39 protein-coding genes are annotated in these 45,287 nt (G+C 44.4%); 17 read left to right on the top strand and 22 right to left on the bottom strand.

Features of this window, described 5'->3' with window-relative positions:
• Positions 1-329: 329 nt before the first annotated feature.
• A complete protein-coding gene (recA, locus tag QUB26_RS13195) occupies positions 330-1,466 on the bottom strand; it encodes a recombinase RecA (RefSeq protein ID WP_333241952.1) in 1,137 nt (378 codons plus the stop codon).
• A gap of 316 nt (positions 1,467-1,782) precedes the next feature.
• Between recA and QUB26_RS13190 the strand changes: the two genes are divergently transcribed.
• The gene (locus tag QUB26_RS13190) at positions 1,783-3,399 is read left to right on the top strand and encodes a glycosyltransferase family 39 protein (protein ID WP_333318362.1); all 1,617 of its coding nucleotides are present in this window, start codon (positions 1,783-1,785) and stop codon (positions 3,397-3,399) included.
• 101 nt (positions 3,400-3,500) lie between these two features.
• Entirely contained in the window at positions 3,501-5,024 is a 1,524-nt protein-coding gene (locus tag QUB26_RS13185; RefSeq protein WP_333318358.1) for a peptide ligase PGM1-related protein, read from the top strand.
• Between the two features lie 104 nt (positions 5,025-5,128).
• Here QUB26_RS13185 and lepB read toward each other — a convergent pair whose 3' ends face one another.
• Complete coding sequence (lepB, locus tag QUB26_RS13180; protein WP_333241960.1) at positions 5,129-5,740, bottom strand: signal peptidase I; 612 nt, start codon at positions 5,738-5,740, stop codon at positions 5,129-5,131.
• Between the two features lie 89 nt (positions 5,741-5,829).
• Between lepB and QUB26_RS13175 the strand changes: the two genes are divergently transcribed.
• The 4 genes from QUB26_RS13175 to QUB26_RS13160 all read left to right on the top strand — a co-directional run bounded on the left by QUB26_RS13175 (position 5,830) and on the right by QUB26_RS13160 (position 8,288).
• Positions 5,830-7,152, top strand: a complete 1,323-nt coding sequence (locus QUB26_RS13175) for a dihydroorotase (protein WP_333318356.1) — start codon at positions 5,830-5,832, stop codon at positions 7,150-7,152.
• A 61-nt stretch (positions 7,153-7,213) separates the two neighbouring features.
• On the top strand, positions 7,214-7,540 hold the full coding sequence (locus QUB26_RS13170; RefSeq protein WP_333241964.1) for a DUF433 domain-containing protein: 327 nt from the start codon (positions 7,214-7,216) through the stop codon (positions 7,538-7,540).
• 70 nt (positions 7,541-7,610) lie between these two features.
• Complete coding sequence (locus QUB26_RS13165; protein ID WP_333241966.1) at positions 7,611-7,952, top strand: DUF433 domain-containing protein; 342 nt, start codon at positions 7,611-7,613, stop codon at positions 7,950-7,952.
• 3 nt (positions 7,953-7,955) lie between these two features.
• Positions 7,956-8,288 (top strand): DUF5615 family PIN-like protein, encoded by a 333-nt coding sequence (locus tag QUB26_RS13160; RefSeq protein ID WP_333241969.1) that lies wholly within the window; start codon positions 7,956-7,958, stop codon positions 8,286-8,288.
• A gap of 149 nt (positions 8,289-8,437) precedes the next feature.
• On the opposite strand, the gene tsaE is transcribed toward QUB26_RS13160, so the two are convergent.
• Both tsaE and QUB26_RS13150 read right to left on the bottom strand, forming a co-directional pair.
• Entirely contained in the window at positions 8,438-8,887 is a 450-nt protein-coding gene (gene tsaE / locus QUB26_RS13155) for a tRNA (adenosine(37)-N6)-threonylcarbamoyltransferase complex ATPase subunit type 1 TsaE (RefSeq protein ID WP_445299604.1), read from the bottom strand.
• Between the two features lie 157 nt (positions 8,888-9,044).
• A complete protein-coding gene (locus QUB26_RS13150) occupies positions 9,045-10,445 on the bottom strand; it encodes a gluconeogenesis factor YvcK family protein (RefSeq protein ID WP_333241973.1) in 1,401 nt (466 codons plus the stop codon).
• A gap of 164 nt (positions 10,446-10,609) precedes the next feature.
• On the opposite strand from QUB26_RS13150, the gene QUB26_RS13145 reads away from it, so the two are divergent.
• The 6 genes from QUB26_RS13145 (at position 10,610) to QUB26_RS13120 (ending at position 17,026) form a co-directional block, all read left to right on the top strand.
• On the top strand, positions 10,610-11,392 hold the full coding sequence (locus tag QUB26_RS13145; protein ID WP_333066584.1) for an ATP-binding cassette domain-containing protein: 783 nt from the start codon (positions 10,610-10,612) through the stop codon (positions 11,390-11,392).
• Between the two features lie 93 nt (positions 11,393-11,485).
• Entirely contained in the window at positions 11,486-12,976 is a 1,491-nt protein-coding gene (locus tag QUB26_RS13140; protein ID WP_333241975.1) for an MlaD family protein, read from the top strand.
• 178 nt (positions 12,977-13,154) lie between these two features.
• Positions 13,155-13,910 (top strand): Uma2 family endonuclease, encoded by a 756-nt coding sequence (locus QUB26_RS13135; RefSeq protein ID WP_333318352.1) that lies wholly within the window; start codon positions 13,155-13,157, stop codon positions 13,908-13,910.
• A gap of 70 nt (positions 13,911-13,980) precedes the next feature.
• Positions 13,981-14,712 carry a Uma2 family endonuclease gene (locus QUB26_RS13130; RefSeq protein WP_333318349.1) on the top strand — a complete coding sequence of 244 codons (732 nt, stop codon included), beginning with the start codon at positions 13,981-13,983 and terminating at the stop codon, positions 14,710-14,712.
• 101 nt (positions 14,713-14,813) lie between these two features.
• The gene (locus QUB26_RS13125) at positions 14,814-15,317 is read left to right on the top strand and encodes a tetratricopeptide repeat protein (RefSeq protein ID WP_333318346.1); all 504 of its coding nucleotides are present in this window, start codon (positions 14,814-14,816) and stop codon (positions 15,315-15,317) included.
• A gap of 65 nt (positions 15,318-15,382) precedes the next feature.
• Complete coding sequence (locus tag QUB26_RS13120) at positions 15,383-17,026, top strand: glycosyltransferase family 2 protein (RefSeq protein ID WP_333241985.1); 1,644 nt, start codon at positions 15,383-15,385, stop codon at positions 17,024-17,026.
• On the opposite strand, the gene QUB26_RS13115 is transcribed toward QUB26_RS13120, so the two are convergent.
• The 5 genes from QUB26_RS13115 to QUB26_RS13095 form a co-directional block, all read right to left on the bottom strand.
• Positions 17,010-18,518, bottom strand: a complete 1,509-nt coding sequence (locus QUB26_RS13115; protein ID WP_333241987.1) for an FkbM family methyltransferase — start codon at positions 18,516-18,518, stop codon at positions 17,010-17,012. The two genes, QUB26_RS13120 and QUB26_RS13115, sit on opposite strands and share 17 nt — an antisense overlap.
• Positions 18,437-20,683 (bottom strand): O-linked N-acetylglucosamine transferase family protein, encoded by a 2,247-nt coding sequence (locus QUB26_RS13110; protein WP_333241989.1) that lies wholly within the window; start codon positions 20,681-20,683, stop codon positions 18,437-18,439. The genes QUB26_RS13115 and QUB26_RS13110 overlap by 82 nt, the downstream gene beginning before the upstream one ends.
• 200 nt (positions 20,684-20,883) lie before the next feature.
• Positions 20,884-21,426, bottom strand: a complete 543-nt coding sequence (locus tag QUB26_RS13105; RefSeq protein ID WP_333210424.1) for a type IV pilin-like G/H family protein — start codon at positions 21,424-21,426, stop codon at positions 20,884-20,886.
• Positions 21,427-21,534: 108 nt separating this feature from the next.
• The gene (locus QUB26_RS13100) at positions 21,535-22,866 is read right to left on the bottom strand and encodes a class I SAM-dependent methyltransferase (RefSeq protein ID WP_333241992.1); all 1,332 of its coding nucleotides are present in this window, start codon (positions 22,864-22,866) and stop codon (positions 21,535-21,537) included.
• A gap of 369 nt (positions 22,867-23,235) precedes the next feature.
• Positions 23,236-23,823, bottom strand: a complete 588-nt coding sequence (locus tag QUB26_RS13095; protein WP_333241994.1) for a Uma2 family endonuclease — start codon at positions 23,821-23,823, stop codon at positions 23,236-23,238.
• 141 nt (positions 23,824-23,964) lie between these two features.
• Here QUB26_RS13095 and QUB26_RS13090 point away from each other — a divergent pair, with 141 nt between their 5' ends.
• The 3 genes from QUB26_RS13090 to QUB26_RS13080 all read left to right on the top strand — a co-directional run bounded on the left by QUB26_RS13090 (position 23,965) and on the right by QUB26_RS13080 (position 26,234).
• Positions 23,965-24,153, top strand: coding sequence for a hypothetical protein (locus QUB26_RS13090; RefSeq protein ID WP_333218384.1), 189 nt, complete (start codon positions 23,965-23,967; stop codon positions 24,151-24,153).
• Positions 24,154-24,261: 108 nt separating this feature from the next.
• Entirely contained in the window at positions 24,262-24,879 is a 618-nt protein-coding gene (locus QUB26_RS13085; RefSeq protein WP_333241996.1) for a Uma2 family endonuclease, read from the top strand.
• A 179-nt stretch (positions 24,880-25,058) separates the two neighbouring features.
• Positions 25,059-26,234 carry an AI-2E family transporter gene (locus tag QUB26_RS13080; protein WP_333245611.1) on the top strand — a complete coding sequence of 392 codons (1,176 nt, stop codon included), beginning with the start codon at positions 25,059-25,061 and terminating at the stop codon, positions 26,232-26,234.
• 240 nt (positions 26,235-26,474) lie between these two features.
• Here the strand turns inward: QUB26_RS13080 and QUB26_RS13075 are convergent, their stop codons facing one another.
• Complete coding sequence (locus QUB26_RS13075; RefSeq protein ID WP_333318344.1) at positions 26,475-27,125, bottom strand: Uma2 family endonuclease; 651 nt, start codon at positions 27,123-27,125, stop codon at positions 26,475-26,477.
• A 298-nt stretch (positions 27,126-27,423) separates the two neighbouring features.
• Here QUB26_RS13075 and QUB26_RS13070 point away from each other — a divergent pair, with 298 nt between their 5' ends.
• On the top strand, positions 27,424-28,599 hold the full coding sequence (locus tag QUB26_RS13070; protein WP_333318342.1) for a homocysteine biosynthesis protein: 1,176 nt from the start codon (positions 27,424-27,426) through the stop codon (positions 28,597-28,599).
• Between the two features lie 85 nt (positions 28,600-28,684).
• Here the strand turns inward: QUB26_RS13070 and QUB26_RS13065 are convergent, their stop codons facing one another.
• Both QUB26_RS13065 and QUB26_RS13060 read right to left on the bottom strand, forming a co-directional pair.
• Positions 28,685-29,935, bottom strand: a complete 1,251-nt coding sequence (locus QUB26_RS13065) for a hypothetical protein (RefSeq protein ID WP_333318340.1) — start codon at positions 29,933-29,935, stop codon at positions 28,685-28,687.
• A 122-nt stretch (positions 29,936-30,057) separates the two neighbouring features.
• Positions 30,058-30,192, bottom strand: coding sequence for a hypothetical protein (locus QUB26_RS13060; protein WP_333318338.1), 135 nt, complete (start codon positions 30,190-30,192; stop codon positions 30,058-30,060).
• 327 nt (positions 30,193-30,519) lie between these two features.
• On the opposite strand from QUB26_RS13060, the gene QUB26_RS13055 reads away from it, so the two are divergent.
• Entirely contained in the window at positions 30,520-31,428 is a 909-nt protein-coding gene (locus tag QUB26_RS13055) for a tetratricopeptide repeat protein (RefSeq protein ID WP_333318336.1), read from the top strand.
• Between the two features lie 160 nt (positions 31,429-31,588).
• Here QUB26_RS13055 and QUB26_RS13050 read toward each other — a convergent pair whose 3' ends face one another.
• The 10 genes from QUB26_RS13050 to QUB26_RS13005 form a co-directional block, all read right to left on the bottom strand.
• Positions 31,589-33,736, bottom strand: coding sequence for a TIGR04372 family glycosyltransferase (locus QUB26_RS13050; RefSeq protein ID WP_333318334.1), 2,148 nt, complete (start codon positions 33,734-33,736; stop codon positions 31,589-31,591).
• The gene (locus tag QUB26_RS13045; RefSeq protein ID WP_333318331.1) at positions 33,699-34,358 is read right to left on the bottom strand and encodes an SIS domain-containing protein; all 660 of its coding nucleotides are present in this window, start codon (positions 34,356-34,358) and stop codon (positions 33,699-33,701) included. The genes QUB26_RS13050 and QUB26_RS13045 overlap by 38 nt, the downstream gene beginning before the upstream one ends.
• Positions 34,359-34,541: 183 nt before the next feature.
• The gene (locus tag QUB26_RS13040; protein ID WP_333318329.1) at positions 34,542-35,027 is read right to left on the bottom strand and encodes an NUDIX domain-containing protein; all 486 of its coding nucleotides are present in this window, start codon (positions 35,025-35,027) and stop codon (positions 34,542-34,544) included.
• A gap of 4 nt (positions 35,028-35,031) precedes the next feature.
• On the bottom strand, positions 35,032-36,027 hold the full coding sequence (locus tag QUB26_RS13035) for an SDR family oxidoreductase (protein WP_333318327.1): 996 nt from the start codon (positions 36,025-36,027) through the stop codon (positions 35,032-35,034).
• Between the two features lie 51 nt (positions 36,028-36,078).
• A complete protein-coding gene (locus QUB26_RS13030) occupies positions 36,079-36,963 on the bottom strand; it encodes a sugar nucleotide-binding protein (protein WP_333318325.1) in 885 nt (294 codons plus the stop codon).
• A gap of 24 nt (positions 36,964-36,987) precedes the next feature.
• Positions 36,988-37,962 (bottom strand): radical SAM protein, encoded by a 975-nt coding sequence (locus tag QUB26_RS13025; RefSeq protein ID WP_333318323.1) that lies wholly within the window; start codon positions 37,960-37,962, stop codon positions 36,988-36,990.
• A 124-nt stretch (positions 37,963-38,086) separates the two neighbouring features.
• Positions 38,087-38,779, bottom strand: a complete 693-nt coding sequence (locus QUB26_RS13020) for a class I SAM-dependent methyltransferase (RefSeq protein WP_333318321.1) — start codon at positions 38,777-38,779, stop codon at positions 38,087-38,089.
• Between the two features lie 296 nt (positions 38,780-39,075).
• Positions 39,076-41,553 (bottom strand): tetratricopeptide repeat protein, encoded by a 2,478-nt coding sequence (locus tag QUB26_RS13015; protein ID WP_333318319.1) that lies wholly within the window; start codon positions 41,551-41,553, stop codon positions 39,076-39,078.
• Between the two features lie 61 nt (positions 41,554-41,614).
• Positions 41,615-44,101 carry a TIGR04372 family glycosyltransferase gene (locus QUB26_RS13010; protein WP_333318317.1) on the bottom strand — a complete coding sequence of 829 codons (2,487 nt, stop codon included), beginning with the start codon at positions 44,099-44,101 and terminating at the stop codon, positions 41,615-41,617.
• A gap of 75 nt (positions 44,102-44,176) precedes the next feature.
• A partial coding sequence (locus QUB26_RS13005) for a tetratricopeptide repeat protein (protein ID WP_333318315.1) occupies positions 44,177-45,287 on the bottom strand: 1,111 nt, incomplete at its 5' end.

The following is a 45,287-nucleotide window of genomic DNA, read 5'->3' as shown; positions in this document are numbered from 1 at the left end:
TGTTAAATGCCTCGCCTAATGTCGGTCAATAGCCTTCATAGCCTTGATTTAGCCTCTCGACAATTAATCCACCCTGCCCTACTCCCCTTACTAAGGGGGGTTAGGGGGGATCGGATTCTATGCAACCTCATAAAAAATTGGTATTACTGGTTTACTGGTTGACTGGCTGTGCCTCTTAACCCATTTAAGCGACAAGCGAGCCGAAGCCGAGCGAAAATTAAATTCGAGGCTCGCTTGTCGCTGTTGAGCGTTACTTTCGTTCTTTGCGAAAGTAACGAGTAAAACGAGTAAACAACCAGTAAACGAGTAACAATTGAGGACTAAAAAACTTAGATTTCTTCGTCCAAAACTTCTACATCATCTACATCATCTACATCATCTACATCATCTACATCATCTACATCATCTACCTCAATAGGAGCGACAGAATTAGCAGAAACCAGAGCACCAGTCTCAAGTTTCTTTTTAACTAGCTCCTCAATTTCATTTTTGAAATCGATGTTTTTCTCCATGTGCTGGATCACTTTGTCTCGTCCTTGAGCTATGTTCTCTCCGTTGTAGCTATACCAAGAACCTTTTTTCAGAATTACTCCCATTTCGTCGGCCAAGTCAGTCAGACAGCCTAAAGTAGAAATGCCTTTGCCAAATACAATGTCAAATTCGGCAATACGGAAAGGCGGAGCAACTTTATTTTTAGCAACTTTAACTTTCGTGCGGTTGCCGTATTCTTCTGTACCTTTTTTCAAGCTTTGAATGCGGCGAATGTCAAGCCGGACGCTGGCGTAGAACTTGAGTGCGTTACCGCCGGTTGTTGTTTCCGGGTTGCCATAAGTTATGCCGATTTTCTGCCGCAATTGGTTGAGGAAGATGACGGTACAGCCGGATTTGCCGATGTTGCCGGTGATTTTCCGCAAAGCTTGACTCATCAATCGGGCTTGCAAACCCATGTGGGAGTCGCCCATGTCGCCTTCGATTTCGGCGCGGGGGACGAGGGCGGCTACGGAGTCAATTACTACGATATCGACGGCGACGGAACGGACGAGTTGATCGACTATTTCTAGGGCCATTTCGCCGGTATCCGGCTGGGAAACTAAGAGATTTTCAATATCCACGCCTAAAGCTGAGGCGTAGGTGGGATCGAGGGCGTGTTCGGCATCGACGAAGGCTGCGATACCGCCGGATTTTTGGACTTCGGCGATCGCGTGGAGGGCTAGAGTGGTTTTACCGGAACTTTCCGGGCCGTAAATTTCAATAACTCGACCTTTTGGCAAACCGCCGCCCAAAGCAATGTCCAGTGTCAGGGCTCCGGTGGGAATGGTTTCTACCCTCATGCGAGTGGAGTCTCCCAATCTGACGATCGCCCCTTTGCCAAAGCTGCGCTCGATTTGGGAAAGTACGGAAGTTAGAGCTTTTTGCTTTTCTGAGTTTTCAGTGGAAGTTTTTATAGACGCTTCTTTTTTTGGCATTTGCGGTACGCGGGTAGACCCCTTGCGGAGCTTGTTGATTAACTGTACAACACGTATGTTAGCAGTTATTTTTGGGGTCTGGAGGTTCTGGGAGCATTTGGTTGAAGATTGTTGATTTTGGGGTGGTTCAGCCTGCTCCCGCCTTCAGAATGCCCAAGATGTAGAAGATATTTAACTGGTTCCCAGGCTCTGTCTGGGAACCGATGTAAGCGAGGCTCTGCCTCGAAAAGCTTACATTAAAATTGGAGGCAGAGCCTCCGGATCTGTGTTACCAGGCTCTTCCTGGTAACAAGTAATCGCCACAATTAGGACAAGCATGGGATCTACAACACATCAAGACACATCTGTTAATACCAAAAATTCCGGCTGGTTGATTAACTTATTGGCGATCGGCATTTTACTAGGTATCGGATTTCGATTTTTTGAGATCGATCGCAAACTGTACTGGCACGACGAAGCTTACACATCAATCCGCGCCGCTGGTTTCACCCGCCAAGAAATCGACAACGAACTATTCCAAAACCGGATTATTCCCGCACCAGAATTGCAAAAATATCAGCGGATTAAACCGGGAAGTACAGAAGCAGACACAATTCGTTCTTTAGCACTAGAAGACCCGCAGCATCCGCCTTTATACTTTCTCATGGCTCGTTGGTGGATGCAGGAATTTGGCAGTTCTCTAACAGCATCGCGCAGTTTGCCAGCAATATTGAGTTTGCTGTCGCTGCCTTTGATGTACGCTTTAGCTCAGGAACTTTTCGCCTCGAATTTGGCGGCGTTATTAGCAACAGCACTTTTGGCTTTATCACCCTTTGACATATTGTTTGCTCAGACAGCAAGGCAGTACAGTTTGCTAACAGCCATAGTTATTGGCAGCAGTTGGCTGCTGCTGAGAGCAGTGCGGTTGCGGGGTTGGAAAAATTGGGTATTTTACTCGCTGGCGATCGCCCTTGGTTTCTACACTCACCCTTTCTTCAGTTTAACACTCATCGGACACGGAGTTTTTATAATTTCTTACTGGTTGTTTGTCAAAAAAACAAAATTGCGAGGTCATGTAACTAATTCCCAATTCTTTTTAGCAGTAACAGCAGCTTTAATATTGTATATTCCGTGGATTTACGTGCTGGCAACCAACCTGGGACGAGCATCAGCTACGACAGATTGGACGCGAGTATCTCCGGGTTGGCTGTATCTTGTCAAATTGTGGATACTCAGCTTTACAGCCTTATTTTTTGACTTCGACTTCGGGTTTGATAATAGTTGGACTTATCTGCTGAGATTGCCATTTTTGCTGTTAATTGTGGCAGCCCTTTACACAATTTGCCGCCGCACTAGCAGTTCAACTTGGCTATTTATTGTAACATCAATTTTTGTACCTTTTTTGATACTGGCATTACCGGATCTAATCCTAGGTGGCAAACGTTCCGCCGTCAGCCGCTATCTGATTTCCTGCTTTCCGGGAGTGCAGCTAGCAGTTGCTTACTTGCTCGCCAGTAACGTGAAAACTCAGCAGCGGTTTTGGCAAGTCATTTTAGCCCTGGTTTTTACAGCAAGTATAGCATCCTGTACGGTCAGCGCTTTTTCTGATACTTGGTGGAGCAAAGACTTGAGCTATTTTAATGCTGAAGTTGCGAAAATTATTAACAAAGAGGCGATAGCTAATCGATCGATTAAAGATACAATTGTAATTAGCGATCGCGGCAACGATTTTACGAACATGGGAGATTTGCTGTCTCTGAGTTATTTACTCGACAAAGACGTGCGGCTGATGCTGATGAGCCAGTCGCCAGAAATCGAGATGCTGAACAAATATTCGGCTCCCCTGGTGTTCCGCCCTTCGGAAAAATTGATCTCGGCACTCAAGCAAAATCAACGCCGATTAGAGCCAATATTGCAGTATGCCAGACTTTTTCGAGCGCGGCGAGCTGACTGAGCTACATAGTTTTGAGGTGGGAGTTGTGGTCAAGAAGGTGAGTTTTTTTTTCACGAAAGTTAAGGATGTTTTAAAAATGTGCAACAGTTTAGGATAACGAAATGCAAAATCCCAATAATTTTGACTCAGAACATTCGCAGAAGTTTCGCAATCTTCAGACAGAATTACGCGAACGTTGGCGAGCTATCGAAGAATTCGACAGCGGAGATTGTGACATTATTATCATTCCTTCTGTCAGCTTAGATCAGCAAGAAATGCAGAAAGTTGAGGGTGCTTACCATTACGAAGAGCGGCATTTATTTTCATTGATTCGCCTGCGAAATCCCCGCACGCGCTTAATTTACATTACCTCGGAGCCCTTGCACCCGATGATTGTGGATTATTACCTGCAATTGCTGCCGGGAATTCCATTTTCTCACGCGCGCGATCGGCTTTTGCTGTTCAGTGCTTACGATGCTTCTGCCAAATCCCTCACCCAGAAAATTTTAGAGCGCCCCCGCTTGATGGAGCGCATTCGTCAAGCAGTACGGCCGAAAAAATCTTATATGGTTTGTTATAACTCGACGCCCTTAGAACGGGAGTTATCTGTTCAATTGGGGATTCCTTTGTGGGCAAGCGATCCCGATCTGTTATACTGGGGAACAAAAAGCGGCAGCAGGCAAATTTTTAAAGAATGTGGCGTGCCTTATCCTGACGGTTCCGAGTTGGTTTGGAATGCGGAAGATTTAGCAGAAGCTGCGGCCGATTTGTGGGAACGGCAGCCGGATTTGCAGCGGATGGTAATTAAGTTAAATGAAGGTTTTTCGGGGGAAGGAAATGCAATTCTAGATTTGCGTTCCCTGGCAAGTAAAGCGCCTCAAGAAAGAGCGAAGGCAATTGGCGATGGCTTCCATAATTTACGCTTTCAATCCACAGGCGAAACCTGGGAAAATTTTAGCAGCCGCATTCCCGAATTAGGGGCAATTGCCGAAGCATTTATCGAAGGAGAAGAAAAGTTCTCGCCCAGTGTTCAAGGCAGAATTATTCCCAGCGGCGAAGTAGAAATCCTCTCCACTCATGACCAGATTTTAGGAGGCCCAGACGGTCAAATTTTCTTGGGTTGCCAATTTCCGGCGGACGAATCTTATCGGATAGCGTTGCAGGAATTGGGATGGAAAGTTGGGAAAAATTTAGCCGAAAAAGGTGCTTTAGAGAGATTTGGAGTAGATTTTCTCGCGGTGCGGCAATCAGACGGGAAATGGGATATTCAAGCAATAGAAATTAACTTACGAAAAGGAGGCACAACTCATCCGTTTATGGCTTTGAAGCTGTTAACAAACGGTCGGTACGAGCGTACTACCGGATTATTTTACAGCCTGCAGGGCCGTCCAAAATATTATGTCGCTTCGGACAATTTGAAAAAAGAGCGCTATCGGGGATTGTTACCGAACGATTTGATGGATATTATTGCTGACAATCAACTGCACTTTGACAGCGGTACAGAGACGGGGAGTGTGTTTCATTTAATGGGTTGTTTGTCGGAGTTTGGCAAATTGGGAGTGACGAGTATTGGCAATTCGCACCAAGAAGCTGAGGACATGTATAACAAAGTTGTGAAAGTTCTCGATCGCGAAACCTCATACTAAATCTCATTTAACCATTAATTATTTGGTCGCGGAAAATGGCTAATAAGTAATTGGTACTTTAAACTGATAACCGCAGATTTTAATCTGCGGGTTGCGGGTTGTAGCTAATTTTTAGCGGGATAAAGGGGCGTGGGGTCGATCGAACCTGTGCGGTTGAGTGGCCAAAAACGCACAATTGCCCTACCAATGATATTTTGCTTGGGTACAAAGCCCCAATAATGGCTGTCACAGCTTGCGTTTCGGTTGTCGCCGAGCACCAAGTAAGAATTTGGAGCTACAACTACAGGCCCGTAGGGATACTGCGGAATTTCTTCAATATATTTTTCCTGTAGCGGCTGCTTGTTAATAAAAACTTTTCCCTCTCTGACTTCCACAGTGTCCCCTGGAAGTCCGATCACTCGCTTGATATAGGCATCTTTGATCGGTGGCGGCTGTCCCGTGCACAAACTAGCCTGGTCAGGAGGCATAAATACGATAATATCTCCTCGCTGGGGCTCTTGGAATCGATAGCTTACCTTATCTATAATTAATCGATCGTTAATTTGTAAGGTTGGGAGCATCGAGCCGGTGGGAATGTAGCGTGCTTCGGCAACCAGGGTGCGGATACCAAAGGCCAAAAATGCTGCTAAGCCGATCGTCTTAATTCCTTCGATCCAAGGATTTTCGGTGTCTTGCGGAGGTTTTTCTTCGTCGGCTGACTTGTCTAGACGAGTCATAGGGTATTGTAGTGACTGAGCTGGATACGAATTATAAACTTAATAATGCTTCCATGCTAGCACGCTGTTTACTGAATTAAGGATATCTTATGACTACCCAATCAAGTTTGTTAATCCGTCGCGCTCGCATTCTTTTGCCCAATGGTGAGTTTTTGGTAGGAGATGTACAAATATGCGATGGCAAAATTGTCCAAGTTGCTGCGGAAATTGTCGAATCTGGCGATCGAGAAATAGATGCGAAAGGCTTAACTCTGTTACCCGGAGTAATTGATCCCCAGGTACACTTCCGCGAACCGGGTTTAGAACACAAGGAAGACTTATTTACCGCTAGCTGTGCTTGCGCTAAAGGCGGCGTGACATCGTTTCTGGAAATGCCGAATACGCGACCTCTGACCACAACCCAAGCTGCCTTAGATGATAAACTAAGTCGCGCTGCCGAGAAGTGTTTGGTGAACTACGGCTTTTTTATTGGTGCAACGCCGGAGAATTTGCCGGATTTGTTGACTGCGAATCCGACTCCGGGAATTAAAGTTTTCATGGGTTCGATGCACGGGCAGTTGTTGGTGGATGGAGAATCAACTTTAGAGGCGATTTTTGCTAAGGGCGATCGACTAATTGCGGTACACGCAGAAGACCAAGCTAGAATCAATCAGCGTCGTCAGGAATTTGCCGGGATTTCCGATGTGGCAGTGCACTCGCAAATTCAAGACAATCAAGCAGCTTTATTAGCAACTCAACTAGCAGTAAAACTTTCTAATAAATATCAGCGCCGACTGCACATTCTGCACCTTTCAACGGGGGATGAAGCTGAGTTTTTGCGCCAGGAAAAACCGAGTTGGGTGACAGCAGAAGTGACGCCGCAGCATTTGTTGTTAAATACCAGCGCCTATCAAAAAATTGGCAGTTTAGCTCAGATGAATCCGCCTTTGCGCGAACCCCGCGATAACGAAATACTTTGGCAAGCTTTACTCGACGGCGTAATTGATTTTATCGCCACCGACCATGCGCCGCACACATTAGCAGAAAAAGCTCAAGAATATCCAAATACGCCGTCGGGAATGCCGGGAGTCGAAACTTCTTTGCCTTTGATGCTGACGCAAGCAGTAGAGGGAAAATGTACAGTTGCTCAAGTTGCTAATTGGATGTCGGCTGCAGTTGCTAAGGCTTATAAGATTCCGAACAAAGGGGCGATTGCTCCGGGTTTTGACGCCGATTTAGTCTTAGTTGATTTGGAGAACTACCGCCCGGTGGTCGGCGCAGAGATGGCGAGCAAGTGCGGCTGGAGTTCCTTTGAAGGTTGGAGTTTGACGGGATGGCCAGTTGTGACTGTTGTTGGAGGAAAAGTTGTTTTTGAAAATGGTAAATTGGATACAAATGTGAGGGGAGAAGCCTTGACATTTGACGCTGAATAAGCATGATTTTAGGTCAAGTGTTATAATTGGGTATTCCTGCATCGCAAAGGCGATTTTACCCATGCTCCTCCAAGAACTAGAAACACAACTCCTGGCCTTAACTCCTACTGAGAAAGCTGAAGCCATCCGGCTTTTAACCCAAAGTTTAAACAATAGCTGGCCAGGAATTACCAAAACTCCCGACGTGTGTGGCGGCGATGCTTGCATTGCCAAAACTCGCATCCCAGTTTGGCTGCTTGAAAGTTTTCGCCGTGAAGGTTCAAGCGATGCTGAACTTCTACAATTTTATCCCCATCTCCGTGCGGCAGATCTAGTCAATGTTTGGACTTATGCTGATGCAGATATGGAGGAAATCGAAGAAGCAATCTGCAAGAATGAGGAAGCCTGAATTATGCTGAAATGAAAAAAAAATTGTTAAAATAACTGTATATTCTCCTATTGCCAAGGCAATATTAACCATGCTCCTCAAAGAACTAGAAACACAACTTCTGGCCTTAACTCCCACCGATAAAGCTGAAGTCCTACGGCTCATAACTCAAAGTTTAAACAATAGCTGGCCGGGAATTACCAAAACTCCCGACGTATGCGGTGGCGATGCTTGTATAGCCAAAACTAGACTTCCAGTTTGGCTGTTCGTGAGTTTGCGCCGTCAAGGTTCAAGTGATGCTGAACTTCTACAATTTTATCCCCAGTTGAATGCTGCAAACTTAGTAAATGTCTGGACTTATGCTGAGGCTAACTCCGAAGAAATTGAAACAGCACTCCGAGAAGAAGCAGCAGCAATGATGCAGGAAGTATAATTTATGGCACGTCTGTATGCAGATGAACAGTTCCCGTTTCCTGTTGTGGCCTTGCTGCGAAATTTCGGTCACGATGCCCTGACTATTCAAGAGGCAGGAAATGCCGGAGATGATGACCCCGAAGTATTAGCCTTTGCTGTGAATAACGATCGGGCGGTTATGACGCAAAATCGTCGGCATTTCATTCGCTTGCACACTCAACAACCCAATCATGCTGGTATAATCGTGTGTACAGACGATAAAAATCTAGAAAGGTTGGCAACACGCATCAATGATGCTATTTCCGTTGAAGAAAGTTTGAGAGGCAAATTGATTCGTGTCAACCGTCCGCAATAAGTTCGCGCTGAGATGTTACACCATTCTCTCTTAACAGGCAAGATGCCTGTTCCACAAAGAGTGAATTTTCTTCTTGTGGAAGAGGCATCTTGCCTGTTCAGAAAAGGCTGAGTGAGAATGGTGCAACATTTAAATTCGATCGCCTTTTCTCAAATTTCCAATTGCCAATCCAATAAGTCGCCATTACCCATTACTTCAACTTGCCGGCCCTTATCTAGATAAGTCAAAGAAATGTGCAAATAATTTTCGGGTTTGTACTGCAATCTTTCCGCCCATTCGATCGCCACGATTCCCAAGTCCCTTTCTAATCCGTCCCAATAACTTTCTAAGTGCAAAGCCTCGGCTTCTGCGGGTTCCAGTCGATACAAATCTAGATGATACAGCGGAACTCGTCCTCCAAAATACTCGTTAATCAGGGTGAAAGTAGGACTTTCGATCGAGTCTGAGATTCCTAAACCTTCAGCGATGCCTTGAACCAAGGTAGTTTTACCAGCACCTAAATCTCCTTGTAATAAGATTACAGTACCGGCAGGGAGCGATCGACCTAACGCAACACCAAACTTGCGCGTAGCCTCAGAATCTGGAATAGAAAGTATCATATCAGTCATTAGTCATTTGTTATTTGTTATTGGTTATTTGTTATTTGTTATTTATTACTCGCTTGGGGCAGCTAATAACCAATAACATTAGTCTGCACCGTCAACAGTTAACAGTTAACAGTCAACAGTCAACAGTCAACAGTCAGCAGTCAGCAGCTTAAATGTTCTGGGCGCGGCCGTACCAACGCAGCAACATCCCCGCCAACCTTTGAGAATTGTGGCGAATTAAACCCGTATTTTGATCTTCATCCATGACATTGGCGATGACAACTCGCCGCCCCAATTGCGTTACGGCTTCTCGATCGAGTACAACCGGATAAGAATCCTCCTGAGAATAGCGGATCAAAGCCTTTGCAGAAGGGACTTTGCCTTGAACTACTACAGCATCGAACAGTGGCCGGCCGCAAGCGCGATCGATCGCCCGAATGTGGTCTGCAACACTGTATCCGTCAGTTTCCCCCGGCTGAGTCATAATATTGCAAACATAAATGCGCGGAACTTCGCTATTAGCGATCGCATCAGCAATTTCCGGCACCAACAAATTCGGAATAACACTCGTATAAAGACTCCCCGGCCCAATAATGATAAAATCCGCTTCCCGAAGTGCTTGGGCGACCTTGGGCAACGCCGGAGGATTAGCAGGAGTGCAGCCAATTTTGATGATTTTTCCGTTAGCTTTTGTAATGCTGGACTCCCCCTCAATCCTGCGGCCGTCCGCCAGTTCTGCCCACAAAGAAACGTCGCTCAGAGTAGCCGGCAGCACCTCTCCCCTAACTGCTAAAACTTTAGAACTCGCCGCGATCGCCTGTTCCAAATCTCCAGCAATATCGCTCATCGCCGTCAAAAACAAATTCCCAAAACTGTGACCCACCAAACCGTCACCAGCCCGGAAACGATATTGAAATAACTCAGTCAATAACTTTTCCTCATCGGCCAAAGCAGCCAAACAATTGCGAATGTCTCCTGGCGGCAATACCCCAATTTCCCGCCGCAGCCGCCCCGAAGACCCGCCATCATCCGCCACGGTGACAATAGCAGTGATTTTGGCGCTGTAATCCTTCAATCCCCTGAGCAAATTAGAAAGGCCCGTACCGCCCCCTATTGCCACAATTTTCGGGCCGCGGTGCAAGCGACGGTGGTTGAGGAGTCGATCGACCAATTCCTCATTCCCTTCGGGCATCAGCACTTGGGTAATAGAGTTCAAACTGCGAGTTTGTCCCCACAGAATTAATAAAATCCCGCCAGCAATGATGATCGGGCCCGACACGTAATTAGGAATAACTTCCGCAATCCACGCCAAAAAATTTTTCAACAATTGCAATAAGAAGAAAATGGGAGTCATCCCAGTCCAAATCGCTAAACCCAAAGTGGCAAGTACCACGCCGCTGGCACTAATCAGCAGCCACCGTTTCACTAACAGTCCGGGGGCTAACCACTTAAACCACTGGTGAACTCGCCCGTTCCGCAAAGAAGGGGGGTAAGGATTTCTGGATTGGGCAAAAACCTGCTTGGCTTTAGCCAAGACGCGGAGGGCTTTAGGAAGTGAACTAATTGACATGGTTAATTAGTCTTAAGGGTATTGGAACAGCTCGATCTGACAAATTTACAATACAAGAGAGTTTTGATTCTGGCAGTCAATTTAAGTAATTAGTGATTAGTCATGAGTCATGAGTCATTAGGTAGACTGATGACTGATGACTGATAACTTATTGATAACATCCTATGGCTGAGCCACTAATCGAACTCAAGGGGGTAAGTAAGTCCTTCGGCCAGAACCCGATCCTCGATCGAGTGGATCTGAGGATTTATCGGGGAGAGGCCCTGGCAATTATTGGCCCTTCCGGGACGGGGAAATCTACGATTCTGCGGATAATTGCGGGTTTGTTGGCCCCGGATGCCGGTGAGGTTTTTGTTCAGGGACAGCGCAGAGTCGGATGGGTGGACGACGTGGCAGATCCGATCGGAATTGGGATGGTGTTTCAGCAAGCGGCTTTGTTTGATTCGCTGACGGTGGAGGAGAATGTCGGTTTTTTACTTTACCAGCATTCTAAGCTGCCGCGCCGCCGCATTCGGGAATTGGTGGAGGAAAAGTTGGAGATGGTGGGTTTGCCGCGAATTGGCGAACGCTATCCGGCGCAGTTGTCTGGGGGAATGAGGAAGCGGGTAAGTTTTGCCCGCGCGATCATGGCGAATCCTGATAATGACAGGGATAATCCAGAGGTTTTGCTGTACGACGAACCGACGGCGGGTTTAGATCCGATCGCTTCGACGGTAATTGAAGATTTAATCAGGGACTTGCAGGCGGCCCAAGGTGTTTGCAGCACTTATGCGATCGTCACTCACCAAGACAGTACCATCCGCCGCACTGCCGATCGCATCGTGTTTCTCTATCGAGGCAAAGTGCAGTGGGAGGGAACTGTCAATGACATTGCATCGACAGATAATTTACTTATCCGACAATTTTTTAGCGGCAGTGTTACTGGGCCAATTCAAGCGCTTGGATAGTCAGCCAATTTTAGATTTTAGATTTTAGATTTTAGATTGAAATGACCGATGATGAATGACTAATAACCAATGACCAATGACTAAGGAGGTAATATGCGATCGCGAACTGTAAGAGAAGGTTCTGTCGGGTTCTTAATTTTAGTAGGAATCGGTTTATTTGGCGGCTTAGTGCTCTGGCTGCGGGGCGTGCAGGTAGGGAACCGCAGCTACAAATTCGCCGTAGAATTTGCCAGCGCCCAAGGAATGCAAATAGGTACGCCCATCAGGTATCGTGGGGTTGCAGTCGGTAAAATTACCGCCCTCCAACCGGGTTCCAACGGCGTAGACGTGACGCTGGAGATTGCCCCCGGTACTTTAGTGATTCCCAGGGATGTTACGATCGAAGCGAATAAATCGGGTTTAATTGGCGAATCGTCGATCGACATTACCCCCAACTCGATTTTGCCAGAATCGTTACTTACCGCCAATCCCGTTAGTGCCGACTGTCCCCCAGAGATTATCTGCCAAAATTCGCGCTTAAAAGGTCAAGCTGGAGTCACTATCGATGAACTAATTAAATCCACAGTCCGCCTAGCTAATTTCTACACTGACCCCGCGCTGTTCAACAATATTAAATCTCTGGCCGAGAATACAGCCAACACAGCTAAAGGTGCAGCTAAACTCACTCAAGATTTATCAAACTTAACTCAAACTGCCCAAGCCGAAATCAAAAACTTAAATCAATCTGTCAGGGGAGATATTGGGACATTGAATCAATCGGTGAAAACCGAAATAGCCAGTTTAAATCAATCATTAAAGGGAGAAGCCAGCAGTTTAAATCAATCATTAAAAGGAGAAGCAACCAGTTTAAATCAATCATTAAAAGCGGAAATATCAGGAGTAGCCGCTGATGTTTCTAAAGTCGCAGCTACGGCGGATACTTCCACAAAAGCCGTATCTGCATCTGTAATAAGTTCGGCTAATTCAGTAAGTCAAGCAGCCAATCAAGTTACATTAACAGCCAACCAACTCAATTCTTTAGTAACAACCAACCGCGCCAGTTTAGTCTCAACTCTGAATAACATCAATCAAAGCAGTCAGGAACTGCGGGTAGCTGTCAGTAGTTTGAGTCCGACAATTAATCGCATCAACCAAGGACAATTGCTGAACAATTTAGAAGTTTTATCAGCCAATGCTGCCCAAGCTTCTGGTAGTTTGCGAGATTTATCCAGCCAGGTAAACAATCCCGCCACTTTGCTATTATTGCAGCAAACTCTAGATTCTGCACGAGCTACATTTCAGAACGTGCAGAAAATTACTTCCGACGTGGATGATTTGACAGGAGATCCGGCTTTCCGCAACAACATTCGCAGGTTGTTTAACGGATTAGGAGGCTTATTGGGTTCGACAGAACAACTACGACACCAAGTTAAAGTGACTCAAACATTAGCTCCCCTTTCTGAGAAAGTAAATGCGAGTCCACCTGCCAGAAATCAATCAGGAGAGCCGGGATTTCCCAGCTTGCACAAACAGCAAAAATTGCCTGTTATACCTTCTAAAACTGCCAGGTCAGCAGAACCAGTTGAGCCAGAAAATATCCCTTAAAATAGGGTATCATTGAATAACTGCAATTGCACAATATTGGCGCTCTACTTTTGTTAGTAACCAGCGCAATACACACCCAGATTACACCTAGTTCATGAGGTGCGCCAGCACCCTGCATTAAAGTTATTGTCCAAATCCTATTAACAAAAAACTCGTTTTATCGAAACAAGGAAAACCAATGACACAAACATTATCGAAACCGGACGAAACCAAAACCCAGTATAATATAACTTGGGAAAAATTGCCAGATGACTTTAAATTACCCGACGATCCTGTGGAAAATATCGACCAACCACTTTTAGCCGCGGCCCTGCGCGAAGCCTTGGATCTGGCAGGATTTATCCTAGCTTCAATGCTAATAGCTTCCAATTTTGGACTCTGTGCCAAAGTTAACGACAAAACAGTAGTAAAAGCACCAGATTGGGTGTACGTTCCCTCGGTATTGCCACCAGAACCAGGAGAAGTCCGGCGTAGTTATACGCCTAATGCTGAGGGAGAAGTACCTGCTGTAGTGATGGAATTTTTATCGGATACTGACGGTAGTGAATATTCAAATAAACCGACATATCCTTACGGAAAATGGCGGTTTTATGAGCGAATTTTGCAAGTGCCGATTTATGTAATTTTTGAACCTAAATCGGGAGTATTGGAAGTGTACAGACTCTCGACTTCTGGAGAATACGAATTGCAAGAACCGGATGCTAATCAGCGATTCTGGATAGAATCAATGGGTTTATTTCTGGGGGTTTGGGAAGGTGAAAAATCTCAGAGAAGGGGTTATTGGTTGCGCTGGTGGGATGAGAATGGCAATTTGCTGCTGTGGGGTGCGGAACGGGTGGAACAGGAACGCCAGCGCGCCGAAGAGGAACGCCAGAAAGTCGATCGACTAATGGCATACTTGAGAAGCCAAGGCATCGATCCTAATGGCATTTGAAGGTGTGAAAGGTCGATATATCTTAATAAAAAAGTTTACAATAGAGCTACAACTCATAGGAAGCACGACCATGACAGCAGTCGTTCCCACCCTCAAATCATCTGAAATTGTCTACCCCAGTGCGGATGGAAAACCCGTGGCAGAAACCTACGACCACCTCTATGCAATTTTAAGCACTTTAGAAGTCCTAAAACAATACCTCGCCGGACAGCGCGCTACTGTTTTGGCCAACCAGTTTTTATATTACGCTGAAGGTTTCCCAAAATTGCGTACTGCACCAGATGTGATGGTAATTTATGATGTCGAACCGGGAGGTAGAGATAATTATAAAATATGGTTAGAAGGGCAAGTTCCGAAAATAGTTTTTGAGATTACGTCACCGAGTACGCAGTCGGAAGATAAAGTTACGAAAAAAGACCTGTACGAAAGTTTAGAAGTTCAGGAATATTGGTTGTTTGATCCCAAAGGACAATGGATACCGGAAAAATTGCGGGGATATCGACTGTGGGAAGATAGCTATCAATTAATTACTGACAGTCGCAGTGAAGTGTTGCAACTGCGTTTAGAAGTAGAGGGCAAACTCATCGCTTTTTATCGGGAAGATAATGGAGAAAAATTACTGCTTCCTGATGAATTAGCCTCAGCATTAGAAGCGGAACGCCAGCGCGCGGAAGCGGAACGCCAGCGCGCGGAAGCGGAACGCCAGCGCGCGGAAGCAGAAAGCCAGCGTGCTGCTGAACTCGAATCTTTGCTAGCGCGTTACCGAGATCAGTTTGGCGAATTGCCTGATGGTAACAGCTAAAAAATCAGCGGGCGATCGCGTTTCACCGATCTCGATCGCCCGTGTGTTATTGTTACCTAAATGTCCTTGACAAATCTCAGGTTTTATGTAAAAGGCTAGAATTGGTCTCAAATTTTAAATGGCGAAGGGCGATCGTTTTTCGATCGAACTTGGGCAATCTAGAGATAGGTGCTTTGCGAGTACCGGGAAAACAGCGAGGCCAAGAGTTAGCAATGGAAAGTATACAGAAAAAATCTAGCCCTCGTCCAGTTAATAAGGGCGATCGAATTAAGCAGATTTTTGCGTTAGTATCAATGGTTGGCTTTGGTGGTTCGGCAATTTTTGGTATGGTGAGTCTGTTCGGCAGCGGTTTGAGCAGCCAGCACCAGCAAAAATCTGCTCCGGTAGCAGTTTCTCAGGAATCTTTGCTGGGGGCCCAGGAACGGGGATATGAGACGGTTTTGCAGCGGGAACCGCAGAATCAGACGGCTCTGGAGGGATTGGCAAATGTGCGGTTGCAGATGAATAATCAGGTGGGGGCGATCGAGCCTTTGGAGAAGTTGGTGAAGCTAAATCCTCACAGAGCTGATTATAAGGCGCTGTTGGGGCAGGTGAAGGGGAAGTAGTAGGGCGATCGGTTAATTAAGAATTGGCGAAATCTCAATTTTATTATCTATCCTAGGTATCAATAATGTCATCAAACAATTTCTTTTCTATTATCATCCCTACACGCCAGAGACATGATACATTAAAACATTCGATTCAGAGTGTACTTAATCAAACTCATAAGGAGTTTGAACTGGTGGTTATGGACAATTTTAGTAGTGCAGAAACTGCCGAAGTTGTAGCTTCATTTAATGATGAGCGAATCAAGTATTATCGCGCACATGAAAGACTCTCCATGTCTGACAATTGGGAATTGGGGTTATCTCACGCTACAGGAGAATACATTACTGTTCTCGGAGATGATGATGCTTTAATGCCAGATTGCCTCGAAATTTGTTTAAATCTTCTCCAGGAATATGACGTGCAGACAGTGGCTTGGTCTCGGGGCACTGTATATTGGTGGCAGAGTGCGATCGTCCCTTGGCATAAGAATAAATTGTACGTTCAGTTGCAGGATCAGGTAGCTGTAAATTTTCAAGCAAGACAAAAATTAAAGCAGTTCTATAATTTTGAAGTTTCTTATGGTGAACTCCCCATGCTCTACAATGCTTTTATTCCTAGAGCCTTAATAGAAAAGATTAAATCTGTTCATGGTAAATATTTCATGTCATCTATTCCCGATGTGTATTCGGGTGTGATTAATGCCTATTATTTAGAAAATTACTTATATTCTTTTCGCCCTCTTTCAGTGGCGGGAAATTCTGGACATAGTACGGGAACTTCATCGTGCTACCCCAGCTTGGATGGAAAACCATTTAAAGATTTTTTAAACGATGCCAAAAAAGATACCAAGAAACTGCTGCACGATAGTTTAGTACCATCAATCAACCCATTTATGTGCATTGCTGACGTGCAAGTTAGTACCAAAGAGTTATTTTTCCCGGAGGATGAAGAAATTAAATTTGATATTTTAACTGTCGTAAGGGCTGGTGCTTCAAGTATCAATATGGATATTGGCGAGTACGACACTCGTTTGCAAGAAATTGAAGAATTGGCTAAAAAACATAAAATTCCCCCTTCGCAGTTTAATATTCCTGAAAGACAGACGCATCAGCCCCAAGCATATCAAGGTCCCATGTCGGACGGAAATGGCTCAATAGGTACCTGGGCGATTAATGGAGAGCAAGCGGGAATATCTAATGTGGCTCAAGCGGCGAGGCTGGTATGGGGAATGTTACCTGATTTAAGCTTTTTTCGGGTTAACTATCTGTCTAAAGAGTACAGAAGTGATCTCTACCAAAACCTGAACTTAAGAGAAATCAATTTAATCGTATTTCCAGACTGGAATCAGCCGGAACCCTCTTTAAATGAGGAGTTTGCCCAGGTAATAAGAGCGATAGCAACTCACCCAGACAAAGATAAGATGACTCTGCTGGTAGACAGTAGCCAAATTTCTGATGAAGATGCTAATCTTGCTTTATCTAGTGTGGTGATGAACCTGTTAATGGAAGAGGACTTAGATGTCTCCGACGGGCCTGAAATTTCTGTGATTGGACTGTTGAGCGAAATTCAGTGGGAAGCTGTGAAACCTCGCCTGCATGGTAGAATTGTGTTGCAGTCTGAAAATAAAGAGGCGATCGCCAGAGTACAAGCCCAACACATTCCCACTCGTGAGCTAGACAGCTTAATTATCAGCAACTCCCCTAATGAAATCAGTTCTCCTTCTTAAGGGTATCCTGCGGTGGGCTAGCTCCAAAAAGCCTAGTTCCCGCTTGCTCATATAATTCTCTAGAAAGTGGGTGCAAAAGATTGTATTCTAAAACATTTTTCACAACTAGCAGCAATAAGCCAGAATCTACCTCAGAGGATTGATCCGACTTCAGAAGCTTGATTACGCCCAAAGAATCGAGTTCAGCTTCTGTATAGATCCCCATCCGAATAGACAGGTTAATCAAATGCAATAGATTATTAATGTCTGTCGGATTGATTTCCCGTAGATGATGGCGGATTGTCCAAGTAATTCCATAGTCTCCGAATTTTCCCCGTCGCTCCGCTTCTGTTTGCAGGACTTGCATTAAATCCTTTGTCCACAGATCGACTTGTTCGCTATCTCCTCCCGTCATCCCCATCAGCCATGTCGCCTGAGCTTCTATCTCTTGTGCGTCTAATAGCAACGCCAACCCCAAATACCAATAGTGAAACCTATTATCGGGTTCAGCTTCAATAGCCTCTTCGTAGAGATGGGCAGCTCGGCTGTAATCTCCTTGAAGTAAGTTTTGATAAGCTTGATTCTGGATAGTTTCTGCTTGAGTCAATCCAGTTTTTTGTAAAAATTCAAAGGGCGTCAAATTTTCGATCTGTGCGATTAAGGTTTCTCGATACGCTTTCAAATGCGCCCTCAGTCTTTCTTCCTGCTCGTTTTCTGCCACATAACGGGATTCTTTTGTAAACTGACCTGATTCTTTGACAAAAACCATATCAACCTGAAATAAAGCTAAGTCTGAATAACGACAAGCAAGATTGACAAGATCATAGGCTACAAAACCTTGCTCTTTCATAAAGTTTATAACACTAGCCATCTTATCAAATCTAGCTGTTACATATAAATTAACTTCTACAATTACCAACTCTGTATTTTGAAGAGTTTGAGTTGCACCTGCTAGGACATCTAGTTCTCTACCATCTACATCAACTTTGATTAAATACGGCCCTTCTAACTGGCGAGTTTTACAAATTTCATCCAGAGTAACGGCCGGGATTGTCCTTAGCTCAAAATTTTCGGAGCTAGCTTCACCATCCTCTGAGATGTAAGAGTGGATAAAGTTGCTCACATTCACTTGAAGAGGCACAACTCCTGCCTCTGTGGAAGCAGCAGCAATTATATAGTCTGCTCTTTCAAGATGTTGACATATTTTTTTTAGATATGGTTCGTTCTCGGCTATGGGTTCGATCAGGAGATATCTGGATTTTGGAAAAGCATAATAAATCTCAAATGTACCTAATCCAGCACCTACGTCAATAACCGTTTCCGGATCAAAACCCAACTGCTTTGCATTCAATAATGACCCCAACATTGAACTTCTAGGAATGTGATTATTCGTCATAGTAATTTTTTCCTCTGTTATGCCTAGGGCAGCATTTAATGGCCAGCTTCTACGTAATTTCGCCACATCTGCTCGTATGCTTTCTCCATCTCTCGCGTAAATTGCTTGCCATTCCACAGTGGAGCCGTTTGTCGTGACTGCCGCAGTTTCCAGGATATATGCTGCCGCAGAGCCGCATCTTTCCCTAAACGAATTCCCCATTCTATATACTCTTCATCCGTCCAAGCAATGCCTTCGTTAATCCCAGCATTCATCATCATTGTGTAGCTGTTGCGAGCTGCAAACTGCTCTCCAACTTTTGTCACTAAAGGAACACCCATCCACAAAGTTTCTAGAGTGGTTGTAGCCCCATTATAGGGATAGGTATCCAAAACTACATCAGCGATACTAAGGTTGGCTCGGTGAACTTCTGACGAGACTACCTCTGGCACAAATCGTAATCGATTAAAATCTATACCCTCTTCTTGTGCTAAGTCATTAAAGAGTTTTTTAATAGACTCTTCCTCACCTGCTCCTTTTATTATGAAATAACTATTAGGGACTTCACTGATAATTTTCATCTGGAGCCGTGCTGTATCAGGATGCCGTTTGTAACCTATCTGAGCACTAAGGTATATGACCGCATCAGTAGGAATATCTAACTGCTCGCGTCGCAGTGTTGGTATCCCCACCTCAAAACCATCTACTGCTATGTAGGTTTGAGGTAAACGCCATATCTTTTCAGAATAATAATCCTGAGCTGATTCTGGTAAAACATAAGGATCGGCAATAAAATAATCAATTGTAGGTAGCCCTGATGCGTCCCATCCTAGCCATGTTATTTGCACAGGTGCAGGTTTAAGCGCTATCACTTCATAGCTAACATCTGAGGTGAGGCTGTCAAGATCAACTAGAATATCAATTTCATCTTGAGAAATTTGCTCAGCGATTTCAGTACCGACAATCCCGCACCTATATGCTTTAGACACTTGATTTACGTACCATTCTTGTAGCGGGTCCTCCATATTCCTATAATTAATTAAATAGGCATGCAGTTGAAAACGCTCCCGATCGTGATATTTGATTAGCCATCGAGCTAGCGACCCCACCGCGTGGGTCGCGAGGCAATGAGATAAATAACCGATCTTCAAAGGTTTGGTTAAACTACTAATATTTTTGCGATGAGTAAACTGGCGCTGCCTGTATAGTTCTATCTGCTTTTTAGCAGAGTTTTGAATATTGACTTGGCATATTTGAGCTAATTGGTTACTGATTTTTCTGTATTTTTTGGGTTCATCTCTAAAGTAAGGGAAAAAGAAGGGGGTAAGAAACAGGTTATGAGCTGTAATTAAGTCCAATGAAATTGGCTGTTCAGCTATCAAGGACTCTTGTAGAGATTGGAGGCGATTAACGACTGAGACAGCTTCTTCCCAATATCCACCGGCGCTCATTAACCCCCGAAGGACGAGATGCGTTGCATAGATTTTCACAGGCAAAGATTCTGCTAATGAATATAATATTTTAGCGGTCTTTATCCCTTCATTATATTGACCTGCATTCTGGTAAAAAACACTTAAAAGACAGATAATATCTAGATTGTTTGGATCTAAGCGTAAACACAATTCAGCAAAGTGTACTGCTTGCCTGGAGTTTTTCCACAAAGTTGCCAGTCCAAAAGCCGTTGGTATTACAGAGTTAATATATAGTTGGCAGTCACAGACATGAGTAAGGCAGGCTTCTGCCAATTCCAAGGATGATGGGTGCAAAGGATCGTATTCTAAAATGCTTTTTAACACCTGCATCAATACCTCGAAGTTTACTTCTCCAGATTCTTCTGATTTAAGAAGTTTAATCACTCCTAGAGAAGTCACTTCCTCAGCCGTAAAAGTCCCCAGCCTGACGGAAAGCTCAAGCAAGTATAACAGGTTGTTAATATTTGTGGGAGCAATCTCCCGGATGTGGTGCCGAATTGCCCAAGCAATCGAGTCCTCTTTCAAAGCCTCCCTGCGTTCTGCTTCTGTTTGCAGAACCATTATCAGCTGCTCAGTCCATTGCTCAATTTGTTCTTGCTCACCCTCTGCCATGCATAACAGCCAAGTAGCTTGAGCTTCTAGCTCTTGCTCCTGCAATAATAGCATTAGCCCCAAATTCCAGTAGTGAGACTTGGTATCTGGTTCCGTAGCAATTGCTTGCTCATATAGGTTGGCAGCCAGAGTGTACAGTCCTTCAGTTAAGTATTTATGTGCTTGTTCTTCCAAAGCTGCTAAATCTGTAGACGAGGTGTTTTCTAAAAATACCACCATAAGTAAGTCTCCTTTTTTATCCTTATTGTTATGATCTTGCCGCACTAAAAATTATGGCAAAGAACATACCTAAACAAAATAACTATTTAATGATAATTTGGCTACAAGAGTGGGTAGCGTTCAGAACACTACCCATTGTGTTGCATCAACTTTTGATGAGGCTTGCAGGAACAATTCTAGCTTTAAAGGCTAGATCAAGCCTACTTAGAAACTTCCGTCCATGCGGGACCTGTACAACCCACACTGGCAGCGGCAACCGTTGCATAGCCCGTTACAGCTCCTGCGCCGGCAGCAGTTCTTTCGCACAATACCGCCGCAGTGGTTCTTTCAGTTGCTCCTGCAGGCTGAATTAAAGCTACTTTTCCTGCGTATGCTTTGAGCGCTTCCCCTATGGGTTGTGCGACATTTCCCACCTCAGTAGCATTTGTAGCAGGTGCTATGGGATCGAGCGCGTAGTTATAGTTTTGAGTCTGCGTTTTTATGCCAAGATTCAACTCGCCAACAGATGTGGCAAATCTACCACTTTCTGCGAAGGTAGCTTGTTGAGACCTGTTCATGGAACCGATATACTGCTTAGCTTCTGACTGCTTAGCTTTGTTGGCTTGGTTCAAGAAGGAGGGTAAGGCAATGGCCGACAAAATTCCGATGATGATGATAACCACCAGCAGTTCAATTAAGGTGAAACCCTTATCCCGCTTCTGATTGAGGTGTTGTAGAAATTTCGCTTTCAATTCAGTTTTCATGTTTTATTTCTCCAAATCGCGTGAGATGCTTGATTTTTGACTCCTAAGAGTAACTTACCCCTTTTCAATAACTTTCATATCACTCGCTAACCAAATTTTTGAGCAGCCTCAAACCAAACGCTCGAAAAGTATGTATAGAAAGACTTCTAGGCTACTAAGGAGTTCTTTAACTTCCTCAAAAGCTTTTTCTGGCTTAGCTTGCTCAAGAGTGATAGGATGTAGGGGTCTGAGTTTGAGCCAACGCTCTACAAGACACATGACCGACTGTGGCCGATCAGTTTCCCACAAAGGTAGTAGGCTAGCCGCCATCATACTATCTACCGTAATTGGTACTCGCGTAGGCAGACTTACGTAGCGGCTTATCTCGAAAACTTTGTGATTAGTGATAGCATTCACTAGATCGTTTTTTAACTGAGGTGTTCTGAGTTGAGGGTGCAGATAAACTCGAACTTGCTGCCAGTCAGATTGCGTCCATTCATACACCTCTCTAAAAGAGTGAGCTTGATTAGGATGACCACACCAAAAGTCAATCAATCGGTTGACCGGGTGAAATAACTCAAATAGGTGTAGTCGGAGTTCAACAGGAAGATCCGGCAAGCTCATCGCCAAAAATGCGGGCAAGTTTTCGGGATTTTTGAACAAGTCTGCTAACTCCCATTGTCGCCAATTCACCATGCTGATGAATTCTAAATTCGCTTCCCTTAAAGCTGCAAAAACTTCTGGAATCGTGTAGCCTTTATCGCCTTGAAGGAGATAGTTGGCCAGCAGCCATTCTTCATTTTTTTCTACTGGCAAATTCCAAGTTCTTGCCTTGATCGCTACATTATCTTGTAATTCTTCTATAATTTCTTTAGCGATACCTATTTCCATTTCTCGGGGGTTTTCTTCTAATAAACCCATTATCTTAAATACTTTTTGAACTGCATAATAAGAAGCGCGTTGGAGAGAACTATGAAGGTTAGCGCGAATGATGCCATCGGGCTTTAAAACGGCTTGCATTGCCTGAAGACCGACCACAGGATCGGGTACTAAATAAAGGACATCATCACAGTTGATATAGTCAAACTTTAAACCTAAATCGGGTAAATCCTCAAGGGGTAGAGCATAAAAATCAGTGTTATTGAAACCGTGATATTGTAACCGCTGTCTGGCCAACTTGACCGACTCCTCAGATATATCTACTCCTATAATTTTTGCCCCCGGATTTGCTTCTGCTAACATCAGAGATTTGTAGCCACTGCCACAGCCCGCATCTAAAATAACTTTACCTTCAGTATCTATAACTTTTTGATTTCTTAAATAGTAAGCTGTTACCAGATTATGAATATAGAGAGATTGATACTCTGTTTTGGGAGAGTGGTCGAGGGGAATTTTAGGGTAAGGAGCTTTGTCAAATTGTTGACGAATTTTCTCGATTAACTCTGATTCTTGGTTATCCATTCTCAATCAAGCCTAATATTACCAAATTACCTGGTGGGACATTCCTATTCTAAAATAGAAAGGCATCCGAGCCGCGCCGTCTTGGGCCAAATCTATTGCCCCCCAATTTTCCCACCTGCTGCCATATTGTATCACCAAAGACCTATTCTATAAACACCAACACCGCATTTATCCTGAAAGTATTCCCGATCTCGATCGCCCTCTCCTCGCCATTAAGTACGGCGGCCCCATTCTATCCATACCCTCAACGGCTGCGATCGCTCTAATCGCCGTGTTTACCCGTACTATTATCCTTGCCGCACTGCTAAGCTGGCGATCGCCCCAACCTACTCAAATCAAGTTAAGCATAAAAAAATAGGTGCGATCGCCCTAACCAGAAATCCCTCTCCTAAACTCTCTCATCGCTTCCACACTCGAAGCCATCAGCAAGCAGCGACACAATAAGTTAATATCTAAATCTGGCAAAACCACACTTGAAGAAATTTTTTCATAACCCTCAGAACCCAAGCGATACATAGCCAATACACCATCCTCCCAGAACCAGACTTCAGCAACTCCTAGTGCTCGATAGCGCTGCAATTTTTTGACAGTACCGCTAGTGAAGACTACTTCGATACATAAATCGGGGGGAGAATTTGAGGTTATGCGTCTCCCAATAAAATAAGATTCATCAGCTTGTGCAGATACTACCCCTTCCTGTTCTTGGGTAAAGCTTCCCGTAGGTGCAAACTCAATTTCATTTTCGGCACAATAGATAGACAGCAGCGTACAAATTGTCCGACTGAAAAATTCGTGTTCTGGGGAAACTGCCAAGATTTCTACCTCTCCTCTGTAATAAAACAACCTCGTCCCAGGGGAGTCTGAAAACCCCTGTTCAATTAGCTTGAACTGTTCCCAGCTAATCCCGGACTGAATGAACCGTTGGTCTAGTGGCTGTAAAAGTGTCTGTGTCATCATGAGAACCTCAATCAAGTTCAGGGTTTAAAACAACATTCATCGCCTCTTTCCTGTTAAAAACTCTAAGGCGCGATCGCAGCCGCAACACAATACTTGCGATAATAATCTCAATGCCTAATTATACAACCCACTACCACCTCCATGAACACCAACATCAGCCCCATCCTCAAAGTATTCACCCTATCCGCCGCCCTTTCCCTGGCCATCAAATACGCAGGGCCTAGCTTATCCATCCCCTCTACCGACCTCAACGCCCTAATCGCCGTCTTTACCCCCAGTATCATCCTAGCTGCTATCCTCGGCTGGCGATCGCAACAACAGCAGCAGTAGACACGCCATCAAAAAGTGCGATCGATCTACACTAGGTCTAAAGACTATGTTTTTGCCCCAATCTTAATTCCCCGTACAGCTATCAAAACCAAACTTGAGGCACTCACCATGATTCAAATCATACCTGAATTAGTAACATTCGATGAATTCATTGACTGGTATCCTGAAAATTCAGAACACCACTACGAACTGCACAATGGAGAAATTGTTGAGATGCCAAAAGCAACAGGTAAACATTCTAAAGTGGCCGGTTTTACCAGCGGCTGGTTATTTCTCGAAATAGAACGCTTAAACCTACCCTACTTCATCCCCAAAGAATGCGTCATCAAACCCATGCGCGAGGAATCTGGATATGAACCAGATATTATTGTACTTAACGAACAAACCATTGGAAACGAGCCGCGATGGGAGAAATCATCAATTATTACAATGGGTTCATCAGTCCCCCTAATCGTCGAGGTAACTAGCACTAATTGGGGTGATGATTATGCCCTAAAGCTTGAGGCTTATGAGTCAATGGGTATTCAAGAATATTGGATTATAGACTATCTAGGATTGGGCGGCAGACGGTTTATTGGCCACCCCAAGCAACCAACCTTTTCGGTTTACCAACTAATTGACGGGGAATACCAAGTCAAACTGTTCCGAGGAGGCGAGGGTATTGAGTCCCCAACTTTCCCAGAATTGAAGCTGACAGCGCAGCAGGTGTTCGCCAAAGGGAATTGAGGAGGCTGCTTATGCTAATGTCCGAGTAGGGGTATCTGATTAAAGATGCGATCGCGCCCATCTGCTGTATCTTGTATAGAGGCGATTCATCGCTTCTGGGCTGCTGAACAATTACCAAGCAGCAATTCACCATACCCTATTCCTCAATCTAAAATCTAAAATCTAAAATCTAAAATCTAATGAAGCTAGGACAGTGGATGGGCTTATTAGCCCTCATCGCATCTTGTTACATCCTGTGGCAAATCAGGCAGGCCCTACTGCTGCTGTTTGCCGCCGTAGTCTTAGCCACAGCCTTAAACAGACTAGCACGCTACTTGCAAAAATTCGGACTCAAAAGATCGATCGCCGTACTCTTATCAGTTAGCTTCCTAATCCTCGTATTCGTAGGCTTATTCCTGATAATTGTACCGCCCTTTACCCAACAGTTTCAACAACTTACCCAAAGAGCCCCTCAAGGAATAGAAAGATTAAATCAGTGGATCGATCAATTTGAAGGTCGTTTTTCGGGACAATTTGGCCAGCGACTGCCAAATCTTGATGTTAACGACATCATGCAACAACTGCAACCTTTATTCAATCAACTCGTCGGCGGTGCAGGAGCCTTTGTCGGCAACACATTAGGCGTTATCCTCAGCTTTTTGCTCGTCATAGTTTTAACATTGATGACATTAGCAGAACCTCTATCTTACCGCAAAGCATTCATCCAACTATTTCCCTCTTTTTATCGGCGACGAGTCGATGGCATCTTAGATGAATGCGAAATAGCTCTAGGTCGATGGGTCATCGGGGCTCTCATTAGCATGAGTGTGATTGCTTTTTTGAGCTTAATTGGTCTGTCAGTCTTGCAAGTTCCCCTACCGCTAGCTCACGCTGTAGTAGCAGGATTTCTTAACCTAATTCCCAATATAGGCCCCACTCTGAGCGTCATCCCGCCAATGACGATCGCACTTTTAGATTCTCCCTTGCAATCCGGTTTTGTCTTCATCCTTTACTTTTTAATTCAACAGTTTGAAAGTAACGTCCTCACCCCCTACGTCATGGCACAGCAAGTATCACTGCTGCCAGCAGTAACATTAATAGCTCAAGTATTCTTCGCCACCTTCTTTGGATTTTTAGGCTTATTACTAGCCCTCCCCCTCACCGTTGTAGCTCAAGTTTGGATTAGGGAAGCCCTAATTAAAGATATTCTCAACCAATGGAGTGCCAGTCCTAAAACCTTAGCAGCAATCGATTCTGCTATCAATGAAAAACAGGAATCTATAGGAGTCGCCGAAAGCCTCCCAGAAAAATATTTACCAGAACAGAAACCCAACATCCCCGATCATTCTGACAATGAGGCTCCTGAAAATCAATAGTTAAAATTCATAATGACCGAAAGCATCCATGATACCCGCCACGTGATTCATCCGTCCACAAATAAAAAACCTGTATCCGATGAAACTTGCCCCCCGAATTTATCCGTGGGGTCAAGGCTTCAATCTAAAATCTAAAATCTAAAATCTAAAATCGATTGACTTCACTCCTGATTCATTCCCAGTTATAGGACAGAATTATTCACTACCAACTTAGGAAATTTGTGGTACTAACACCCTCAACTAACTATCTTCAAGCCTCGCATTTTTTACCGTATCTCTGCCGGCGCTAAAAATCTGTTGAACCGTCAAATTTAACTGCGGAAATGTGGGCGACAAAACCCGCTCGTTCCCTCTAAAATGACTGACTTGATACTCACCGTCAACCAACTGGTAAACAGAAAAAGTAGGTTGTTTAGGATTGCCAATATAGCGTCGCCCACCAAGTCCCAAATAGTCCGCAATCCAGTATTCAGAAATGCCCAAAGCTTCGTAATCCACCAATTTGTAGCCATAATCATCCCGCCAATTGGTACTGACCACTTCGACAATTAGCCGGACAGAACTACCCATTGTAATGATAGATTCCTTTTTCCATCTCGGTTCGCTGTCCGTCCCTTGCCTATCCAAAACGATCGCATCCGGTTCGTAACCAGATAGCTCGTTATCAGCTTTGACAACGCATTCTTTGGGAACGAAGTAAGGAAGTCCTAGTCGTCGGATTTCAAAGTTGAGTTCAGCGACAAGGAAGCCCGCTACTTCTGAATGTTCTCCGGTTGCTTTAGGCATCTCAACAATAGCTCCATTGTGCAGTTCGTAACGGTTTTCAGAATTTTCAGGATACCAGTCAATAAATTCATCGAAGGTGACTGGTTTTAATATCGCTTGAGTCATGGCGATCGCCCTTTATTTGATTTATGATATTGTTATTGTATCCGTTATAATTTACATCTTGCATCATTATCAAGAACAGGCTTTCCGGCCTGTTCCACGAAGAGTGAATTTTATTGTGGAACAGGCCGGAAAGCCTGTTCATAAAAGGCTTGTTGAGAATGGTGCAACATCTCAGTTATAATATATTGATTTTATCTCAAACAACCAGCTCGATCGACATTCCATCAATCCCAAATCAAAATCACTCCAAAATCAATCAATTCAAAATCTAAAATCTAAAATCTAAAATCTAAAATATATGCGATCGATCGACGAAATCAACGATAAAATCAGCCAGGGCAAAGCCACAGTCTGGACAATCGAAGAACTCAAAACTAGAGTTCAAGAAACCAGCATTACCCAAGCAGCCACAGAAGTCGATGTCATTACCACCGGCATCTTCGAGCCCATGGAATCCTCCGGTGCAATCATCAACCTCGGCCATACCGACCCGCCGATAAAAATCCGCCAGTGCTGGCTAGACGGCGTTTTAGCCTACTCCGGCTTCGGGGCAGTAGACCTGTACCTGGGAGCCACCCAAGTAGCCGAAGACGGCGAAGAATCCCGCGAACGGGGCGGCGGACACGTCATCGAAGACTTAATAGCCGGGAAACCCGTGCAGTTGCGAGCCTTGGGGCAAGTCACAGACTGCTACCCCCGCGCCTCCTTTGAAACCACGATTACCCGCGATACCATCAACCAGTTTTATTTATTCAATCCCCGCAACGCATATCAAAACTTTATTGTTGGGGTCAATGGGGGCGATCGCCCGCTGTTCACCTACCTCGGCCCCCTGCAACCAAACCTCGGCAACGCCGTCTACTCGAACCTTGGAGCCATGTCTCCCCTGCTCAACGACCCCGACCTCGAAACCATCGGCATCGGCACCCGCATCTTCCTAGGAGGCGCCACCGGCTACATCACCTGGGAAGGAACCCAGCACTTCCCGCTGCAAAAACGCCAGCCCAACCGCACCCCCATCGGCCCCGCTGCCACCCTCGCACTAATCGGCGACGCCAAACAGATGAACTCCAAATGGGTGCGGGGCTGCTACTTCAAAAACTACGGCCCATCCCTGATGCTGGGAGTCGGCATCCCGTTTCCAGTCTTAAACGAAACCGTCGTCGCCCACTGTGCAGTATCAGACAAGAAAATAGTAGCGCCGGTGGTAGATTTCTCTATCCCCCGGCGCGTTCGTCCCACATTCGGTTTAGTCAGCTATGCTCAATTAAAGACTGGCCGCATCCTGATAGAGGGCAAACCAGTACGGGCCGCCCCCCTTGCGAGTATGTTTCTCTCCCGGCAAGTAGCATTGGAATTGAAGCAGCAAATTGAAGCGGGTCAATTTACCCTCACGGCCCCAGTTGCTCCCCTACCCACTGACAGAGTATTTCTCCCGCAAGATTTGTGGGGCGCACAAGTCCGGCTCGAATAAAGGATTTTAGATTGGCGATTTAGCGGTTGTAAATTAGTCTTGGACACACTAATCTAAAATCTAAAATCTAAAATCTAAAATTGGTTCATTCCTCGATCGGCTTAGGCTTCTTAATTGGCTTAGGAAGAGGTTCCTTCGGGACAGGCGGTGGTGCAGCAGCAGCGGACTTGATAGTAGGACGCCCTACTGGAGCACCGTCACCGCTGGGTCTAGGAGTAAACGGACGCTTCCCTCCTCCTTTGAAGCCACCGGGCGGCTTGCTGCCAGGGGGGAATTTCCGCTTTTTAATCGGCAGGGCACCAATATTATTAGCCTGCTCAATCATCAGACTGTCAGCTTTCAATTTGACGTGGAAATCCCAAAAAAACCCGATCGCCTTTGTAGCTAAATCTCCCTTGAGTTTCAACTTAAAAAACTTCATCTTGTCGTCATTCTTGCGGGGAGCTTGCTTGATTTTGACGATGACATACTTTTCTTGGTCTTGGGATTGATAAATCACCTCACCTCTAATCGAAAAATAGCCATCTTCAACATCAGGTTCCGAGGGAGGCAAAGATGCGGTCGATGCTTCGCCACTAGCCTCAATCTCCGCTGCTTCCTGATTTTCTTCCTCATCAGAGGACGGTTCGGGAGATTTCTTGAGCGTTTCCGGCTCCCAAACCCCCATAATCTGGGCGTGCAAGTTGCCGTCTTCTTGTCTGGTGCGGGGATAGACCACCCACAGGTGTTCTTGTTCCAGCTCCAGGTGATTTTTGACTAAACTCATAACTCTACCCAGCAAAACTGCGTCGATGGCAGTTCCGTCGGCAGCTATCAGCATACCCCGGGTGAATTGCTCTTCTGATGGCGTGTAGCGGCCCCGCACCAAACCAACAGCTCGGTACTGTCTGGGTTCGCTGGGGGGGGGAATGGGATGTTGGCGCATGACGGATGGTATGTCCTCAGCGGCCTGACTTTCGTTAGCGGCAGGCTCGGCGTTTGCCGGCGGTGCGACTGCTAGGGCTGGAGTATCGCTGACAGGTGTCGAAGACGCTGCAGACGCCGGGGGGGCAGGAGCATTGCTGGGCTGGTCTTGTGGCTTTGTTTTGTCCTTGTCGGGGGCAGAACTGTAGCGTGGTCGTTGCAGCCTATCCTTGGACGCTGGGGCGTCTGTTGGCGTTGCCGGTTGATTTTGGTCAACAGGCGCAGCCAACGCCGAAGGCACCGAACTTTCGTCTGGTGTCTCAGGAATGGAATCTGTATCTTTAGGCGGATTGACGGCCAGTTCGCTCGGCTGAGCCTTGCGAGTTGAAGTAGATTTGGACGATTTGGAAGACCGGTTGGGAGAGGGGTTCATAAAAACTCCTTGCAGCGGAGACACATCCCTTAAGGGAAATTAGGAATAAACTGAAGAAACTGCTTTAAAAACTACTAGCACCTGACAGGCGGGCTTGCGCCCGGAGGTCTGGTTGTGACCCGTCAACGCCAACTTTCAACGCTACGTGTGCCGATCGGTTCGCTGGCTGCTACAATCCTTGCGAGCAAGGACTTGGGCAGTTGCTGACCGCTCGATCCTGCGATCGCGCTGAGTTTGGAGTTGCTGGCTAATAGCATTTAGGATATTCAGCTTGCCTATTTTACTTAATCCAATTACCTAACGGCCTGATCCGCCATATTTTTGGTAATTTTTAGCTTGACCAGACTAAATTGGACAGACACCGCAGTCCTTGGGGCTGCGGGTCCCAGTGTCCAAAATTGTTTAGCTAGCATGGAGTTGTGGGTCTGTTACCATATTAGCTGCAAGTAAAAGGCTGCTTTGTCCGTTGGGACTTTGAAGTTAAGAACTTTTATGGTTGCACCGATCGAGCTAAATGGCAGATGCCCCTGGGCGATGCGTTAATTCTTAGAAAATAGTAGATTTTAAGCTGGGATACTTGAATTATGGAAAAAGCAAATAAGCGTCGTGGGTTGATTACTGTGGTGGTGGTGCTGTCGCTCATCGCTTTTTTGGGATTTTCCCTTGTGCCAATTTTAAACAGTATTCTCCAGGCCAGCCAAGCGCAAAGTCAGTCAACTCCAACACCTACTCAGACGGCCCAGTCTGGGGAGAAGCAATCAGAGTTGCTGCAAGCTCAGGCTAGGGGATACGAATTGGTTTTGCAGCGGGAACCTGACAACGTAACGGCTTTGCGGGGATTGTTGCAGGTGCGACTGGAGTTGATCGGACAAGGAGTGGGGGACATTAAAGATGCGATCGCTCCTTTGGAAAAGTTGGCTTCGCTGAATCCTGAGACTACTGAATACGGAATTTTGCTGGCTCAGGCTAAGGAACGCACGGGCGATCGCGAAGGGGCTGCTCAGGCTTACAGGTCAATTTTAGCGTCTAGGCCTGGGGAAATTAAGGCTTTGCAGGGGTTGGTGAATTTGCTGCTGGTGCAGCAGCGGCCGGAAGCTGCGATCGGACTGTTGCAAGATACGCTGAAGGCTGCTCCGGCTGCAAATCTGGCGAAACCCGAAAGTATTGATGTAACTTCAGTGCAGTTGATTTTGGGACAGGTTTATGCTGTGCAGAAGCGCTACGAGGAGGCGATCGCAATTTACGACGAATCTGCTAAGGCTAATCCCAAAGATTTTCGCCCGACTTTAGGAAAGGCGATCGTGCTGAAGGAACAGGGCAAAACAGATGAGGCAAAAACGCTGTTCGATCGAGCTACTGAGTTAGCTCCTCCTAACTATAAAGACCAAATTAATCAGTTAGCTAGTGGCACTCCTTCGCCTTCTCCTGCGGCTGCTACGACTCCCGAACCGGCTGCTTCTCCTAGTCCTGAAGGCGCGCTACCAAAACCTTAAGGAAAGTTTTAAGTTTTGAGTTTTGAGTTTTGAGTTAAAAAGTTTAAAATTCACTCATGCGGCTACGCAGTGAGAGTCACGAACCAATCTTAAAACTCAAAACTCCTCAGCAATTACCAATTACCAATGAGGCAAGACTTCGGATCGAATTATGACTGCTTTAAGCGAAGGGTTTCCGTTTGGAAAAATGATAATTATGCAAAAAAGAGCGTCCAATCCGACTATTAAAAGCACTCGGCCCATAAGGTGTTGGCAGAGAGTTGAACTGCTGTTGTAAAACTTCGTCCTCTGCTGTGTACTGACATTTTCCTTCTAGTCGATCGAGCATTTCCAGTACCAAGTCATTAATCTCCTCTGGCGTATTATCCACCACTTTAATACCCCATGAGTATAGGAGTTGGCTATTGAGGTTGAAAAAGAAACGAGGCGCTAGTGCTTCTTCAAAAGTGAGATAGCGCTTTTCAACTTCTGACCAAGCTAGTTTGGGGATGAATAAATCATGATTCGACGGAGGACGCCCGGAGACTGGCCAAGTGTTGGTAATAGCGCTGGGAACGCCAAATACCAAGGGAACACAGGCGAGACCTGAAGCGCTTCCCAAAAAGAAACGACAGGAAGTGCACAGAAAAACATCCATCCAATCGCTTTTTGCGTCAGTGTGAGCGTAGTCGATCGCCTGTTTCATCGGTGGTAGCGGTTTCATGGTAGGGTCGCCCATGCGGATGACCCAGCCGCCGCGAGCTACAATCGACTCGATCGCTAATGAGTAAGTATTAATATCAGCACTGCGGTGAGTAGTTATTCCTTCTCGGCGGAAGCCATCTTCTCGAACGTGGAGACACACAAACCAGGCATTTTTAGGCACACCGAGGTCTCGCAAACAGTTCCACCCTCTCTCATAATCTGATGGCGATCGGGTGAGCAAGGGCGGGCGTGCCTGTGTCTCCCACTGTTTTTGAACGATCGGCATGGCATAACCTATATCTACCATCTGTCCGCTGGCAAGTTTTATATGGTACAGAGTGTATTCCAAGCAGCGCATAGTCTTTGCTAATGGTAGCAGCCGCTCGATGACCGAGGGGTCGGTGATAATGTGGAGATATCGTCGCCAGTAGTTGAGCAAACAGGGGTTGATGACTTGTTCCGACGGCGCTAAAAGAATTGTGTGGTATTGAGGTCGCCAGCCCAGAATACCCATCTTGATATAAATATCTATATTGATTGCTAGGTGGCCGATCGCTCCCAACCAGGGCCAGTTTGTGAAATATTCCGGCGTTATGAAGCGGATACCCAAATTGCCGAGGGGATGCTTTTCAAGCTGAGAATTATATACGTCGATCGCACGTTCAGTAGAGCTAATTGATTCGTGTAATTTACCGACATCGTAAAATTTCCAGCTCATTTTCATGTGAGCTTCTGCTAGTTTGAGGTAAGCTTCTGTCCAATTTTGTTTGATGACGATCGCTCTTTGGTAAGTCTCAATTGCTTCTTCTAATTTGCCTTGCTGTATCAGTAAGTTTCCGAGGTTGAAAAGTGCCTCTTGCTCTAAAGAGGGTTTGTTTTGTTTTTGAAGCGCCTCATCTATTTCAGCTTGCTCTATCAGTAAATTGACTAGGTTGATATGTGCTTCTTCTAAGTCAAAATTGAGAGTTATCGCTTTTTTATAGCTTTCAATTGCCTCTATTCGCCTGTTTTGCTGTGTTAAGAGCTTCCCCGACCGGCAGTGAAGTTCAGCACTTTCTGGAGTCTGGTTAAGGGCTTTGCGGGTTTTGGCGATCGCAACTTCAAGCTGCCGCTGTTTTGTCAGGGTTTCTGCTAAATTGCCGTAGTCATCCTTAACTGATGGATTGAGCTTAATAGCCTGACTGTAGCAATTGTCCGCTTCATCCCACCGCTGCTGTTTGATCAAAAATTCCGCAGCTTGACAGTAGAAGGTGGCGGCTTCTTCGCTACGGCCCTGTTTGCAGAGGACTTCGCCTAAATTAATGTAAAATCTATAAAAATCAGGGGAAAGCTCAATGGCACGACGGTAGGAGGCGATCGCTTCATCCCACCGGCAGAGTTTTGCTAAAGCTTCCCCTAAATTGTAATAAGACCAAACCGAATTAGGGTTGAGTTGAATAGCGCGATCGTAGGAAGTAACTGCTTGCTCCCACCGACCAAGTTTTGCCAATGTTTCCCCTAAGTTGTGGTGAGACAAATAAAAGTTGGGGTTTTCCTCGATCGCTTGGCGATAAGAGGCGATCGCCTCCTCTAATTTTCCTTCCTGTTTAAGTTGGTTGGCTGCCTGAAAATAGCTTGCTCTCATCAATTACCGGATTATTAACTTCTGTTTCTGGCAATGAGCCTTTCATCAATCCATCTAGAATACAATGACAGATGCACAGATGAGTAATTTCTGCAAATCCATAGGCCATTGTCGGGACGAAAAAGTTAATGTCTCCTAATTGACGCAGGGGATTATCTGGCTTAAAAGCTGAAAGGGTGATGACATAGCACCCCATTTGAGCGGCTTGACGGGCCCCTGCTAGGATGTTACCTGACTGTCCAGAGCTGCTAATGGCAAATACGATATCTCCCGATTGGGCAAAGGTGGCGATCGGTTTGCTGAAAACTTGTTCGTAGCCGAAGTCGTTGCTGATACAAGTCAGGAGAGCACCGTCATTGAAGGCGATCGCCGGAAAGCCTCCATTTCGCCAGTAGTCGATCGCCTGGTGACTAGCTACGGCTGCACTGCCACCATTGCCAATAAAAATTACTTTTTTCTGCTGTTGGCTTTGTTGAGATACCAAAGCTGCGGCTTGACTAATTGCTTCGGAAAAGGAAAGAGGCTGAGATTTGTTGTCAGTCGCTTCAAAGCTTTCGCTTAAATTTGCAAGTTGGCGAAAGTAATCGGTGGCAAAGGGGTGTTGTGAGGGAAATGTTTGCATTTAATTTTTCGGTTTTGGTTTGTATCCCAATTTCAAAAAAGAATATAACACTGTGGATATCCCCCTAAATCCCCCTTAAAAAGGGGGACTTTTGACTTAACTCTTGTTCCCCCCTTTTTAAGGGGGGCTAGGAGGGGGGATCGACAAGGGTGTTGCATCACTACTTTTGAGAAGTGGTTTTAGTTAATGAGCCATGCCCCAGGTTAAATTTTTAGTGCTGAACTCCTGCCAAGCTGCGGTTAGTTCATCAGAGGCGATCGCCTCGACAACTTGTGGCAGCATCCGAGGAATTTTAGGCACTAACAGCACTTGAGTCAATTCCTCAAATGTAAATAGTTGGAAGGCTTGCCCCTCCGTTAAGGTTAATTCGCTAGTCGGTACTGTCAAGGGAATACCAAAAATATAAGTGGTGCAAGGTCGATCTGGTGCTTCCCATGTCAGCAGGTACTTGGGTTCCGGCGGTACCCAGCAAAGTTCTTCTTCGATTTCTCGCTTCATAGCTTCGCCTGGGGTTTCCCCTTCATCAACAGTACCGCCGAACAGTCCCCAGTGATTGGGGGCTATAATCTCAGGTATGTTGTCTCGCAGTTGCAGTAACAGGCGAGATCCTTGGTAAAGGAATGCTTTTGCAACTTGAAGATTAACTTGAGTAGGGGTGTTTTGAACCATAAGTTTAGGTTTTTCCCAAATACTCAAACCATGCTTTTGTGGCTTCCTGAATGGAATCAGGCGTCCAGACAGGTGCTTCTTGCCACAGGCTGATGTTTGCCAACATCTGAGACACTCCTTCGGGGAAAGGAACTTTTGGCTCCCATCCCAAGAGAGTTTTAGCTTTGGTGATGTCTCCCCAAGTGCAGTCTGGCTCTCCGGGACGTTTTGGGATGTGGACGACGGGGCCGCCTAATAGTTCCACGAGGGTGAGGACACTTTGAGGATTGCCGGAGCCAATGTTGATAATTTCACCCGTTACATCCGATGCTGCGGCGGTGACAAAGGCTTCTACGACATCGCTTACGAAGGTGAAGTCTCTGGTTTGGGTGCCGTCTCCGACAAGGGTGAAGGGTTTTCCTGCTAATTTTTGAGCTAAAAAGACGCCGAAGACGGCACCGTAGGCTCCTGTTGTTCTGGAACGCGGCCCATAGACGTTAAACAGCCGCAGGGAGAGGGCGGGGAGTTTGTACACTTTTGCCCAGTGCATGACCATTTGCTCGCCTAAATACTTAGTCAAGCCATAGGGGTGTTCGGGATCGCAGGGATAGGTTTCAGGTGTGGGATATTGGTCTGGGATGCCGTAGCAGGTGGAGGATGCGGTGTAGACGAAGCGCTGGATTTGAGCGTGGCGGCAAGCGTCTAGCAGGCTAAAAGTGCCTTGAACGTTGGAGTGGTAGTATTGGCTGGGGTTTTCGATCGACGGAACTAAGTCGGCTAGCCCTGCTAGGTGAAATACCCAGTCAATTCCTTCTAGGGTGGAGGGAGTGATGGTGGCTGCGTCTTGCTCGATAAAGGTAAATTTGTGATCGGTTTTGGCTTGCTCTAGGTTGGCGAGGCGCCCTACTATTAGGCTGTCGAGACCGGTGACGGTGTGGCCGAGGGCTAAGAGGCGATCGCATAGGTGGCTGCCGATGAAGCCGGCTGCACCAGTTACTAAGCAGTGTTTTGCAGTAGTCAATCGGTTGCTCCAAAAAATACTTTTATTACTCTATTTTAACAATGAAGAACTTTATAACTTGCTGATGAAGGACATAAATACTTCACGCATGGAAGTAAATTGCATCCCTGTCGCTCTCAAGAACTTAGTAGAGTCCAAATAGCTTTTTTCAGTCCGTCTATCAGCCAAGTTTAATTCTTCTTGAGACTTACCAACAATTGCCACATCAGCTACATTTTTTTTCAATGCTAATACAAACTGTTTGGCTAGTTCTTCTCTAGGGAAAAATACTGGGTTAGCCATATTATATAAGCCTGAAATTCTCTTTTCACAGCTTAAGACTACAGCCTTTGCTACATCTTTTACAAATGTAGGAGAAAAGACTTGCTCAGCAATACAAATTATAGGTTGCTCGCTTTCAATCTGTTTATACCACTCCGAAAAAAGGTGATTTTCATAGGGATCTTCCCCAACAATTTTGCTCAACCGCAATATGAGACTTTCGGGAATACTTTGGTGAATGTATTTTTCTACTTCAGCTTTTTGTCTGCCATATTCATTAACTGGATTTGGTGGATGTGCCTCACTGTAGTAGCCATGCGTTCCTTCATAAACAGCATCGCTGGAAATATATACAGGTTTTATCCCCATAGCTTGCATATCGCCAATCAGTAGACAGGTCTTCTCCACATTAACTTTGTAACTCATTTCGCGCTCTATAAAACAGCGGTCTATCTGGCACATACTTGAAAATATTACGCCAAAGATAGAGTCATCATTACTCAGAAAAGAAGGAGATATTTTGTCACCTATACGATGTTCTAAGAGGTCAAACTTAATCAGTTCAGGAGAATTAGATTTGGTTTGCGTCCCTATAACTTCATATCCCTGAGATTTTATATATCTCAGAGTATGTCTGCCAATAAATCCAGAAGCACCGACGAGCAAAAATTTCATAAATTTGGAGTTTGTAGATAATTTCTAAGCTGTTGGGCGAACAGGCGACTTAACCACCACCTCTGGTGTCCAAATACTGCATCCCTGACACATCTGAATCTTATTCCGCTGCTTATTAGCGTGGAACGATCGCACCTTGGTGAAGTCTTCCCCGTTCCAGATTTCCTTGATAGAATGATTTGAGAAATCACCCATGAGTTCCTTAACATTGTAATCTATATTGCACATCGGTACTTTTCCATCAACTTGGATTACCATTGAAGAAAAAGGGAATATACAGGGCTTATCAGCATACTTTGCTATCGTGTCTTCTGCTTCTCCAACAAGCTGATTTCCCCAAGTATGGGCAGGCTTAGCGTATACGTCATCTTGCTCAGAAATTTTTGAATTCCAGAAAGACGACCATTCCTCAAATTCGTGTTGGTTTGATTCCATCAAAACCATCCGAATTCGGATACTCATGGGTGAATTTCTTTCGTTGCGGATGCGAATTAAGTTGAGAATGTTCTCCAATACGACATCGTAGTTCAATCGGAGGCGTATAGCTTCATAGGTGTTTTTGGTGATTCCGTCAATGGAAATCATAATGTCGTCTAGCCGAGCATCAATCAGTTGATTCACCAGTTTAGGGACAAGCAGTTGTGCATTTGTTGCAAATGTTACCTTTTTAATACCTACATCTTTCAGCATTCTGACTCTCTGCGGCAATTTTTTGTCTAACGTCGGTTCCCCATCCCGATTGAGACAGACAGTATCTACCCACTCGGCATACTCGGCGACTTCATCGACAAATTTGGCGTACAAGCTATCGCTCATCATCACATCTTTGACTTTCTCCCAGTCATTGATGGTACACATAGTACACCGGGCGTTGCAGGCGTTTACTGTTTCGATTTCAAAAAACCTGGGAAATTTTAAAACTGATTCTAGTTTGTCAATGTTGAGCCTTTGAGCAAGTTTTTGATTTTCGGTGCTTTCTGGAAATATTACGTTGACCATTTTTGCCTCTCCTATTGTTTGATTGCTTGTGTAAGTCTTGAATCTCTTGAAAATTTATTGGGTGAGTTAAAGATATTCACTACAACTCCATAACTCCTACAAAAAGCTCGAAACAGCATATCACCTATCCAAATTGACGGACACCTACCCCGATCGCCATTAGATAATGAGCCATTGGATAGAACCCGGTATGGACAACTTCGTCATTCATCGAAAAAATAAAGACATTGTGAAAATACTCCTGCATAGCAGTTTTTAGAGTATCAGCCGATTTTAAGTTAATGTGACCTTCCTGACTCCACTCGGAGGCATAGGGGGCAGCCGTGATATTGGGAGTACCGACGATGAATACTCCATGAGGTTCCAGAACTTTGCAGATATTTTCCCAGTAAAGATGTTCTTTTTCCGGCTCAATGTGTTCTATCAAGTCTAGGGAATAAGCAGCTTCATAATTTCCGCTGGGGGCTTGCTCAGTAATATCGACTACAGAAAACTTGCAATTCAATCCTTCAGCTTGTGCGTGCTTCGTTCCCCATTCGATAAATAAGGGATCGAAATCGACACCATGAACAAATTCTACAGTTTGGAGAAGTAGGCGCATCCCATATCCGTCGCTGCAACCTATTTCTAGAACTCTGGATTTGCCTGCTAATATTTTGGAGCAGAATTTATACCTTGCCAGCAGGAATGTTAAGCGTCTGGGATCGGAGCGCCAGCTATGGCTGGCGTAAGGGCCCATTTGTACTGACCCCATTTCTTGCAAAGTATCGAACTGAATCTGATACTGTGCTTCTTTACTTCGGGTTTGTTCGTTCACTAGGAATCTCCTGTTAATTATTTTTATTGTAGGAATGAACTATAAATTTCTTTCTATTCCAACTGTAAGAGCCTTCATCACTGAAGTTTACAGCAAATTGTTCTAGAACTCTTGCCAGCCTTACTACCAAACTCTGCTATATCTCCTTCAACGTCGGCTCCACAAACATACATTACACCTAAAGCCAGAGCTTTGTGGGTTTCTCTGTGCCACAACATATCTACGTCTTGTATAATTTTTTCAATCATGGTGAATCTCTATTAATAAATAAGGGTTATAAACTTTTAAATGAAAAACTATGTTAATGGCCAACCAAATTTTAGAAAAATTCGTTCTGGTATCATTTCAAAACATTTTTCTATTTGTTCAGTAGTAAAAACTTCGCGCCACTCATCTATGCTCCCTTTTCGTAGATGTTTGGTTCCTGAAAAATTGGGTTTTTCAGGTAAAACAAATCGAGACTTTTCAATTTCGTAAAAATCAAGTATACGATCAAAAAAGTTTTTTGAATCACTAGCTAAATCTTCATGTTGTGTAAAAAGTATTTGCGGATAAAACAAAGGATCTTCATCAGCATCTATCCAGCCATTAAGCCAGTTTATAGAATCCGGCAAATACCATTTCTCTATTTGCCAGTTAATTTGCTCTGTGAGAGATAACGAAAAGTAGTCTTGAGATAATCTTGATTGAGTAGAAATTAAAAATTCCGGTGTACGATAATCATTTGTTTGGTTTAAATAGTGTACAAAAGATAGCAGAGCTTGTCTAGGATCGCGAACGTGAACAACTAACCTATCTACAACCATTCTGAGACACAAGAGATTTTCGGTTACGGCGGGGAGATGATCTGAAATCAAAGTAGATAATGAGTCTTTATATGGTGCTTGAGTCTCAACTTTAAACAAAATACTAGGTCGGCTAGCTGATATCAATTTTTGTGAAGAGGCAGCAGCAGAGCAACTATTGATTAATTTTTCTAAGGCGTTAACAATATATGTAGTTCCCGATTTAGGTAATGAAATAAAACACATCCTCCCTATAATTCCATTAGAGCGATCCTCCACAAATTTAATAGTGTTGGATTGATGATAGTGAATAAATGCCTGATCTTGGTCTCTCACAGACATGAACAAATTAGCCAAATTGTAGTGGAGTTCCGCTGAATTGCGTTCTATTTCCAGCGCCCGTTCATACCAATGAATTGCTTTTTCTAACTGCTGCGTTTCTCTGAGAGCATTTCCCAATGGCAAATAAGAATCAATAAACTTTGGTTGAATTTCAATCGCTAATTCATAACTATCAATGGCTTCCTTAAGATGATTTGATTCAAAAAATATGTTTCCTAAATAAAACGGAAATTCTGGTAAATCTGGGCGGATGCAGATCGCTTTTTTACAGATAGCGTTTGCGTCATCTAATTTCCCCAATTCAATCAATTTATTAAGCAATTTTAAGTAAGCATCAAGTAAGTGAGGTTTGATGGTATCAAAGTTAGTTGTGATAGCCATTGCACCAAGATAACTTAGACTTGCTTCATTGAAGTTATCTTGGTCAATAAATATATTTCCTAATTGTAAATATAATTCTGCAAAATCAGGATAGATAGTTATAGCTTTGCGATATACAGCGATCGCTTCATCTAGTTTTCCCAATTGCTTTAATTCTTGAGCCAGACTAAAATAAATTTTTATGTCATCCAGATTAGAAGCCAAAACTTTCTGATACCCATCAATGACTTTGTTAACTCGCTCATGCTCACGCTGAGCAAAAAGTGCCTTACCGAGATTGTAATGAGCTTCTGCATAATTATGCTGTAGGTTTACCGCTCTTTGGTAGCTTTCAATTGCTTCACATAACTGCCCTTTTTTTTCTAAGGCTACTCCCAAATAGAAATTAGATTCAGCATTTATAGGGTCAATTTTAAGCGCTTCTAAATAGTATTCTATCGCACCATCTAACTTGTTCTGGCTAGCCAGAATATTGCCAATTTTTGTATATTCGTTTACAAAATCAAGCGCAATTACCAATCCACTTTGCTGCTGAAATAAATACTCCTCTTTTTGCAAAAGGCTTACGTTTAAATACTGACCATCGTAGGGTATAGAAAAGGTTTGGTCTGTCATTTTTTGCAAAACTGCATACAATCCAATCTCAGGTTGACCAGCTTGGGTGCACAAAGACTTCATAAGTTTTTCGGTATATGGATTTAAACCGGGCAAGCTGCACGCGGATAGATCGCTAGATTTATAGGCGCTTAAATAGAGACCTATCAACTTATAATTATTCGCTGCTGCTAAATTATAGAAAAAAGAAGGATTGTAGTTGTAAAACCCATGATTTACATAGCCTTGAGCCGGCAATACATGAATCATTATCCCTTCTACTGCACATAAATTATGAATGTTTTTCCATGACTCAAACTGATTAAAACAATGTTCGGTAGTCCCATGATTTGTTACCAAATCAAATTGCTCTGAAAACCCATAAGTTTCTTGAATATTTTTATTAAGGTCGAAAACACGAGCATCATAAAGTCCATCTGCATCTATACATTCATAAACTTCAAATCCCATACTTTGATACAGAGTTTTTGCAGTAATTAAAGTACCTGGGTCAACCTTGAAGGTAAACAATGCATCAAGTAAGTAGGCAATTTCCTCTTGCCCAGAGGCAATATCCTGTGAGCCCAGTTCGATAACTCGCTTGAAGTTGCTCAAGTATCCATGCCGGCGTAAATATTCGTACAGATGCAAGGTTGGACTGCCAATTCCCATGATTTTATACTCCTTTTTTTTGTTAATTTTATGGTAAACATTGAAATTTTACAGTGGTGTTTTACCCTTTCTTGAAAAGAGCAGCATACTTTTTCAAGAAAGATTGTCCTATGCGGCTGCCTATGTAGCTGCCATAAGTAGTAGCTATACTGTAAAATTGTTCCTGAAGTAGCCTATCTTCCCCGCTGTAATTGATTGTACCATCCAGAGCATTCAACATTTCGACAACCACATCATTGATTTCTTCCTCTGTATTGTCCACTACTATTAAACCCCTAGAATCGTAGTATTTCCTGAATTCTGAATAAATTATGGGAGAGCTGAATATTTCCCAAAATGTTAGATAGCGTTTTTCCGACTCAGAGAAGTAAAGCTTGGGAATAAATATATTTTTGGGAAAGCTGGGGGGCAGTCCGAGTGGTATCCAATTAGTCAGAGCGCAAGGAACGCCAAATATAGGAGGAATCCAACTCACGCCCGAACTGGTGCCTATCAAAAACTTACAGGAGGCACAAAGAAAAATATCCATCCCATCACTCTTAAATTCACTATGAGCATAATCAATTAATCGATCGCACTTGGGCAGAGGTTTCATAGTAGGGTCTCCCATACGAATCACCCACCCACCACGCGCTGCGATCGATTTGACTGCTAGTAAGTAGGTATTGATATCTGCATCGCGGGTAGCAGGATGCACTTTGTTCCAATTTTGGTGGAAACCAGGTTCTCGAACATGAAGGGAAACAAACCAAGCATTTTTTGGCATTCCTAATTTTTGCAAGCAATCCCATCCCCGTTCTGCGTCTGAATCTGACAAACTCAGTAATGGTGGCCTATTCTCTTCTTCCCACTGCTTGTAAACCACCGCAGCCACTTGAGTAGAGTTCATTAATGTCTTTTCACTAGGCAAGGTTGTCGCCCAATAAAAATCTGTTAAGTAGTCTGCTGAAGGATGAGAAATAGGCATTTGTGACGCATCGGATATGAATTCGATGTAAGGCTTCCAGTAGTTTAGCAAAGCTTTATTGGGGATTTTATTATATGGAGTCACCAACATCATAGTTTTGTGCTTCGGCCTCCATCCCAGGAGGCCTATCTTTAGATAGATATCTAAGCAAGCGATGTGACCGAGAGCTAATAACCAACTATTCGCATCCAGCAGCCGGATTCCTAGCTCGTCTAATTGATGTACTCGAGCTAATTTTTTTTGAACCTCAATTGCTTGATGCCATGCCTGATTTGCGGCGTCGATATTGCCGCTTATAAACAATTGAGTTCCCATTGCTATGTAGGTATGTATCCAGTCAGGTTGAACAGCGATCGCCTGCTGAAAGCTTTTAATGCCCTCATCCTTCTGTCCCTCCTGCAAAAGAGCTGTTCCGATACCCAAGTACATTTCTGCCAAATTAGGGTTAATTAATAGACCCCTTTCGTAGTAACTTTTTGATTGACTAAAGTGACCTTTTTCTAAAAAGAAATAGGCAATTCGTGAGTGCATTTCTACCGATTTAGGATGAATAGCTATTGCCCGATTGAAGCTTTCCACCGCTTCTTTTATCTTTTCCTGCTTTAACAGTATATTTCCCAGGTTGATATGTGGTTCTTCCCAATCAGGTTTAAGGGCGATCGCCTGATGATAGCTCTCAATTGCTTCATCTAATTTCTCCTCCTGTCTCAGCACATTCCCCAGCTCGTAATGTGCCTCGGCCCAGTGGTAAGATGCGTTTGTCAAGTGATCCTGGCGAATAGCTATTGCCTGCTGGTAACTCTCCATCGCCTCTTTTAATTGACCTTGCTGTGTTCGTACTTTGCCCTGGTGTAGCAGTGCCTCTCCCAACCTGTCGTAAGATTTTCTATCATTTGGGTTCAGATGGATCGATTGCCTGTAGGCGCTCATCACTTTTTCCAAGCACAACAAGACGGTGGATGAATTCAGCAGTGACATAAATTCCGAGGATTGTCGGAACCAAGCAATTACTTCTTCGCGGCTTGCGCCGTTGTAGAGAGCGTTAAGATAGTGATTTTTGCCTTCAGTATCGGAATTTCGTTTAAGATACGTGCGATAAACTTGTTCAATAAAATCTTCGCTGTTAATTTGTGAATTTTTTTGCAAAAACTCTTCGTCATTAAATTGGTTGGGTAAGAGCTCATCCTCCAGCTTTGGGTATGACTGAAAAAAATCTGAGTCTATCTGTAGCGCTAATTCATAAAAAGTTTTACCCAAGCTGTTGTAAAAGCCATAAAAGTTAGGATTTTTATCTATGGCCCGACGGTAGGCTATGATAGCTTCGTCCAGATGACCGAGTTTAGATAATACCTCTGCCAAGTTATAGTGAGACCAAGCCGAGTTGGGATTAAGCTCCCTAGCCCGAGTGTAAGCCGTCGCTGCTTCTTCCCATCTATCCAACTGACCCAAGGCTTCGCCCAAGTTATGATAAGCCCAGTAAAACTCTGGCTTCTGGTCAATAGCTTTGTTATAGGTAGCGATCGCTTCTTCTAATTTTCCTTCCTGTTTGAGTTTGTTTGCCGTGTTAAAATATTTTTTCATGTTTGGTTTCTAGTTAATCAAAAATCTCTCTCTTTACTTAGTTCAACAATCCCTAGAGTTATCACTCAAAATTGCTTAGAGATTATTAGATATCCGGTAAGAGTGAACGATAATCCTATAACCTCCTGTGCTATAGCTCCCCAACTCGCTAAAATCGACTGCATACTTTTGCTGTATTTCCAACCAAGCTCTCCTCTCACCAAATTTGGGAGAGGCTCTGTTACAATTCCAATCGTCAAAAAATATGATAGTGCCTTCTTGTACAAAGCCCCTTGCAAAACAAGTATCTAAGACATCAATAGCAGACTGATACAAATCACTATCAACGTGCATCATACTAAATTTTATATTTCCTGGAAGCTGAGAAATAGTATCCTTGAACCAGCCTTCATAAATCTCTATTCTTGATTCAGGAAGATATCGCTTACATATATCTAATACTTGTTGTTTGCTACTACCTTTACAAGCTCCTGGCCCCCAAATTCCTGTCTTGACATGAGGGGATTCTATATCTGGTTGAGCTGTGGAATCTGGCAAGCCTTGAAAACTATCAAAAAGATAGAGTTTCATTTGAGATAATTTTAGACTTATGCAGGGATTGCTATCAGTTCTCGACAAAGCATATGCCAAAAATTTAGCTGTATTCCCAAACATTGTACCAAATTCAGCTATATCTCCTTCAACATCACTACCCGCCACATACTCTACTCCTAAACCTAAAGCTTTGTATATCTCAATTTTAGACAGGTTATCTAAATTGAACCAGCTTTCCCAGGATTCAGGTTGAATCTGTCGCATTTTTTGATAGGCTTCCACCGATTCCGGGTTCACTTTTAGCATCTGCTGATATGCTGCTATCGCTTCCTGCGGATGATTTTGGTTGGCGTATAAGTTGCCTAACTCGCTCCAAATTTCCTCATTATCAGGTTGCAGCTCTGCTAGATTTTCGTAAACTTTTAATGCCTCGTCGGGATTTAATTCTATAACTTGTTGATAGGCTGCGATCGCTTCTCCGTGCTGTTTGTACTTGGCGTGTGCGTCGCCTAGTTTCGACCACAGTTCCCAGTTTTCTGGCTGGATTTCTAACAGGCTTTTGTAGACTGGTATGGCGTCGGGATTTAATTCTATAACTTGTTGATAGGCTGCGATCGCTTCTCCGTGCTGTTTGTACTTGGCGTGTGCGTCG

Origin of the sequence: Microcoleus sp. B4-C1 (genome assembly GCF_036705285.1) — a bacterium.
Taxonomy (GTDB): Bacteria; Cyanobacteriota; Cyanobacteriia; order Cyanobacteriales; family Microcoleaceae; genus Microcoleus.
This window is presented reverse-complemented; position numbering and strand designations above follow the sequence as displayed.

Bases quoted from the DNA above. Each gene is read 5' to 3' on its own strand.
- QUB26_RS13165 (WP_333241966.1), top strand. From the start codon at position 7,611: ATGCTCCTCAAAGAACTAGAAACACAACTTCTGGCCTTAACTCCCACC.
- QUB26_RS13050 (WP_333318334.1), bottom strand. From the start codon at position 33,736: ATGAGAGCAAGCTATTTTCAGGCAGCCAACCAACTTAAACAGGAAGGA.
- QUB26_RS13160 (WP_333241969.1), top strand. From the start codon at position 7,956: ATGGCACGTCTGTATGCAGATGAACAGTTCCCGTTTCCTGTTGTGGCC.
- QUB26_RS13120 (WP_333241985.1), top strand. From the start codon at position 15,383: ATGTCATCAAACAATTTCTTTTCTATTATCATCCCTACACGCCAGAGA.
- QUB26_RS13170 (WP_333241964.1), top strand. From the start codon at position 7,214: ATGCTCCTCCAAGAACTAGAAACACAACTCCTGGCCTTAACTCCTACT.
- QUB26_RS13190 (WP_333318362.1), top strand. From the start codon at position 1,783: ATGGGATCTACAACACATCAAGACACATCTGTTAATACCAAAAATTCC.
- QUB26_RS13085 (WP_333241996.1), top strand. From the start codon at position 24,262: ATGATTCAAATCATACCTGAATTAGTAACATTCGATGAATTCATTGAC.
- QUB26_RS13030 (WP_333318325.1), bottom strand. From the start codon at position 36,963: ATGAAATTTTTGCTCGTCGGTGCTTCTGGATTTATTGGCAGACATACT.
- QUB26_RS13065 (WP_333318340.1), bottom strand. From the start codon at position 29,935: ATGAACCCCTCTCCCAACCGGTCTTCCAAATCGTCCAAATCTACTTCA.
- QUB26_RS13010 (WP_333318317.1), bottom strand. From the start codon at position 44,101: ATGAAAAAATATTTTAACACGGCAAACAAACTCAAACAGGAAGGAAAA.
- QUB26_RS13135 (WP_333318352.1), top strand. From the start codon at position 13,155: ATGACACAAACATTATCGAAACCGGACGAAACCAAAACCCAGTATAAT.
- QUB26_RS13110 (WP_333241989.1), bottom strand. From the start codon at position 20,683: ATGGTGGTATTTTTAGAAAACACCTCGTCTACAGATTTAGCAGCTTTG.
- QUB26_RS13150 (WP_333241973.1), bottom strand. From the start codon at position 10,445: ATGTCAATTAGTTCACTTCCTAAAGCCCTCCGCGTCTTGGCTAAAGCC.
- QUB26_RS13185 (WP_333318358.1), top strand. From the start codon at position 3,501: ATGCAAAATCCCAATAATTTTGACTCAGAACATTCGCAGAAGTTTCGC.
- QUB26_RS13070 (WP_333318342.1), top strand. From the start codon at position 27,424: ATGCGATCGATCGACGAAATCAACGATAAAATCAGCCAGGGCAAAGCC.
- recA (WP_333241952.1), bottom strand. From the start codon at position 1,466: ATGCCAAAAAAAGAAGCGTCTATAAAAACTTCCACTGAAAACTCAGAA.
- QUB26_RS13130 (WP_333318349.1), top strand. From the start codon at position 13,981: ATGACAGCAGTCGTTCCCACCCTCAAATCATCTGAAATTGTCTACCCC.
- QUB26_RS13055 (WP_333318336.1), top strand. From the start codon at position 30,520: ATGGAAAAAGCAAATAAGCGTCGTGGGTTGATTACTGTGGTGGTGGTG.
- QUB26_RS13075 (WP_333318344.1), bottom strand. From the start codon at position 27,125: ATGACTCAAGCGATATTAAAACCAGTCACCTTCGATGAATTTATTGAC.
- QUB26_RS13140 (WP_333241975.1), top strand. From the start codon at position 11,486: ATGCGATCGCGAACTGTAAGAGAAGGTTCTGTCGGGTTCTTAATTTTA.
- QUB26_RS13100 (WP_333241992.1), bottom strand. From the start codon at position 22,866: ATGGATAACCAAGAATCAGAGTTAATCGAGAAAATTCGTCAACAATTT.
- tsaE (WP_445299604.1), bottom strand. From the start codon at position 8,887: ATGATACTTTCTATTCCAGATTCTGAGGCTACGCGCAAGTTTGGTGTT.
- QUB26_RS13015 (WP_333318319.1), bottom strand. From the start codon at position 41,553: ATGGGAATTGGCAGTCCAACCTTGCATCTGTACGAATATTTACGCCGG.
- QUB26_RS13040 (WP_333318329.1), bottom strand. From the start codon at position 35,027: ATGGTTCAAAACACCCCTACTCAAGTTAATCTTCAAGTTGCAAAAGCA.
- lepB (WP_333241960.1), bottom strand. From the start codon at position 5,740: ATGACTCGTCTAGACAAGTCAGCCGACGAAGAAAAACCTCCGCAAGAC.
- QUB26_RS13090 (WP_333218384.1), top strand. From the start codon at position 23,965: ATGAACACCAACATCAGCCCCATCCTCAAAGTATTCACCCTATCCGCC.
- QUB26_RS13095 (WP_333241994.1), bottom strand. From the start codon at position 23,823: ATGATGACACAGACACTTTTACAGCCACTAGACCAACGGTTCATTCAG.
- QUB26_RS13145 (WP_333066584.1), top strand. From the start codon at position 10,610: ATGGCTGAGCCACTAATCGAACTCAAGGGGGTAAGTAAGTCCTTCGGC.
- QUB26_RS13080 (WP_333245611.1), top strand. From the start codon at position 25,059: ATGAAGCTAGGACAGTGGATGGGCTTATTAGCCCTCATCGCATCTTGT.
- QUB26_RS13175 (WP_333318356.1), top strand. From the start codon at position 5,830: ATGACTACCCAATCAAGTTTGTTAATCCGTCGCGCTCGCATTCTTTTG.
- QUB26_RS13060 (WP_333318338.1), bottom strand. From the start codon at position 30,192: ATGCTATTAGCCAGCAACTCCAAACTCAGCGCGATCGCAGGATCGAGC.
- QUB26_RS13025 (WP_333318323.1), bottom strand. From the start codon at position 37,962: ATGGTCAACGTAATATTTCCAGAAAGCACCGAAAATCAAAAACTTGCT.
- QUB26_RS13105 (WP_333210424.1), bottom strand. From the start codon at position 21,426: ATGAAAACTGAATTGAAAGCGAAATTTCTACAACACCTCAATCAGAAG.
- QUB26_RS13045 (WP_333318331.1), bottom strand. From the start codon at position 34,358: ATGCAAACATTTCCCTCACAACACCCCTTTGCCACCGATTACTTTCGC.